The sequence below is a fragment of the Enterococcus sp. AZ077 genome (assembly GCF_051714965.1).
In the GTDB taxonomy this organism is placed as follows: Bacteria; Bacillota; Bacilli; order Lactobacillales; family Enterococcaceae; genus Enterococcus_B; species Enterococcus_B hirae.
In genome coordinates this window covers 173015-230685 of the sequence record NZ_JBIOSX010000001.1, presented here as the reverse complement: position 1 = coordinate 230685, position 57671 = coordinate 173015, and the positions used below count along the sequence as shown (strand labels likewise).

Here is a 57671-nt window from a genome sequence, read left to right as displayed (position 1 = left end):
AGAAATTGCTTATTTATCCATTATTTATCGTACGCTACCATATAATTCACCGAACTATTTTATGATCGATTTAGATTATCAGTATGTTCGCAATCGATTAGTTACGGAATTTAAAGAAATCGATGTACTGATTGAATTGTTTGAAAAAGAGTTTGGAGTTAATCTTTATGGAGATATTTTGTTTGAGGTACCGTTATTTAATTTGCTTTATACCTGTGCCTTGAATATCGGTAATTTTTTGGTAACAAAACATACTTTTTTAAGTGCTCAGCAAATGGAATTACTACAACGTGTGAAACAGATTTTTAAAAAATGGGGGCAAGAGTTGGAAACGCCTATTCGCTACATCCCTTATTTCCATCTACAAGCTTTTTGTCAACTGACTTCTTTTGTATTGACGAACGGCAGCAAACATAAAATCGGAGTCATCATTGTCGCAGAAAGTGAACTCTCACATATTACATTTAGGAAATCATTGGAGAAAAAACTTTCATTAAGTGATGTGATTCTCGATACGACACTGTATTATTCACTAGAAGATGTTCCACAATATATCATGAAATCAGACCATCTGATTATTTGTGAGCGCACCCTGCTTGATGAAGAAAGTATGAAAAACGAAAAAATTTATCCGATCTCATTAAGTTCCTTGCTCTCTGATATCAAAGATATTGCTTCATGTATAATGAATTTTGAATAAAAGATCGTAAAAAAGGAGATTTAGACAAAACTTGTCTCAATCTCCTTTTTTACGATAAATTCTTTTCTTGACATTTTTTATGACTAATATATTAAGTTAATCATCCATAGTCATATCTTCATTACTTAATGTATAACCGTTAGCAAACAATTTTTCTTTTTTTACGACATAATGATCCACATCTGCCGAAACAACGACGACATGTTTCAATATATTGATAATTTCTCCTTTAATAAGCGTTCCTGACACTGAAGGTGCCGAGATGACTGTACCAATTTTCACTTCCATTGTCTATCATTCCTCTTCGATTATTTATTATTTTATGTTTCTTATTATATAGAATGACAGTGTTTTTTTATTTTTATTATTTAACTTTTACAATTAAAAACATGAAAAGTACTGCTTTTTTTTGTTGATATTCCTACGACTATTTTTTATTTTTGTTGGTCTCTTTACTATCGTTTAAAAAGGAAGAAAAAAAGTAGAAAAATAGACTTTATACTAATATCGTAAGAGTCATATCTTAACTATAGGTTTAATTAGAGCTTACCTGATCTGTCAAAAAATATAGTTATAGCTTCTCCCACTCGAGATATTTTTGATTTAAAGGTCAAGGTCAATTTTCTTCACACCATCTCATCTAATCACACGAAAGAGACACCTAGTATTTACTGAGTGTCTCTTTCGTCTTACTATCTTTATGTCAATAAATTTTAACCTTTCTGGCCTTCTATTTTATTATAAATATTTTACGATTTGCTCTACACTCAATCGGTGTGATTTGGGTACCTGATAATTATCTTTAAAGTTCCCCACAGTTAGATACATGATCATATTTTCAGATTCATTGATTCCTAATAACTTTCGCGTTGCACTTTCTCTTTTGGGATCGAACATCGTATTCAATGCACAGGCTGCTAGCCCCTCATACTCTAACGCATATAAAAGGGACATTGCAAATAACCCACCGTCTACGTATACCTGATTACGTTCCGTCACATCGATAAAATAGCGTGTATCTGTGGTGATCATCAATAAGCAAGGTGGTAAAGGATACCCTTTAAACCCGCCCTGGATGTCTAATGCTTTCTTGATGAGCGAACAGTCACGAATGACACGAATACGTGTACTTTGCCGATTGCAAACGGAAGGAGATTTCGTTGCAATCTGAATCGCTTCATTGATTTTCTCTAAGTCCACCGCAGTATCTTGATAATCTCTCACACTATTACGGTTGAGTGCTAGTTCTTTAAAGTTCTTCGTTTGGTTTTCATTTGAAGCAGAACGATTAACTGCTTTTACTCCGCCAAATTCAAATTTGTTCCGACAATAATTTTTTTTAAATTCAGCCACATTGATCCGATCGCTTAGATCGTAATGTTTTTCTTCATGGATCTTGATATATTCGTCCACTACAGACACTGCATTTAAATAGGTCTCATCTTCTTGATCATAGCCTAATTCGTGATACGTTTGGATCAATCCATATAATTCCGGGATGACTTTTTGACCAAATCCATACCGAAAATTTTCTCTAGATAAGCCTTTTTCAACTGAATGACTAAAGAACAGTAAACGAGCTTTTAATTGATCTTCTTCATGAGTATTTATCTTTGAAAAATAACGTAGAAAACGTTGTTTGTCTTTCCTAAATAATGAGATACTTCTGCCATAGTTCCTAATAATCTTAAGCTGTTCCAACATTGGTTTTGGAATACTCTCTTTTATTTTATTTCTCATCGCCGATACCTCTTTTCTTTTTTAGTAAGTAACCCAAGTAATTGTTGAGACACATGGGGCATAAACAAAAAGACATTACAACCATAAACGCTGCAATAGACTATGCCCATGAACAAGAATGTCGGGATATTACTGATTGAAAAAATTGTTAAAAGTAATTTACTAATAAAGACGGCTAGTATAGTGGGAATAATAGCTGGTAGCATTTTTTTCCAAAACAACATCATGTTCAAATTCATTTTTTTATGATAGTACCAGTTCATGACGAAGCCATAACCGACGACCAAACTAAAAATGTACCCAATTGTTGCACCGTTGATTCCAACTTGCTTGACACATACAACAGTGATAGCGATATTCAAAAAAGAAAAAATCGTCAACATGATTGAACGAAAGAAATGTTGATTTCGTGCTTGTTGGATTTCAATCGCAATATTCTGTGATAATGGAATCAGTAATGGAATCACGATTGAAATCAACAAGTAGTAAGCTTCGTCAAACCCCTCACCTAACCACAAGAATAGAAACATTTTTCCTAATAGAATGAAACCACCTAAAAACAAACCGAGAACTAACAACTGATACTGCCCGATCTTGATCATGAGATGTGTTAATTCACGATTATCATTAGATTGATGAACTAACCGATTGACTTTGGGAATAAAAATGGTTGTCAATACTTGAGAAAATGTTAGAAACAAAGCTTTTAACTGGTTCACGATCGAATAAACCGCTACTTGTCTAGTATTTGATAGAACTCCCAGTGTAAAAATTGGTGCACTATCGTTGATTTGATTGAACAACTGATTCAAAAAAATAAAAAATGAGAAAATACCGATTTCTTTCATAAATGAAAATTCTAACTGTCTAAATGTTATTCTCATCCGAAGTTTTTGGATACAAAAGTAAACATTACATAGCAAACTCACTAATGTAATCACCGTTTGGATAATCACGATCGTGACGATATTAGTATGAAAAAAATACAAAACTGGGACAGTAAGTAACGGCAAACAAGCTGATTGAAACATTTGTCTAATCTGCTGAAAAACAAAACGTTCATTAGCTAAGATATTCGATTCAAAGGTTGCACTCAGAAAAGTCAAGCCGACATTAAGAATCATGAACAACATCAAACTCTTTAATTTTTTCTGCTCTTCAATGGAAGATGAAGGCAACAAATAAGGACTATTATGAACAAGTATTCCACCGATCACCCCAGCCAACAAGGAAATAATGGCGAAAAAAAGCAAATAGGTTCCATTCAGTTTTTGGATTTTTTTTTCTTCGTTTTTCACCGCAAAGCCTGTATAAAATTTGATATAAGCAAATGAAAAACCTAAATTCAATAACGTCAAATTGCTAATAACAGAATTTGCAATTTGATAGAGTCCATACTCACTTTTCCCCAAAAATTTTAACAATATTTGAGTATAAAGTAATAAGGAAAGATTTTTTACAAGTACTGTCAGGTAGGATAAAACAATGCCTTTACTCCGATTTGTCATCTATTGTTCAACCTTGCTATGAGTCAAAATATTTTGTTCGATCAACTGCTTTCCGCGTTCTCGTTCTTTCTCCAGGACGATCTTTGCACGATCAAAATCAAACAACGTTTCTTTTTCGGTTAAACGATCACCTAAAGAAACCAGCGCACATCTCATATAAAATTTTTCTGCTAAATGCTCAATACGAGTATAAGTTCCCTTATGATCCGTTCGCTCATAAACGAAAAACGGCGTTTGCATGATAATTGAGAAGACACTTCCGTGGAAAGAGTCCGTGAATACATATTGAGCTTTGGCAATCATCGAGACAAATTGTTGCGGGTCAACAATGATCCGATCACTGCTAAAAGTATCGCCCATAATTTGAAGGATTCTTAAATTTTTCTCTTTCGCAAACCGTTGGATTTCTTGCATGATTTCTACAGAGATTTCGCTAACAAAATAAATCAACACAAACTGTTCTTCTTGATTTTCGGTGATCGTCAACTCTTTTTGCCATTCGGTTTTGCTCAATAACAACGTTGGATCAGGAGCAACATCCACTTTTCTGCCGATCAATTCTTCGACGATCATCACTCCAGAAGCTTCACGTACGGAAATATAATTCATTTGTTTTAGGTAACTAGTATAATGAGGTTTTAAAAGCGTTGGTTTAGAGGGTAAGTGATCAACACCAAAACTGGCAGAATAACTATACCTTTTTTCTGATGGTGCAAAGTCGAGGAAATGGATCGAATCAAATTCAATAATATTGGGATTCCAGACTTGATCGCTCCCGACGATAAACAAATCAAAATGCAATGATAATTGGCTCAAATATTTTTTATCTACTCGCAACGTCTTGATTTTTTTTTGACTGAATTGTTCAATCGTGGACCATTTTGCTGCTTGCATTTCTTGGTAATTTTTTCTTCGTTTGATACTTTTTAGCGTAATCTTTGATATGTTTTTCTTGAACATTTGTCCAAGATCATCGATACTGCGGATTTCACCGAACCAACATTCTTTTTTCAACTTATCGAATTTGCTCGGTCTGATCACTATTGTTTCTGCTTCAACTCCATAACTTTCCAAAACTTTTTGTAAAGCAAAATTTTGGAGTCGATTACCATAGTTAAATTCGCCATTTAACGTGATAATACCTATTTTCTTCACCTGAATACTCCTTCCATTTCGTTCTTCCGTTGAGTTTCTTTCGTCGAACTTCTTTTTTTGATTATTTTGGCTGGATTACCGCCTAAAACGACATTTTCTGGATACTCTTTACCAGGAACCACAGCTCCTGCCGCTATCACTGTTCCCCGTCCGATCTTCGCTCCTGGTAAAATAATTGCTCTAGCACCGATCCAAACATCATCAGCAATCGTTACTTTTTTCATTTGAATGCTTCCCTCAATCAATTTCACTTCAGTTGGCGTAATTTCATGATTCTGGGTAAAGATCATCACTTCAGGACCGACCATTACATCTACACCGATCTCAAGGCCACCAGCAGCAACAATCATATTTCGATCTCCTAGAGAAGAACGGTCCCCAATAGAAATTTCACTTAGATAGGATACTTTTAATTTTGGTCGAATCACAACATCTTGACCAGCAAAACTAAACAACTTTCTAGCCAGCCATTCCCTTGTCTTCCGATAAAAAAAATCAATCGAAGTCAATCGATAAGGAACCGTAAAACAATTAGTCAAATAAAACAATAGATAGTAAATGCTTTTCAACGTCTTACCTCTTCTCAGAAACTTCAATAATTTTGTCAATCAATTGATTATTTACTTTTTTACGATCATATTTTTTAGCTGTTGCTACAGCATTTTTTGAAAACTGTTGCTTAGTTTCTATCGGCAATGCTTGATACTTATTAATTGCAACTACCAATTCCGCTTGATCCCCTGGTTTAAATAGAAAACCATTTTCTCCATCTTCCAGATAAGTTTTGATTCCACCTAATTCACTACCGATGACCGGTGTCCCACAAGCCATTGCTTCTAAACCAACTAAGCCTAAACTTTCCCCTGCACGAGTACTTGGAAATACAAAGACATCTAAAGAAGAATAGATCTTTACTAATTCTTGTTGTGACAAACAATTGGTTTTTTCAACATGATCTTCCAGTTTTAATTGTTTGATCAAAGCGATTGCCTCTTCGTTTTGAGCGCCATCACCTACCATAATTAAACGTAATCGTTGGTTTTCTTTAAGTAGTTGTTGGAAAGCATACAATAAAAGATCCCAGCCCTTTTCTTTATCAATGCGACTGACATACCCAATCGTGAATGGTCGTTCTTGCGAGACCGATTTACTTTGATCATTAAAAAGACGAAGATCAATGCCTGCAGAAGGTGAAATGTATAGGGGAGATACTTCGCCATATTTTTCTTTCACAATTTCTTCAAAGTAGCTAGAGGGTACTACAGTCAAATCGGCTTGTTTCACGAGATGTTTGGTTAAAAAATTAGTTTTTTCTTCTAACTTTTTTTCTGGTGTGACATCACTACCATGAACATTGACAATCAACTTCGTTTTTTTATTGAATAATCTTGCCAACAAAATAGGTGGAGCATTATAGCCAGCATAATGTACATAAACGACATCATAATGACCAAACACATATTGGCTAAAAACCTTGCGATAAAAATTTAAATAATGGATTATTTTTTTCCACTTGTTCGTGGTCTTCGTCAAATAGACGATTCTGGTTTCTTGTGTTTGTGACAATTCATCATAAAAATTTTTCACAAACACACCATAATTAGGATATTTTTTTGATGGATACATATTCGATATAATCAGTATCATGCTCTGGACCTCATTTATATTTTTTATGCAAGAATGAACCTAAATTTCATAGCTATCGCTTGAATAACTCAAACAAATAGCTAAAAAAGTAACAGTCATAGAATTAACAATAATGTGCCCTCCTAAGAAGCTATACAAAAGAAAAATAAGCAACATACTTTTCATCTCATTCCTTTTGGAGGAAAACAACGCGAAAACAGCATCTTTAAAAAAGTACAAATATGAAGTGAACCCGATAATTCCATATGAAAAATACAAATCAAACCAATCCATTTCGACAATACTTCGCTTAAAGCCGCTTAAAGAAAAGGAAGAATAGTAACCTGCTCCAAAGAAATCAATAAATGTGCTATGACCCGATTGATCAATTTCCTTCAAACTTTCGATCAAGTAACTATATCGATTACTGGTAATCACGTTTAGAAGATCCCCTTCCGATTGCCCATAAAAATAATCCAACCTAGAAAGAACTTCTGTAAATAAATTCCCTAGTAACAATCGGAGAATAATCAAAAAAGAACTAATGAATAGCACGATAAATAGTTTTTGCTTGATTAAAATATTACATTGTAATATTTGGATAGTCAGAATACCTGAACATAAAAAAGCAAGAACGATCCCAAGTTTTGTTGCTGTAATAAATAAAGCCGCAATCAATAAAATATAGATCACAGTGGCTAGCAACAACTGATTGTTTTGTTTTTTGTTGATAAACTTGATAATCATATTTTTTATGAAAAAAGAACACGCACTTAATATAGCAATCAATGAGTTGAGTTCGATAAAATAGCCTTTACAGCCAATCCCTTTTACTTCTGAGACATTCGACACCAACCCATTTCCGTCAAAGTCATAGCTAACATAGCCACCACCTTGCAAATATGGGATAACGACTAATAAGCTATACAATAGGCTATAACCTAAAAGTAAATTTCTAAGATCTGTATAACTGATATTTTTAGCGTGTAATGCCTCATAAAAGAAAACTAGATACATTGGTGCCAATAATATTCTTAACACACTTTTGATATCCGTCATGAATACCCCTTGGTTTTTATGCAACCAAAGAAACTGGATAACTAAAACGAGGAGGAATATACATGTGAGTAACATAAATTTAAGCATATACCACGATAAACGTTGCCCAAATCGTATAAAATAACCGATAATCAAAATCATCAAAAGAAAACGATAGGCATCAGAAATACCTTTTTCGTAAAAATAGCCATTAAGAGATTCGATGATCGGCATAAGGAGAAAAACGATTAGAATTACTTTATTCAATCTTAATTTTGTCATTTACCACACCAATTTTTCTTATCTTCTTCGTTTTTTATTTTTACTATGTTTGTGCTTTTTCTTGTATTGATAAAACAAGAAAACTGATAAATAAATCGCAAAGAAAATGAAACTTAATACCATTAAAAGCAAACTTGTACTATAACTGATTTTATTGGTCGTTACAGCTTGGCTTAATACCGTTAAATCACTATGAGAAAAAAGTTTGTTTCCTTCTTTACGTAATTCTTCTAACATGATATTGGCTAATTTAATTCCTTCTTTTTCATCATCCATGTTGACTTGCAATGTTAAGACTTGCGATGTTGGAGAATACAAGACTTTGATTTTTGGTTTTAATTTCAACGGATCTTTACTATATTGGGGATTGTCAAATTTCTTGGCCACTTTTTCAAGAAAAGAAGAGCTATAGACAAGCAGGCTGTAGTTCTCGTTGTATTTTAAAAGATCCATACTTTTTACACTGTCTTCTTTTTCTGATGTTTTCGGATTGACTACTAGTTGGCTTTGTACCACATAGTTTTCTGGCAGTAGTTTAAAATATTTAATCGCAACTACGCTGACAAAAGCTGATACCCAAGCAACTAAAATAATTGGAATGATCGCTTTTTTTAATAAGGCTATAACTTCTTTTTTATCCAAATCTTCTGTTCACCACTCTCTTTACTTAACAATTCCATTTTTTTTCGCTTTAATTTTTTCTGTTGCTATTAATTTCAAAAACTTGAGATTGCCAAACATATAGCGTTTAAACAATCTTCTTGGTTCTTGAATCATCCGAAAAAACCACTCTAAATGACAGTATTGGACCCAAAGTGGCGCCCTTTTTATTTCTTCAGCCAACACATCAAAACTGCCACCGACGCCCATAAACACAGCATCGATCCCTTGATTCATGAGATAATCAATCACATATTCTTTTTTAGGAGAAGAAATCCCCACAAAAATCAATTGTGGATGACTTTCTTTGATTTCTAATGCAACGTTTTCCCATTCGCTTTCTGAGAAATACCCATTTCTTATGCCAACAACGGGAAGTTTAGGCCAGTATTCTAACAGTTTTGTTTTCATTTTATTGACTGTCTCTTCTTTTGCTCCTAAAAAATAAACGGTATACTGACGTTCCTGAGCTAAATCTAGTAACCATTGCATTAGATCAATCCCAGCAATCCTTTCGGGGACTTGTTTATTCAATAGATGCGCAGCCAGCAGTATCGATACCCCGTCAGCATGAACGATCTCAGCTTTTTGAACCACTTGTTGCAAAGAGTCATTTTGTTGTAACTCGTTGATCTTGTCTGCATTGATTCCCAAAATATGTGTTGGTTTATTAGTCTTTATTTTTTCATCAATGAGAACTATCAATTCTTCCATCGTTACCGCATCAATTTGCACATCAAATAACGTCTCTCTAGTCAAATGCCCCATCTCTTCGCCTCCTGTTTCAGTACTGTAAAAATACTTTTTTAGTATAAAGAAGAAACAAAAATATTTTTTCTTTATTTTTTATATTTTTTTCTGATTATGATAAAAATATTGTATGCCATGTAGATGATCAATAAGCTGAACTCTTTCTCTATAAAAAAAGATCGAAGGAAACAACTCCTTCGATCTTTTTCATTAATCATTCACATAAAATGTATTAACCTTGTACAACACTTACCAATACTAAACGGTCATTTTCCATTTTGTAAGTGTAGTTCGTTCCCGTTTTACTTCTTAAAGCATCATTATCATTGGTACTATAACGAGTATAGCCTTCTGCATGATACACACTGACTGTACTACCATTTGGCACTTTAAAGGATGCAACTGTACCAGCACTTGGAACAAGTGTATCTCCGTACCAAGTATTATTATAAATTGTGTCACCATTTGGTCCAGTTACTTTTAAAGTGAAGTAAGGAGCATGACCGAAACCATTATGCATTGGCCCTACGGTTCCTGGTCTAACACCTGCATTATTGGTAATAGTCATGTGTTGATTTTCAGTTGAAACCAATACTTTATCACTATTGCCACCTCCTATAGGTATACCAGAAACATAAAATACTTGGTTGACAGAAAACGACACAGCTTGACGACCAATTTCTTGATGTCCTTTGTTATATAAAACAAGCTGTACATTGTCTGTTTGTTTCAATCCGCTAAGGTTGTAGTTGATCTTACCAGTTTCTAATTCTTTTGAAGATTGTAAATCTTTTGTTTCACCATTGACTACCGCTTGCATGTAAACCGCATTGGTTCCTTCGTAAGTGCCGGTAATTGCTGTACTTTTACCAATATCATAATTATTTAATGTCATTTTGACTTGTGTTGGTTTAACGACGTTAACTTGTTGACGGCCGATTTCTTGGTAACTCTTATCAAACAAGATAATTTCGGCTTTATCCGTTGCTTTTAATTCGCCAACATAATAGTTGATTTTGCCACTGGCTAACTCTTTTGATTTTACCAAAGCTTCTTTTTTATCATTCACTTGTGCTTGCATGTAAACCGCATTGGTTCCATCATACGTACCTGTGATACTGTTGCTGTCACCTAACACATAATTATCTAAATTAAATTTGATTGGTACTGGTTCTACTAGTGTAACTTGTTGACGGCCAATTTCTTGGTAATCTTTGTTGTATAAAATAAGGTCAACTTTGCTCCCAACTTTTAAATTACCAACATAGTAGTTGATTTTTCCATTAGCTAATTCTTTTGGTTGTACAAGGACCTCTTTTTTACCATTTACTTCTGCTTGGATATATTTCGCATCGGTTCCATTATACGTACCTGTAATGTTTGTACTACGACCAATCGTATAGTTATCTAATTTCATCAACACTTGTGCGGGGCCATCGATTGCGACTTTTTGACGACCAATTTCTTGGTAGTTTTTATCAAACAAGATAATTTCAGCTTGATCACCTGTATTCAATTTTCCAACATAGTAACTGATTTTACCGGTTGCTAACCCTTTTGATTGGATAAAAGCTTCTTTTTTACCATTTACTTCAGCTTGCATATACACTGCATTGGTTCCATTATAGGTTCCACTGATTGTTGAACTTTTTCCTACCACGTATTTATCTAATGTGACAACTGTTTTGACTGGTTCAGTAAAGGTCACTTGTTGGCGACCAATTTCTTGGTAGTTTTTATCGAATAAGACGATCTCAGCTTTATCCGTTGCTTTTAAATTGCCGACATAGTAGCTGATCTTGCCACTAGTTAGCCCTTTTGAAGACACAAGTCCTTTCTTTTGTCCATTGACTTCTGCCCGCATGTAAACCGCATTGGTTCCATTGTAGTTACCCGTAATATTTAGGCTACGGCCAATCACATATGGCTCTAAATTAATTTGAGTTTTCACTGGCTCAGTGATCTTTACTTGTTGACGACCGATTTCTTGATAATCTTTATTAAATAAGATAATTTCAGCTTTGTCAGTTGCTTTCAGGTTTCCTACATAATAGTTGACTTTGCCACTGGCTAATTCTTTTGAAGACACGAGTGTTTTCTTTTGTCCGTTGACTTCAGCACGTACATAAACTGCATTCGTGTTATTATACGTACCAGTAATATATAAACTACGCCCAACAACATAGTCAGACAATGTAATAGATACGTTTTGTTTGGCAGGTGTTGTTGCTTTTCCAACTGTAGGAGCTGTAACTGAAGCACCTGCTTTTTCCGTTGGTTTTGCTGGTGCTGAAACACCTGTTTTGTCATTTTGTTCAGCAAAAACATGTGTTGTCGTTGCTGCTCCTAAAACTGAAACAGATAATAAAGTAATAAATAAACTTTTCTTATAATTCATTTTCATGAATCCCCCTTTTTTAAATAAAAATATTTTGTACACTAGAAATGATAGCACCTGTTAATTACTGTATTTTCCTTTATATTTACAAAGCAGTAACGATAGTTTCAAAAAAAATAAAAAAACGACGTATCTATTTTTAATTTTTTCCTTTTTAGATAAAGTATTTAGAAATAATTAACGAAGAAAAGCCAAGACTGATAGCTACTAAATATATCCAATAGATAATTCTCCCCGACATAGAGCCGACTTAAACTGACGAATAAAAGAAGTATTTCCATCTCTATTCAGTACAGCCAGCAACATGTGTGACATTTCATTTTTTTTTTAGAATAACATTCTAGAATAAAGCTTCAAAAATAAAAAAAATATCTTATTTTCTTTCTTTATGATTATTCTATTGAAAACTAGAAAAGAATAGAAATAGACACGATTAAAGGAGATACACTTATGCCTAACCAAAAAAGAATAAAATCAAAAAAACTTAAAAACCACTTTATCTCAATATCTGCAACTAGCATATTACTACTCTCTAGTCTTGTTAGTTCAGGGACAGCTATCGCTTATGCAGCTGAAACGCACTCATTAGCTAACACGAATCAAAAAGATCAAAATAACACAAGTCAAAAAAAACCCTCTATTTCTAATCAATCAACAATCCCGTCACAACAATCATTTAAAGTTACCAAAATTGATCCTTACGTTGAAGGGGATAATCAATTCATCTCAGGTACTTATACTGGCGAAGCACCTGCCTATATTCGGATCCTCGTTAACGGGGAAAAGAAAACTCTCCTTTCAATGAAAGGATTACCAAAAGGAACTTTTAAATATTACATTTCTGGACTAAAAACCACTGATCACGTGACGTTGCAACTATTTGATTCAACTTATAAAATTCTTTCAGAAACAGCTATCGTCATTAAAAAAATGGTTCCTGTCAAAGTAACCAAAATCGATCCTTATGTGGAAGGAAATACCTCTTTCGTCACTGGATCCTATACCGGTGACGGGGTGACCTACATGCGTCTCGTTGTTAATGGTAAGAAAATGACTTTAATTGATATCAGTAAGTTATCTAAAGGTACCTTTAAGTACTTTGTCACTAATTTGAAAGCGACTGATACCGTTGAGTTACAATTATTCGATGGTAATTATCGACAATTGATTACAGAAAAAATCCCAATCAAAAATGCAAAAAAAGTAGCGATCACTCACGTTGACCCATATATCGAGGGGACTTCTCAACACGTCTCAGGTAGTTACACCGGGGATGAAGTTGCTTACATGCGCTTAACCGTTAACGGTGAGAAAAAACCATTATTGGCAACGAACAACTTACCTAAAGGCACTTTTAATTATTTCGATAATAATTTAAAAATCACAGACAAGGTTTCGATCGAATTATTTGATGGAGATTATCGAGTGGTTGGGGAAGCCAATATTACTATCCAAAAACCAGAAATAGTGAATATCACTCAGGTTGATCCTTATACAGAGGGGAAATCACAATTTATTTCTGGCCATTATACAGGGACTGGCGCCGCTTATATGCAAGTTATCGTCAATGGGAAAAAACAAGCACTCGTTCCAATGTCTGGCTTACCTAAAAACACATTTAGATATTACCAAGCAAACCTTAAAAAAAAAGATAAAGTAATGGTTATTCTGTATAACAAATACTATCAACAGCTTGCTACTAAGGAAATCTCGATTTCTGATGAAGTGTACAAACAAGAGATCCAAACAACTCCTTACCCATCAAATACAGCCAGTGCTGGTATCAGGATGGGACAAGAACAAGATCGACAAGATCTAGGTATTCAACTAGCACAAGGTTCGATCATTACTATTAAACAAACAAATCCTAATTTTCATGGTAACTTGACACTACGATTATTAACAAACAAGTCTAGTACTGAATCATCGATTGATTTTTCAAGCAACAAAGTATCACTTGCAGCTAAACAATTAGCTGTGCCTTTTGTAGATACTCCTTACAATCAACCAAATGGAGAGAAACCAACAATTGAATTTACAGTAGAAGGCCCAACACTTCCGCTACCTAAATTCCATAAAGGATCGGATCTCAATACATTTAAAAATACTTGGAATCAAACGAAAGGTTACGCCTTGATTCAAGGCAAACGATTCCAGTCCTTTTTTCCTGAAGAAAACCGAGTACAAGCTTGTCAGACAGATTTAACTCACGTAATTGATATGTATGATAATGAAATCATCGGATTTTATAATCAGTTGATTGGATTATCTGATGATAATCCCAACCCATTGAATCGTTCTTCGGTACGACGCTATTTTTATAAAGCGGATGCTAACGGCCCTGGTGGATTATATTATGGACCACGTTGGACCGCACAAACAAGTTCTTCTGCTGTTGCTTGGCTATCAGATGGCTGGGGAGCATTACATGAAACAGGTCATGGATATCAAGGAAGCTTTATGAATCAAGGGATGACAGTCGGTGAAGTATGGAATAACATTTATGGTGTCATTTATAACTACAAACACATGGGGAAAGCAACTGCTGATAGCAAATCTTGGCTATATGGTTATGGGAATAAAGCAAACCTTGAAAACAGCTTAAAAACGACCATTACTGGTTCAGCAGCAAATTTCAATAATCAAGGATCGAGACAAAAATTGATTATTTTATCAAACATTATCGATAAAGCTGGAAACGAAGGACTTCAAAATTTTTACGTAAAATACCGTGAACTCGCAAATACCTCTGGATTTAATCCAGCTGCTCATTCACTTCCAGATTTGTTAGTCACCAACCTAGGATCACCTAAAAAATATGATTTTTCAGCTGTTTTAACTTCATGGGGATTAAACGTGTCTAAAGAAACGAAGCAACAAGCTAAATCAAATGGAGATACGCTTGTAGCTCATCTCGCACAAGTTGTTCCCAATAACAAACTAAATGATGCGATTCAAAAACTCACACAAAACAATCGCTTAAGTTCTGTCTTATCGTTGGTTACAAACCAAGAGTTAAGTGCTTTAAATCTAAAAAGTAATGTTACTTTGAATTTTACTGATGAAAAACTATTTGACGGAGTAAAAATGCGTATTATGGATGGTGACAAGGTTTATAAAGAAATCACACTAAATAAAGGTCCAGTTGTCTTAAACGATATGCCAAATGGTGTTTACTCTCTTGAATTGGAGACCACTACTGGCTACCTTAAAAATCCTTATATCTTTGTCAGAGATAATGGCACGATTAACATCGACTTAGTTAGCTATCTTAAAGAAGCATCTGTAGCAGTTGATCGGTTATTTGAAAACAACGGTGATACGCTAATCAAACCAACAATTATGCAAAAAGATATTGATCAGGTGAGGAAACAAGTCAATGATTTGCCAGATAGTTCACAGAAACAAGCTCTTTTGCAAAAACTAACTGCTGCCTTCAACCAATTACAAGAATTATCATTGAGCGGTTTAGCAAATAATATCTTTGCTACCTTAGATGTCGCTCATGGCGTTGCCACATTACGCACAAACGCTGGGCGACCTCACGTCTACTTTACAGGACAATATGCACGCATTACGGTCAAACGTGGCAACAACGTCATTTTTGACAAAAACTACATTGGGGATGTCCATCAACAAGCCAAAGTGGATACGATTCATTTGCAAGATGGTGATAAAATGACAATCACTCATAAAGAAGCTGGTACACGCTTCATCGTCAATCATCCAAATTTAAAACCAAATAATTCGGGAACATACTATTATGTCGTTGAAAAAGGACAACTAGTGATTGATGATCTGACTTATGTAACAAATACAGTCAACCAGTTGTTTGAAAACAACAGTGATACGCTAATCAAACCAACAATTATGCAAAAAGATATCGATAATGTAACGAAACAAGTCAGGTCTTTGCCTGAGAGTTCACAAAAACAAGCTCTTTTACAAAAATTGACAAATGCCTTCAACCAATTACAAGAATTCACATTGAGCGGTTTATCAAATAATATCTTTGCTACCTTAGATGTCGCACATGGCGTTGCCACATTACGCACAAGCCCTAGACGACCTCACTTCTACTTTACAGGACAATATACGCACATTACGATCAAACATGGCAACAACATCATTTTTGATAAAGACTACATTGGCAATCTCTATCAACAAGCCAAAGTGGACACGATTCATTTGCAAGATGGCGATACAGTGACAATCACTCATAAAGAAGCTGGTACACGCTTCATCGTCAATCATCCAGATTTAAAAACCAACAGTTCTGGAATATATACCTATACGGTACAACACGGAATACTTGTTTTAAATAAATAAAACAAAGAACGCGAACTAAAAACGGTCAAAACATCCATAGCTGTTTTGACCGTTTTTTGCTATTTAGTAAGAATCAAGCGAATATTTGCTCTTTGTACGCCCATATTACTCTTCTTCTGCTTCAGGCAATTGATGAAATTTGATCAACTCATTCACAGCCACAGGTACGACTGATAAAAAGCCTACTAACAACCAATGGTTTAAGCTAACATGCACTAAGCCAAAGAGTTCTTGGGTAAACGGTAAAAGTGCAATGACCGTAGTGATGACCAATGAAAGTACCGCCATTTCCAATAACGATTTATTCGTTGCTAAGTTCACTTTGAAAATTGACTGACTGCTACGCACATTGAATACATGGAGGATTGACGAGTATGCTAACACTAAAAAGGCAACTGTCTGTCCAACTTCTTGTCCTGCATCGACCCAAGGGCTAATGGTATCGACATAGCTTCCCAAATAATAACCAAACAAAGTCACGATCGTAAATATAGTCGCATTGATCGCAATTTTTTGTAGTAATCCTCGAGCAAAAATCCCTTCATTCTTAGGAATCGGTGCTTCGTCCATGATCCCTTTTTCTGCTGGTTCACGCCCCAAAGCAAATCCAGGCAACCCATCAGCAACCACGTTGACAAACAACAATTGAACTGCTGTAAACGGTGCTCCCCAGCCCACTAGCATCGCAATCAACACAATAAAAATTTCTGAGACATTACAACTCAACAAAAAGTTGATCGCTTTACGAATGTTTTGATAGACGGAACGTCCTTGACTAACCGCATCGACGATCGTTGCAAAGTTGTCATCGGTCAAGATCATATCTGATGCACTCTGTGCCACGTCAGTTCCAGTGATTCCCATTGCACACCCCACGTCACTTGCCTTCAAAGCGGGTGCATCGTTGACACCATCTCCAGTCATAGCAACTACTGCACCAGTTCGTTGCCATGATTTAACGATCCGGATCTTGTCTTCCGGCGTAACACGAGCATAGACAGAAAGGTCTTTGACACGTTCGTCTAATTCATCATCAGATAGTGCTTGTAGTTCTGAGCCCGACAGTGCTTCGGCTGGATTTGTTAAAATCCCTAATTCTTTGGCTATGGCACTAGCCGTAACAACATGATCTCCTGTGATCATCACTGTTTTGATTCCTGCTTTTTTCGCTCGTTTGATTGCTCCTTTACTTTCAGGACGAGGCGGATCAATCATACCGATCAAACCAATCAAACGTAAATCTTTTTCTAATGCTTCTGAAGTGATTTCTTGCGGTTCTTCTTCATAGGTAGCATAACCTACCGCAATGACCCTTAAAGCTTTTTTCCCAAAACTGTCATTGACGATCGTGGCCTGTTCAATGTCTCCTGAAGTAAAACGCGAAGCTAGGACGTCAAAAGCGCCTTTCGTAATTGAAATGTATTTTTCACCCATTTGATGAACCGTTGTCATCATCTTACGGTCTGAATCAAAGGGTAGTTCTGCCACTCTCGGGTACTTTTCTTCTAATTCCTCTTTTGTGTGATAATTTTCTTCAACCGCTCGTACGATCGCGGCTTCTGTAGGGTTTCCTTTGACAATCAATTCATCATTTTCTTTTTCGACCGTCACATCGGTACAAAGAGCAGCCATCTTCAAGATTTCCATCGCACTGTTGGTCATTGAGTCCTCTACATCAGTCACTTCATCTTCTTTGCTCCAAACTCGGCGGACACGCATTTTATTTTGTGTCAGCGTTCCCGTTTTATCTGAACAAATCACATTGGCTGTTCCTAAAGTCTCAACTGCGGGGAGCTGACGAATAATGGCATGTTTCTTCGCCATTTTTTGGACACCATATGCTAAAGTCAATGTAACGATAACTGTCAATGTTTCTGGCACCGCAGCGACGGCTAAAGAAATGGATGTCATAAACATTTCCAGTAAGGGTTCTCCTTGGAGTTCACCAATAATAAACACTAACGCTGCAGCAGCTAATGCGATAAAACTGATGCGTTTACCTAGTTGATTCAATCGAATTTGTAATGGTGTTTTTTGAGCAGTGTTGTCATTTAATAGTCCAGCGATCTTACCCATCTCGGTTTTCATCCCGATAGCGGTCACAATCGCTTTCCCACGACCAGCTGCGACTGTACACCCTTTAAACACCATATTGATTTGATCACCTAAGGCATCATCTTCTTGACTCACATAATCTGCATCTTTTTCGACCGCTTCACTTTCACCAGTCAGTGCCGATTCCTCTACTCTTAATTGCGAGGTTTCAACTAATCGAGCATCCGCCGCAATGGCTGAGCCAGATTCCAAGACCAGAACATCTCCCACAACTAGGTGTTCAGCATCCACTTTTTCAACTTTGCCATCTCGGATGACTGTGGCAGTTTGCTTGTTCATATCCTGAAGAGATTCCAACGCTTTTTCGGCATTTCCTTCTTGTACGATAGCTAATACTGAATTAATGATTACGATCGCAATGATCAACAGTCCTTCAAATAAATCCCCATGTTCGGTGGCAAAGGCAGTATAAAAAGAAATGACTGCTGCTACAAGTAAAATAATCGTAGTAAAATCAGATAAACTTCGTAAAAACTTTTTTGCCAATGACTCTTTAGGCGCTTCCTCAAATTTGTTTTTCCCTTGTTCTTGACTTCTTTTTTCTGCTTCTTGGGTCGTTAACCCCTGTTCAATTGTTGTTTTTGTTTCACTCTCCACTTCTTTCACTGTTTTCTTAAAATCATCCATCCTATTCCTCCTTTATTTTAAGCACACAAAAAAGGTACTTATTTTACTATACCATTGTTAAATTGCCTTATTCAACTATACCGCTTGTTGCTTCTCTAAAATAAGCATATCTCGTGAGCTTCTTTTTTGCAACCGCTAACAAAGTGTGCTATATTATAAGTGTAAGGAAGGAGGATACCATCAAATAAACAAAAGAATTTCTCGATAGATTAGTATAAGCAAACAAAGTTGTTAAAAGGTACAGGTTTCACCAATGAGGTCATGTGAAGTATAATCTTTTACAAATAGTGAATGCGTATGAGGCGTTAGATCATGCAGTATCTAAACCAGAAGTAACATGATACGTAAAAAAGAAGAACATGAATATCTGAAAACTGAATAGAATCAAGAGATGTTTCAACTGTTGAAGATGTAACAAAAACAAGATTTTTTGTTTATCAAGAAGAAATTCAACACGGTACTTTGCATGGGTCATGGAAAGTTACACTTATTTTGTTTATTTGATTCCTTCCGCATACGAAGAGCTGGGCTTATCGAGAGCCCAGCTTTTTTTGTCGCCTGAGTTTATTTATCTTCTGCAAGAAACGAATCCATGTCTCCTACACTTTTTAATTCCAACTAAAACAAAGAATAGAAAAAAATCAGTCAAAGAACCCATTTTTCTAGTTGAGGATTCTTTGACTAATAATTTATAATGGGCAATTACTGCCATTTTGTTTAATCGTATTGAAACAGCTTTTTTATCTTTATTTGACAAACATTGCATCGCCGAAACTAAAGAAGCGATAACGTTCATCAATAGCATGTTGGTAAGCTGCTAATGTTAATTCTCGTCCAGCAAAGGCACTCACTAACATGACTAACGTTGATTTTGGTAAATGGAAGTTTGTTGAAAAGGCCTCTACTACTTTAAATTGATAACCTGGTGTGATGAAAATATCTGTCCAACCACTATCTGCTTTGATTTCACCATCAAATTTAGTTCCAATCGTTTCAAGTGTACGGATCGAAGTCGTTCCTACGGCGATGATCTTGCCACCATTTTGACGGACTTGATTTAAGCGACTTGCTGCTTCTTCTGTTAGACGATAAAATTCACTGTGCATATGGTGTTCTTCAATCTTGTCCACACTGACCGGCCGGAATGTTCCTAACCCTACGTGAAGTGTCAAATAAACGAGTTCTACCCCTTTTGCTTCGATTTCTGCTAACAATTCTTTGGTAAAATGTAATCCAGCTGTAGGAGCTGCTGCTGACCCGTTTTCTTTTGCATAAACAGTTTGGTAACGATCTGGATCCTCTAAACGTTCTTTGATATAAGGAGGTAAAGGCATTTCGCCCAATGATTCCAACGTTTCAAGAAAAATACCTTCGTATTCAAATTCAATGATTCTTCCGCCATGTTCTAATTCTTCTTTGACAACTGCTTGTAAGCGACCATCACCAAATGTAATTCGTGTACCTACCTTCGCACGTTTTGCCGGTTTGATCAACGTTTCCCAAGTATCTCCTTCTGTATTTGTCAAAAGTAATACTTCGAGGTGTGCACCTGTTTCAGTTTTTTCACCATATAAACGAGCTGGCAACACACGTGTATTATTCATCACTAACGCATCTCCTGGATGCAATTCTTCTAAGATGTCATGGAAATGTTTATCCGACATTTCCCCAGTTGTACGATCTAAAACTAATAACCGAGAATGGTCACGGTCTTTTAGTGGTGTTTGAGCGATCAACTCTTCTGGTAAATCAAAGTCAAAATCTTCTGTTGTTAACATATCGTCACTCACTTTCTATCTTCTGCCTTGTCATTCTAACATTTTTACTGTTGCCTTGGCAAAACCCGCACTCGAAAAAAGAAGAAAGAGAAACGAACGAACAAACCGATTTCTTGCAAATGATCGTTTTATTTTTTTATAGATTTGATTGCATCATTGATATGATTGAGTTCAAAACGTTCAATTGTGCCTCCAAATTCCGTAGTGATTAAGTCATTCAATTTCTTTGCATCTATTTCTTTGACAATTGCTAAGACTCCTTCTTGTCCTTCTGGGATACAGTTAGCAATATAATGAAAAACATTTTTAGATTTTTTCTCTGCATGATGCGCTTGCCCAAAACCAATGACATCGCCAATTGCCCAGCCAAAGATCGCCCCTAATGGACCACCGATAAAGCCAATGATAATACCTAAAATACTATCACGCCACTCATTCTTTTCGCCTGAAAGATTCTCAAAATCCATCACTGTGAATCCTCTTTCGTCAAACGCGCGTTGAGCTAACATTACTTGTTGAACCTCAACATCTGGTTTTAGATCATTTCTTTTAAGTTTATTGAACACTTCTAAGCAGTGAACATCTTCCGCCATGTTGATCACTATTAGTGTATTTTCCGGCTCTACTTCGATGTTTGGATCTAGAGCTAGATCTTCCATTTCATAAAAAGAAGAATAATCATTTAGATCACCTGAAGCAATTTTAGCCATCAACATTTCTGACTTATTGAGTTGATCGTCAGATACTTTTTGAAAGTGGCCCATTTGATCCTTGATTTCTTTGTATTGATCTTCCGTCAAGACTTTTCCATTTTCAGTATTTCTATAATATTGTGCCATTGTCTTTTCAGCTCCTTCAAATAAATTGGATAAACATGTTCTACTAAAAAAATACATCAATTAAGTGACACTTTTTTATTTATTTTTTTTGTAATTATAAAATAAATAAATAAAAAAATGCCTGAGTTTCTCACTCAAGCATTTTTTTGTCTTTAACATTTATTTCTTCAAATGATAACTATACGTACTTATCACGATATTTTCTCGCCAAGATAAACGAAGTCTTAATCGTAAACTTGTTTGATTGTGTAAGATATTTTGCCAACGACGGTTTGGTACAAACTGTGGAATCAATACTGTCGTCGTATAGTTTTGTTTTGCGGCATTTTTACTTACCAGATCAACGTAGCGGATAATTGGATTTTCAATGGAACGATAAGAAGAATGAACAACTGAAAAACGGACATCAGGAAAATGTTTCTTAAAGTCTGCTTCAATTTCTTTTTCTTTTGCTATATCTTCATCCAATGACACGTGCATGGCCACCACATAATCCCCGATCGAACGAGCATAATTGATCGCACCGATGTTAACACGTGTGACATTTCCTACTAAAACCAGCACGGTATTTCCATCATAGTCATGTAACTTGGCGTCCGTTTCAAGTCGCAGCTGTTCTGCTACCTTTTTGTAGTGATCATGAATGCGATAGAAAATATACATCACAATTGGCATGATGATAAAGAATGGCCAAATATCACCTAAGCGGTAAACGAACAAAATCGCAATGATCGCATAAGAGATAAACGCACCTGTGATATTTGCAATAGATTTTCCTAACCAGTTCTTTCCTTCTTTTTTCCATTTAACGACCATTCCTGTTTGCGATAGCGCAAAAGGAATAAATACACCGATCGAGTATAACGGAATCAAACGTTCCGTTGAACCATGGAAAATAAATAAGAGAATAATCGAACCAAAAGCTAATGTCATGATCCCATTTGAGTACCCTAAACGATCGCCACGATCTTGATACATATGTGGCATGAACTTATCTTTTGCCAAATTGTATGCTAATACTGGGAATGCAGAGAATCCAGTATTGGCAGCAACCGCCAAGATCAAAGCGGTAGCAAATTGTAATACATAATACAATACGCCATGGCCAAAGACAGCTTTCCCGATCTGAGACAATACAGTAACTTCTTTTTCAGGTACGATCCCATACCAATAGTTGATGAACGTGATACCGACAAAGAAGAAGCCTAAGATCAAAGCCATCATTGTTAAAGTTGCTGCTGCATTTTTTGCTCGAGGTTTCTTGAAAAATGGTACGGCATTACTAATTGCTTCAACCCCTGTTAAAGAAGAAGAACCAGAAGAGAATGCTCGCAAAATCAATGCGATCGACACCCCTGGGATTGCAGCTCCAGGTAAGGCTGTTGCATGTAATGGTACGGCACCAGTAATGATATTAAACAGTCCGACCGCAATTAGCAACGTAATCACAATGATGAACGTGTAAACAGGGAATAGCAAGAAAGAAGCCGATTCCCTTAACCCGCGTAAATTCAGCATCATCAAGAGCAATACGATTGCAACTGAGATTGCTACTTGGTGACCATACAATGCGGGAATTGCCGAGGTAATCGCTTCGGCACCAGCTGACACGGAAACAGCTACCGTCAACATATAGTCGATCAACAAGGAACCTCCAGCGATCAACCCGGCATTTTTCCCAAGGTTTTCACTGCTGACGACGTAAGCTCCTCCGCCTTGAGGATACGCGTGAATGATTTGACGGTAAGAGAGAGTTAATGAAATCAATAGAATAATAACAAACGCTGCAATTGGCAGTGAATACCAAATGGCTGCAGTTGACAAGGCAACTAAAACAACCACAATCTGCTCTGTACCGTAAGCAATGGATGATAGGGCATCCGATGACAGCAATGCTAACGCGGCAAAACGAGTTAATTTATGCTCGTCGTTTTCAGCAGATTTCAACGGCTTACCTACTAACAACCTTTTTAAGTAGTCCAATTTTTTTACTCCTTTACACACATATTTACTTCAAAATTATTATTGTCAAAATTAAAAAAAATTTATCTTAAACAAGATGTTATAGTACGCTCCCATAATATAAAAGTCAATAAACTTTCATAAAATTAATTGAAAAAAATTAGAAAAAAAACAGTATTTTTTTCAATCGTACGTTAAATTAGCAAATGCCTTACATTTCAACGACTTTTTTCCTTTTCTGTCAAAAAATGTAACATCTCACTCATCGAGATTTTTCTTTCCTATTCAATAAAAACTTTTACTTTTCGTAGAACTTGAACAACCAGCACTTTCCAAAAAATAAGTAAACGGACTGTGATTTTTTCTAGCAATCATCAATCATTGTGGAATCAGCCATAACAAACTTTACTTTTCTATTTTCAATTTTTTCAGTTAAACGCATTGTTTCTACAAAAGAAAAAAATAGCTCCTCTGATCACCTAAGCTCCTGCTTGCTCTTTTAATAAAATAAAGGCCTTGTCAGACGAAAATACATGACTATTTCTGTCTAACAAGGTCTTCTTTTTTCAAACTGGTTATTGCTTTAACTACTAGTGGAAAATATGACTCTGATGTGCTGCTTCTTTGAATTTGACCATTTTTTCTTGGACATAAGGCGCAACAGCCGTTCCAATAACACCAAAGCTAACGAATAGACCAATCATGATCCAAATCGCATTTGCAGCATTTGGCCAATAGATTCCTCCTGCTGATTCTCGTAATAGATTAACCGCATGAGTGAATGGCAAGAATGGATTGATCATTTGGAAGAACTTCCCTGATACTTGGATAGGATAGTTCCCACCTCCACCAGAAATCGATAGCACGAGGATAATGATCGCAAGTCCCTTTCCAACATTATCAAATAGCGCCGCTAAAACATACACGATCATCATAAAGGCTAGCGAGATCAAAACGGCAAAGGACACGCTGTAAACTGGATTATGGACATCTACACCTAATAAAAAGATATTTCCTAAAGTAACGATCAAACTTTGTGCGATAGCCATCGTTAAGAACGTGAGCATTCGAGCAACAAATTGTTCTCGTTTTGTAAAATTGTTTCTTTCTTTTTTACCGAGATAATAATCGGTTGTCGCTACACTTGAGAGTAAGACAGCTCCCACCCACAAGCAAAGTGCTGTATAAAATGGCGTACTTGCCGATCCGTTGTTTGCAATTGGATACATCGTATTGGTTTTTAATTCTACTGGTTGCGTAAAGAAGTCACTCTCTTTCGTGGCATCTAGTTTCAATAATTTGATCACTTCTCCTAGATCAACTTCTTTTTCTCCTTTACGAATAGCATCTGCTGCTTTTTGGATACCTGTCTTGATGTTTGGCCAATCATTATTGATCAAATCAGCTGCTGCATTTACTGCCGTTTCAACTTGTGGCATTTTTTCATTCGCTGTTGTCATCGTACTTGTGATTTCGTTTTTGATCGTTGGCCAGTCATTTTGGATAAAGTTAGCAGCTGTACTCAATTTGTTGGCTAACACTGGCAAATCATTATTATACAGATCGGCTCCTTTATTGATCCCATTGACGATCGTTTCCATATTACCATTCAACATGGTGTTTGCATCATGGATCTCTTGTCCGATCGCTGGCATTTCTTTTTGGTACTTCTCTAATATCGCCACTGCATTGGTCACTGTTGCTTTTGTTGAATTTAACAGCGAATCAAAATCGATTTGGTCAGCCTTGCTTAACGCACCTTGAGCTGTTTCAATCGTACTGATGACTTGATTTAATAGTGAATCAACGGTTGAACTGACTTGGTTCACATCGATTCCAGAAATCAAGTTATTGACATTTTTAGCAGCAGTTTGAATTTGCCCTAAGATATTTCTTACGTTATCGATATTTCCTTCTTGAATGGCTTGTTTCAACGCTGGTAGGCGATTTTGTAAGCCGCTTAGAACTGGCTTGATACTATTCAATGTATCGATTAGTTTTTGGAGCTTGGTATTACCCGTTTGATTCTGTAGCTGTGTCAAAAAGGTAATCAACTGATCAATCGCTTGTTGCTGTGCTGGTAAACTATTGTAGAGATTATCCAATAATTTGAGTAAGTTTCCCTTCTCTTCTTCCGTCAATTGATTATCTGCAATTGCCTGATCGACACTCGCTGTAAATGAATCAATAGATGTTGCTACCTGACTAATTGATTGTACCGTTGTATTCACACTCGTTGTGATACCTGGTAACGCATCTTTTAACTGCTCTGCACCTGATTTTGTTTGAGTAGCTAGATCTTTTGCTTGTGTTTCTAATTTCTTCACGTCAGGTAAGATTTCTTGGACTTGTTGAATGATCGACAACCCTTGTTTCGCTTCAGTGATTCCTTGATCCATCGTTTCTTGGATCGATGAAAAATCCTGATCGATCTCAGCAATTTGTCGACCTGCATTTTGGATTTCCGGTATTTTTTGTTGTAAATCTAAAATGATTTTCGCTTGCTCTTGGAGCTGTGGCATTTTATCATTCAGGGCAACCACTTTTTGTCCCATTTCATCGACTTGTGGGAGATAGTCCACAAATTCATTGGCTTTGTTTAACTTTTCTTTAATAGAAGGTAGTTGTTTTTGTAAATCAAGTACTTGTTGCGTATAGCCATCGATCGTATCAAGGTTCTCATCCGTTGAAAGTATCATTGATTTGACCTTATTGATACTTACTAGATTCGAATCAATGTCATAACCGATCTCGTTAAAGACCTTCAATAACGTTGAACTAGCTGTCTTGATAAATTCATCTGTAATCTGGGTTTGGATCGCAGAAGCTCCTTTATCGGTGATCTTAGGAGCAATCGCATTGATTTTCTCATTCACCGTGTATTCGATTTTTGGCTTTCTGATCTCTCCACTCGTAAAACTTAACAAGTCTTCTGAGAAATCCTTCGGTAAGTAGATTCCTGCATAATATTTCCCAGAACGAACCCCTTGTTCCAGTTCTGCTTTTGAGTCAACGAATTGCCATCCGAGTTGTTTATTGTCATGAAGTGATTTGATCACTTCTTTCCCAATTGCGACTTCTTTCCCTCGAAATTCTGCCGGTTGATCTGCACTATAAACCGCGATAGGCAATTCACCGGTATTTCCGTAAGGATCCCATAACGCTTTGATGTTGAACCACGCATATAATGAAGGGATAATCATAATTGCAATGATCAAAAGTGTAGCAATTGGATTTTTAAAAATTCTTTTCCAGTCAAGTAGATATAATTTTAATGTGTTTTTGATTGACCGCATAAATATCCCCTTCTTCTTTTTTCAGCTGCATTACTTTACCATGTAAATCATGTAATTTTCAATTCCCTTTTTTCAAAAAGCTCGATAATTTAGACATAATAGTCAAACTGTCCGATTGTCTGACCATAGAATTGAAGAAATAGTTAAATTTTACATGTACCACTTTACCATTAAATAAAGCAGAAAGAAATTTTCATGCTAAAAATCAGAAGAAGAAAACGCATCCATAAAAAGTTTGCTCCTTTTACCAGCCCAGCTCTAATCATAAGTTAATACGATTTTACCTGCAGAGGGGTGTCCTTCAAGTTGATGGTGCGCCCAGATTAAATGATCAAGAGTTGCAGCTAATTCTTCTGCTACAAAAATATGGTAATTTCCTGTTTTATATGCAGCAATTAAATGAGTCAAAGCTTCTTGATCTGAGTATTCTTTTCTAGGAACAAAAGTCTCATAAAACCCATTTTTTTTCTGACGAGATGCAAGGGAAGGCAATTCGTTCAACGCAACATAATGACCTTCTTCTTTCATAATTTTGATAGCCATGTCTCCCGCGATGCTTCCTTTCGTCGCATCGATCACAATATCTGCTTGATTACTGAATACTTCTTCAGGATTTTCTTGATCATAAGAAGAAAAATGAGTAACGCCTAAACTTCGGACTAATTCTTCATTTGTCTTTGATGCACTAGCAAACGTCCGAATCCCTTTTTGATGAAGTAATTGGATCAAACTAGTTCCTACGCCTCCTGAAGCTCCGGTCACCATTACCGTGTCAGTTGGTTGGATCGTTAGCAGATGATTAATCACATTGTAAGCAGTGATCCCCGTCGTTACCATTGCAGCTGCTTCTACCCAACTCATTTCATCTGGTATTTTAGCCACTTTACTTGCTGGTAAGACGATTTCTTCGCCGTAAGCACCTGACACAGGATGAACGACTACACGGTCCCCCACAGCAAATGAATCGACGTCACTTGCTACTTCCGTCACGATTCCAGCACCATCATTCCCTAATACGTAAGGGAATGTTAAGGTTCGGACTTCCTTCATCTTTCCTGAACGCAAAGCGACATCATAAGGATTGATACTAAACGCTTTCAATTCCACACGAAGATGATTGGGCGTGACCTCCCTTGGTGTGTCTACTATTTCTTGAAACACCTTTTCAGCTGGTCCATAACCACTAATAGCAAACCTACGCATCTCTACCCCCTCCTTTTCTTCTAGTTTACGTGTAACACCACTATTTGACAAAAAAACTGTTTTAATCGCATCGGTGGCCTTTCTCTTTCATAGAGAACAAGAGAAGGACTAAACATTTTTAGAAACAAAATAATTGTTTTATTTCTCACACTATGTTAAGGTATCTACACTAAACCGTAATTTTTACGATTTGAAAAATTAAAGAGATTATTGGAGGAAAATATGGCAAAAAAATCAAAAATTGCAAAAGCTAGAAAACAACAAGAAATGATTGCCCGCTATGCTGATTTACGACAAGAGTTAAAAGCGAATAAAGATTATGAAGCCTTACGTCAATTACCTTTAGATGCACGCCCTGAGCGTTTGAAAAACCGTGACTTGATCGATGGACGTCCTCGCGGATATATGCGAAAATTCGGCATGTCTCGTGTAAAATTTCGCGAACTAGCTCATCAAGGACTGATCCCTGGTGTCAAAAAAGCTAGTTGGTAATTAGTATTAGACAGACGAAAGATATTCTGGCAAAATAGCAGTCACTCTCTGAATAAGATAAACTAATCAAACACATATAAAAAAAGCCGTAAGGACTAAAGATAGGAAAACTATTTTTGGTCCTTACGGCTTTTTTATAAGTTGAACAATGCTGACTCAACTTTTTTCTTATCATTATCCAGCATTTTTTATTAAGAGTCAGAAACGACCGTATAGCGATTGACATCATTAACGCTCAGATCCAACGATTTCTCTTATAACCTTTGTTGATTGACATTCAAGATAATTAGCTTGTTCCTTTTATATGTAAAGGCATAATGTGCTTATTTAGCGACAGGGGTCAATGCTTCGATACCTACACTGATTTTAAGTGCATGATCGACTTCTGACATAATTCCTCGATCTAAATGACAAACTTTTTCTTTTAATCTTGATTTATCAATTGTTCTGATCTGTTCAAGTAAAATGACAGAGTCACGTTCGATTCCAGTACCAGTTGCTTTTATTCCAATATGCGTAGGCAATTTAGGTTTGGCCATTTTGGCAGTAATGGCCGCCACAATAATCGTTGGACTAAAATGATTCCCTAAATTATTTTGAATAACTAAGACAGGTCGTGTCCCGCCTTGTTCTGAACCCACGACTGGAGAAAGGTCAGCAAAATAAATGTCTCCTCTTTTTACCATAGGATTCTCCTTACTCTTCATATTCTCTAGGAATGCGCGTTCCTAGTACACAGGCTACCTCATAGTGGATCGTACCTAATTGATCCGCTACTGCTTGCATCGATATCTCTTTTTCCTGATTTTTACCAATCAAAGTAACCTTTGTTCCCAGTGGAACTTCCTGAGGTAAACGGATCATAATTTGATCCATACACACACGTCCGACAATTTCACATAAATTTCCATCCACTAGGACGGAAAAGCCTTGCATGTTTCGTAACCAGCCATCCGCATAGCCAATCGGGATCGTCCCGATCCACTCTGGTTGATCGGTAATATAGGTTTCCCCGTAGCCGATGCCTTCACCTTTAGCCAAACGTTTCACTTGGATCAACTCGGAAACTAACTCTAGTGCGGGTTCCAATGGATACGGTTCTGGCAGTGCATGCCCTGAAGGATTTAACCCATACATTGCTACACCAAAACGAATCATGTTACCAATTTTTTCATCATGCCATAAAGCAGTAGCACTATTACTTACATGAACATACTTAGGTAAAGCAGGCAATGCATCGATTGTCTCTATAAAACGTTGATGTTGCTGTTGCCAATACGTTTCATCCGCTTGATCAGCCGTTGAGAAATGGGTGAAAATCCCTTCCCATTCCAATACAGCACTTTCTTGAATAAATGAAACTGCCTCTACGACTTCTTCAGGTGTCAAAAAACCAATCCGTCCCATGCCGGTATCAACTTTCAAATGAAGTGCTAACGCATGTTTCAGCTTTCTTTCTTGCAGATATTCAACAGCCTGTTCTAACCATTCTTTGTTTCCTACAGTGATCGATAAATCATGGACAACCGCTAAAGTCAATGCGTCAATGGGAATCATATTCAACACTAAAATAGGTTGTGTGAATCCCGCTTCCCGCAATTCAATCCCTTCGTCTAGATTAGACACACAAAATCCAGTAGCACCTCCAGCCAGTGCAGCTTCTGCTGTCTGGACTGCTCCGTGCCCGTAACCATTTGCTTTGACTACAGCAAATAGCTCTTTTCCTTTTGGTAATCTAGCTAATTCTTTTTTGACATTTTCAGTAATAGCTTTTGTATGTATAATGACTCTTGTAGGTCGGTGCCAAGCGACAACCATGATTTTTCCTTCTTTCTAATCTTCTAAAATAATTTGTGCAAACGCTAATTCATCCGTATGCGTGATACTAACAAAACAAGTACCTGAATGAGGTGATTTTGTGACTACAGGTTGTCCTGCATCATTTTTTAAAATTTCAATTTCTTGAAACGTCACCTTACCAATACCAGTTCCCCACGCTTTTGAAAAAGCTTCTTTGCAAGCGTAACGCCCTCCGAGAAATTCTACTTGTCGGTGAAAAGGCAGGATTTGAAATTGCTCGATTTCATTTGGCGTCAACACTCGGTCGATAAAATTTTGTTTTTCTTTGATGATCTTTGCAATCCTTGGTAACTCAACTGCATCAATCCCAATTCCTTTAATCATAGACTCTACTCTTTTCAAAAATTTTAGAACACTCTCATTCTACCAAATTCTCGGTATTTTACCACCAATATGTCCATAAATAACTAAAAAGAAAGCTCCTCTTAAAAAAGAGAAGCTTATCATTTATTATTAATCGTTATTTGTACGGATCACAAATCCACGTTTTTTATCGTTTTGACGCTTACCGCCATCTTTTTGATGGTTATTATTTTTACTGTAGCCACCTTTTGATTTGTTGCCACGGTAGTTGTTATTATCGCGTCGATTACGGTTATTTCCGCCGCCACGTTTGCCATTTTTATTATAGCCTTTTTTCTGCATTGGCAATGGACGTTCTGGAGTGATTTTAACTGGTATTGCATCAGAAGGATCCTTCGCAGTCGTTTTTAGTAACAAAGCTACTAAATCTTGTGCAGAATACTCTTCAAGCAATTTATCTGCTGTTTGCAAATACTTGTCTAAGCCGTTTTCTTCAAGCTTAGCTTCAATTTGTTCCACTGCAGCACCTAGTTGTCCCTTGAATGCTTCTTTTTCAGTTGGCGGACGTAGAGTAGCCATCCGTTTTTTCGTTAAGTTCTCAATAACATGTAGGTAGCTCATTTCGTTTGGCGTAACGAATGTCACTGACATCCCGCCTTTACCCGCACGACCTGTACGTCCGATACGGTGAACATAACTTTCTGGATCTTGTGGAATGTCATAGTTGTAGACGTGAGTCACGCCTGAAATATCCAAACCACGTGCAGCTACATCCGTAGCAACTAAAATATCTAAATGACCATTTTTAAATGAACGTAAAACACTCATTCGTTTTTGTTGTGAAAGGTCCCCATGGATTCCTTCTGCACGATAACCGCGAGCTTCTAATCCACGTGCCAATTCATCAACACGTCGTTTTGTACGACCAAAAACAATCGTAAGTTCTGGTGTTTGGACATCGAACAAACGTGTCATGATATCGAATTTTTCGTATTCTTTTGCTCGAACATAATATTGATCGATTAAGTCAGCTGTCATTTCTTTCGCTTTGATCTTCACGTGTGTTGGTGATTTCATGAATTTCACGCCGATATTTTTGATTGCAGGTGGCATTGTTGCTGAGAATAATAATGTTTGGCGTTCTTCAGGTACTTTTGAAATAATACTTTCAATATCTTCCAAAAAGCCCATGTTCAACATTTCATCTGCTTCATCTAGAACTAATGTTTCCACTGTTCCTAATTTCAATGTGTGGCGGTTGATGTGATCCAGCATACGTCCAGGTGTTCCTACGACAATATGTGGACGATCTTTCAATCCACGGATTTGGCGACCGATATCAGCGCCTCCGTAAACAGCTTGTACACGTACTCTTTTATCACGACCAAGACGATAAAGCTCTTCTTGTGTTTGGATCGCTAATTCACGTGTCGGTGCAATGACTAACCCTTGCAATTCGTGGCGATTAGTGTCGATTTTTTCTAACATCGGCAAACCAAAAGCAGCCGTCTTACCAGTCCCTGTTTGTGCTTGTCCAATCACATCTTTTCCAGACAATGCTAAAGGGATTGTTTCTGACTGGATCGGTGTTGCTTCTTCAAAACCAGCACGCTCTACTGATTTCAATAATTCTGGTGATAATTCTAATTCTTTAAATTTCAAATGAATCCTCCTATATGGTTGTTAACTGAGGATGTAGCTTAATTTTTGCTACCCCGTCGATTGTTCGGTCAAAGTGTTTGGTTCTTTTTGACAGTGGCCACGTACGTTTTTACTCATTCTTAGCCCCTGTGGCACCACCGAAAAATCACTTTGCGAAGTTTAGGCATTAGAAAAGCCAAACGGGTCGCGTTCAGCTTTATCATTGTTATGACATCTGGCTCTAGCAATTTACATAAACGAAAGAACCAGTCCAATTTCTCTTCATCTTTCGGCAATAGGTTATTCTAGCATAATTTCTTATTTTCTGCAAGTTTGCAGTTTATTATTTCATTCCTTGCAATTGTTTAACGACATCAATCAATCCCATTCCATTGCTTCCTTTTAAAACGATGCTATCTTCCGGACGTATTTCTTCTTTCACCGTTGCAATGAGTTGTTCTTTATCTGTTTCAAAATATTGTACGTATAAATCTGGATACTTTTCGTTCAACTTTTCATATAATGCTTTCATTTTGGGCCCATATAAATAGACTCCCGCAAAATTAGCTGGATCAAGATGTTCAGCCATACTTGCGTGCATCTTCAAAGCATCTGGTCCTAATTCCAGCATGTCCGCAAGTACAGCAAGTCTTCTCCCTTTTGTTGGTAAGTTGGCAAAAGTATCTAAGACCAATCCCATTGCTGTAGGATTCGCATTATAGACATCACTTAGAATCCCCGCACCATTTCCAGCACTTAGCCACTCCGTACGATTTTGCGTCACTGTGACACTTGCTAAACCTAGACGGATGGCTTCCGTTGGCAGACCAAAAAATTGCCCAACAGCATAAGCAATCAACGCATTGGTGACATTATAACTTCCAGGAAGAGGAATCATGAACGATTCATCATTGACGATAAAATGTGTGGCTGTTTTCTCTTCACTCGTTACCTCCGCCTGTAGCTGCCCTGTATTTAATCCAAACGTTTCAATTTTTTGAGTCAAACTTTCAGTCAAAGGTTTCAATAATGGTTCTTCTTCTGGGATAATCAACAGCCCATCTTCTCTCAAACCATCAACAATTTCCATTTTTGCTTGCGCGATTCCTGCTCGTGAGCCAAGGTTTTCAATATGTGCTTCACCAATCATCGTAATAGCCGCTACTTTAGGTCGGGCAATCAAAGAAAGCTCAGTGATCTCTCTGGCATGATCCATCCCCATTTCTAAAACGATTTTTTCGGTATCCATCGGCATGTGCAAAATCGTATAAGGCAATCCAATATTATTGTTGTAATTTCCTTGTGTTTTATAGGTTTTGTACTTTTGAGCTAAAACTGAAGCAGTCAAATCTTTTGTCGTTGTTTTCCCATTACTTCCCGTAATTGCCACCACTTCAGCCCCAACTTTCGCTAGGTAGTACTTCGCCAGATCTTGCATTGCTTTTAGTGGATCATCCACAAGAATCACTCGAATCCCACTAGGTGCTTTGGACGCTTCCAGACTCCAAAAAGTAGCAACCGCTCCATTATCCATGGCTTGTTGAATAAATTCGTGTCCATCTCTTGCTCCTTTTAGCGGCACGAACAACCCACCTTTTTCAATCTTGCGACTATCGAACTCCACACCTGTGATTTCCGTTAAATCATTCATTACGCTTCCTACAGCTTGAGCGATTTCTTGTACTGTTAGTTTCATAAAAAACCCGCCTTTTCGCATTTAGAAGCCGGAACAAATGTGAATGACATTCGCCCCAGCTTCTATTTTTATTTGTCTATTCGTTTGCTTCAAAAAAACCTTGTCGTTGATTAAAACGATTGATTCCTAATTGAATCAATTCTTCGATCAAATCGCCATACTTCAAGCCCATGTTTTCCCACAATAATGGATACATGCTAAATTGCGTGAATCCAGGCATTGTATTTAACTCATTTAGGAATAGTTCATTTTTATTCGTCAAGAAGAAATCACAACGGCTCAAGCCACTCCCACCTAGCATTGTATACGCAATTTTTGCATATTCCTGCGCTTTTTGATAGACCTCTTCCGGTACTTCAGCTGGGATTTGCATTTCAATCTTATTGTTGATGTATTTCGCATCATAATCATAGAATGCAACATCTTTGACTACTTCACCAGGTAATGTGGTACGCACGTCTTCATTCCCTAAAACAGCTACTTCAATTTCACGTGCTTCGATTCCTTGCTCAACGATCGCACGAGAATCATATTGATAAGCTAATGCAAGCGCATTTTGCAGCTCTTCACGGTTCTCCGCTTTAGAGATCCCTACACTTGAACCCATATTTGCTGGTTTGACAAACATTGGGTAAAGCAAAGACCCTTCACATTGATCAAAGATTTTTTTAGGATTTTCTTTCCATTGATTTTTCAAAACAGGGACATAAGGAACTTGTGGTACCCCTGCCGCTTGCAAAATGTATTTGGTCATGATCTTATCCATTGCACAAGCACTTGTTAAAACGCCAGCGCCGACATATGGCAAGTTCAATGTTTCCAAAAATCCTTGAATCGTTCCATCTTCACCATTAGGTCCGTGTAAGACAGGGAAAACAATCGTTCCTTCTTCTTTGATTTCTCCAGGATTGATCACTCTTCCCGTAAAGCCATCTGTCACTTTTCCGCTTGGGTCCCATGTCAAATGTAAGTCTTCTTTGCTCGCTGGTTTCTCTGTTAACAAAGGGCCTTTCACCCATTGACCTTCTTTGCTGATAAATATCAGTTGAACTTGATAGTACGTATAATAAATAGCATTTAAGACTGAAAACGCTGAAAGAACTGAAACATCATGTTCTGCACTGCGTCCACCATATAGTAAAGTAATCTTCAAAAGATTGTCCTCCCGTATCCAATATCTTTCACTTTTACTTCATATTTTAGCACAAAATCAAAAGAATCAAACAGCTTATTTTTCAAAAAGTCGATAAACTTATTTGTTAAATCAAGAAAAAAGGCACGGCATCGCTGCCTGCGCCTCTTTTTCGATTGTTGTTTTTCATCTATTCCATCTTTCGTTCATCAGGGACAATCCCTTGATTTAACAACCATTTATGGAAGAACCATTCTCCTATGCCAATTAATAAAGCAGGAATCAAAACTTTCATCCAGATGTTCGTCATATCATTCATAAAATAAAGATATACCCACAAAATGACTGCGGAAGAACCGGCATCTGCGATCGTCGCCGCAATATTCCCCACCTTTCGCAAAATGAGTAAATCACCTAATACATAAATCATCACAACGACAATGACCCCAACAATTGTCGAATCCATGAAGCTAACTCCGTATAATCCTGTTAATACGATCCATAAAATCGCCCAAATCATGATTGCTTTTACAATTAATGCTTTTACATGTTTCATTTTCCACTCTCTCCCCTCAGATTAGAAAAAAATTAGATAATAAAATATCTTTAATTATTTTATCATTTTAAAGACAATACAAGCAAAGATATCGTACTAATTGAGGGGAAAACAAACCTATTGTCGCTACTCATTGTTTGAAGATAACTTGACTTGTTCAAGTGCTTGAATTAATGCCTGTCTAAAGTTTTGATGATCTTGAGTGGTAAAAGGTTTAGGTCCTCTAGTCCGCAGACCTGCTTTGCGCAACCTTCCACTTTGGTAACGTTGTTCTAACAAGGAGTCAATCGTTATTGCACTAAATTCTTTACCCGTTTGATGAAACACTCGTACCCTCTTTGGTAAAACTAAAGAAGCTAACCCATAATCTTGTGTGATTAGAATATCTCCTTTGCGAATCAATCCTACAATGCGGTAATCTGCGCTATCTGCGCCTTGGTCAACGTACACAAAATGAACATACGCTGGATATTCTTTATGGGTGTAATGAGCCACGCTCGTCACGATCATGACTTCCACTTGATACAAACCAGCAATTTCAATTACATCTTCCTTAACCGGCGAACCATCTCCATCAATCAGTATTCGCATGATGCCGCACCTCTCGTTTCCATAATAGATAAACACCCAGCACACCAAGGAGTAACCAGCTGATGTTCCCCCACTTAGCGTATTCCATTAATTGCACACTGATCGTAGGAACTCTTAACTTGTCAGTCAACTGCAACAGCACTGCAACAGGTAGTTCTAGCCAACGGGTAAGAACTAGTAACAGCCCCATCAAGAGAAACTGATGGACCACACTCCCTTTGTTTTGTGTCGTAAATTTAATGATGACTCGTTGATCCATGGGAATATCCGTATCAGTGTCATAACACACACGATTTAACCAACCGCTGATCACAGCATGACAAAAACTTAAGAAAAACAATCCAATCACAAACGCAGTCGGGATCAATAAAATCAATAAAGAGAGAGATAGTCCGATCAACTGGACGATCACTGGAGGATAGGGGAAACTACGTAAGATACGTTTACCAATCAGCTTAGCGACGACCATTCCAGCAATATAAGGTAGATACATATAAGTGGCTAAATGATCAAATCCATACAAAACTCCTACATAAAATGTACTAAACAAAAAGAGAAAGTTCCCCACCATTCCACTCAAAAAATTCATGAGATTGAGCCAACTTGGAAACTGCCAATTTTTTTTGCCTCGCCCTAAATAAAAAGCGGCTAAAACAAATAAAAAGAGAAAAACATAAATTGTAAGATCAAACAGTTCTGGCTCAACGAGCAAGCGTGCATTTCGAAGCAAAAACAATAAGACAAAAAACACAATGAACAGCACAAATTCTTTCGTGACAAAAATCGTCGTTTTCATCTCTTTAAAATCCAATTCATATCTAGGATAATGGCTGATGGTGTGATAAGCCATGATATAAAACAATGTATAAAGCCCTAACGTCACAACGATTTGGGTCGTACCTGACAACTCGATCGAGCGAAAAAGCAAAACCAATAATAGTAGCGCAAAGATATATTTTTTGCCTGTCATATTCGTAAAACCCTGTCGCTTTTCATGGTAATTAACAGTCACATTTGCTGGAAGTAGCCAAGCTGCACTAGATCCCAATAAAATACTAGACAAATAAAACAAGGGGAAATAGAGCACACCAAAGATCCCTAATAACGAACCCGCCCCTCCCATCAAAAGAGCAATCATCAGTAATGTATAACTATCTAGACCTAAACGAATACTGCGGATCAAAAACAATCCCGTCATACGGAAAGTATAAAATAAGGTAAACGGTAAAATCGAAGCCCAGTTAGCCCCATCGCTCAAATTCAGAAATAAAAGATAAGGAATAAATATAACCGTATTAGCTAAAATAAAAGGTGTTGATTGCGTAAAATTACGACCAAATTGTTTGATTTTCTCGAACATAAAAAAACTCCTTAGCGAGTAATTACAAAACTTATTTTTCATTCATTCTAGCATTAATCATAAGTAGAAACCAATTTTAGCCAATACTCTCAACTAAGAATTCCGACTTATAACGAGCGATAACCTATTGCGACACGTCTTCTTGTCAGTAATAGTAACACTCAAGCCAAACAAACCACGAAAGATTGCCCATAAAAAATAGGACATTACCCAGAATCTCTTCTGACTAATGTCCTATCTTACTGGTACTTGAGTTTTTGTGAACTCAAGCAGACAAGCCCTTCTCCACAAAAGTCTTGCCCGACACCCTTGCATTCCGGCAAGTGATCACATCATGATCTTGTGTCTCCAAAATCAATTAGGCGCATCTGTAAACCAGAGGCCTTCTCGACCCGTCGCATGTCGTTACTTTAACACATATCCCAAAGTTATGCGAGTCTTTTTTTCATTTGATAATCGACCATTTGAAATCCTTGACCAATATCCGAGATCAGTTCACCAGCCATTTCAAAACCTTGATGAAGGTAAACGGCGATGGCTTGAGCATTGCCTTGATTGACACGTAGAAAAATCTCTTTGATTCCTTGTTCTCTAGCGATAGTTTCGTACCACTGAAAAAGAGCCGACGTCAATCCCTTCCCTCTGAATTGATTCATTAAGTATAACTTACTCAAATATATTTTGGAGGCTATTACCTCATAGGCGGTATATCCGACCGTTTGCCCTTGCTCTTTTAAGAGAAAATACTGCACACCTTCCGCCACTTCTTTTTCAATCTGTTGTTTTGATTGATAGGTAGCCAGCATATAGTCCACTTGTGCTTGCCCAATGATCGGAACAAATGCTTCTGGCCAAACTTCCTTGATTACTGATACCAACTCGTCAATTTCAGTTGAGGTTACCTTGACTTTTTCTAACATTCTTTTTCTTTCCTCTCTTACTGCTAAAAATTTCCTTGTGCTTTCTGGAACAGATACAACATAATCAAACTATACGCACCGACAGACCAAGGTTTCAATAATAGGACAATTTGGATATATTCCTTAAAAGATATTTTAGTTAACCCTGCGACCAGACAAACCAAGTCATCAGGCGCAAAAGGAATCAACATGGTCAAACATAGTACTTTTTTGATATCCTTCGTTTTCTGTGTCAGTAATTGGTCGAATTTTTGGTACTTTTTGGGCGATAAAATAAGTTGTACAAAACTAACGCCATAATAACGAACCAATAAAAAACCAATGGCTTCACCGATAATCAATCCAATACAGCTATAAAGTAATCCCCAGCCATTTCCAAACATCAACAAGCCTGCCACTGAAGAAATTCCTCCAGGTAGTATTGGGATGATCACTTGAATGATCTGCAGGAGAATAAAAATCACTACTGCATACTCCCCAAATTGTTGGATGAAGCGTTGCAAAGAAGTGGTTGATCGAAAGATCCCATGTTGATAAGCATAAATGATTAACACCAAAAAGAACAATAAGCCAATAATCGGGATTACTCGGATATATTTATGTAAATGATTGTGATCGTTCATTTTCAGTCTCTCCACCTTTTAGCGCTACTTTTCATTAAGAATCGTTGCAAAAGTAAACGTTTCACTTGATAAATAAGTCGAAGAATCGAAAATAGCTTCTCCTATTTTCATGATTCTTCGACTTATCCTATTGGTTTCTTTGTTTTATTTATGATCCAAAAAACTAGCAACTTTTGTCGTAATCAAATCGATCGCTACGTGATTTTCGCCACCTTCTGGCACGATGATATCGGCGTAACGCTTAGTTGGTTCGATGAACTGATGATACATCGGTTTAACCACAGTCAAATATTGTTCGATCACGGAATCCAACGTTCTGCCACGTTCTTCCATATCTCGTTTGATTCTGCGGATGATACGGATATCATCGTCTGTATCTACATATACTTTGATATCCATCAAGTCACGTAGATTTTCATCTTCTAGAATCAAAATGCCTTCTAATATAATTACTTCTTTAGGCTCTTGGATGATTGTTGCTTGACTTCTTGTATGTGCAACATAATCATAAACTGGTTTTTCAATGGCGTTATAGTTCAGTAGTTCTTTCACGTGCTGAATCAGCAGATCATTATCAAAGGCAAAGGGATGATCATAATTCGTATTCAATCGTTCTTCAAAGCTCAAATGGCTTTGATCTTTATAATAAGAATCTTGTTCAAGCATCATGATGGAATGGTCTGGGAAATTATTGAAAATGGCACGACTTACGCTTGTTTTACCGCTTCCTGATCCACCCGTCACACCAATGATAATTGGCTTGCTTTTTGTCATTGACTAAAACCTCTTTCATATCCGTTTTTACATTCTTATCTATTATAGCGAAAATACACGAAAATGCTATATTTTTCTGAAAATTAATGCTTCTCGATTTCCAAAAGAGGATAAAGTTCTGCTAACGAATCAATCCGATAAGTCGGTACGATTTCTGGAATTTCCGGCAACCGATTTTTGTTAAACCAAATCGTATCAATTCCTGCCAAGTTCCCTCCTTTAATATCTGAGGTCAATGAATCGCCAATAATAACTGTTTTTTCTTTTTCAAATTGAGGAATCTGTGAAAAGACATGATCAAAAAATTCTTTCATTGGTTTTTGGGCGCCCACATCTTCTGAAACAAAAATTTTTTTGAAATAGCCCAACATTTTCGCATCAGTCAAACGTTGATATTGCGTTTTCGATACCCCGTTTGTCACAATATAAAGATCCGCTTGTGAAGATAACGTCTGAAGCAGTTCATGACTTCCCTCAATCAAATCATGCCCCTGATTCAAGTAATGTCTGTATCTTTTCTCCATAGCTAAACTATCAACTGTTTTACCAAATTGTTGAAATAGTAGTCCAAAACGACTCCCGGTAACCTCTTCTCTCGTCATATTCCCTTTTTCAAATTCACGCCATAAGTGATGATTTAATGCCTTATAACTTGTTTTCACTTCTGGTGTCAATTCAATTCCTTGCTCTGCAAATAATTCATTTAATGCTTTTGCTTCTGTCATCTGAAAATCAAGTAACGTATCGTCTACATCGAATAATAAAGTATGATAATTCATTTTTTTTCTCTCCTATTTAAAATATATTTTCAATTGCTTTAATTCGGTTAATGTCAGTGAACGATAGGCACCTTCAGCAAGTTGGTCATCTAACTGTAAAGGTCCCATCATTAGTCGCTTTAGCTTTGTCACTTTTTTACCACGTGCAAGGAACATCTTTTTTACCTGATGAAATTTTCCTTCTTGTATCGTTACTCGTACTCGACTGCTGTTTTTGGATGTTTCCATGATTGTTAATTGTGCAGGTAAACAACGATAGCCACCCTCAAAAACAATTCCTGCTTGAAAAGCTTCGATATCTGAAGCTGTCACTTGTTCATTGATCTGCGCCTCATAAGTTTTGAAGACTTTTTTATCAGGCAGCAACATTTCATATCCCAACTGACCATTTGATGTCAGTAATAGTAGTCCTGTGGTATCACGATCCAAGCGTCCGACAGGATAGAGCGGCTTCGCTCGATCCGCTGAAGCAATCAAGTCTAACACGGTCATTTTTGTTTGGTCTTTAACTGCAGTCACAGCACCACTCGGTTTATTCAATAAGTAATAGACTTCGTTTGTCGTTAAACGCTTACCTGAGACTTCGATCTCATGAATCAAACTATCCACATTTCGGTTTTGGCAAAATTCGACACAACCATCAATTTTCACTTGTTTTGATGCAAATAAACGCTTCATCTCTTTTCGAGTCGTTTGTAAAGTTTCTTCAATTAATTTATCTAAACGCATGGTGCTTTCCTTTCTTAGCCTAACAAGCATTATAACCCGAAAGAGAGTAGATGCAAATAAGAAAGCCATTGTTATTCCTTGACTTAAATTCAGATTCGCGCTACGGTTAAAGAGTAAAGTGAATTGGATTTCTCATACACAGCGTAATGACCTGGTGGAGAAAAGTTGAATCCTGACTTTCTAAAGGTAGATGCGCGCATCTACCTTTTTGCGTTTTTTAAGCGCCCTAGCCAATAATGTGCACGAGAATAGCCGTCGAAAGTTCACTTAAATAAAATCTGTTGGTCTACGTTGCCGACAGTCACATTTTAAGGAGGAATTTTGGTTATGTCAGTATCATTAGAAGTAAGTAAGAGAGAAGTACGTCCCCGTTCATTGAGAAATAAATTGCGTCATGAAGGTAAAGTTCCAGCTATTGTTTATGGGTACAATGTTGAAAGTACTCCGATTGCTATTGATGGACAAATATTCAGTAAATTATTACGTGAAAATGGCGCAAATACAGTAATCACAATGACGATTGATGGAAAAAAAGTCAACACGTTGGTTCATAAAGTCCAAACGAATACCTTTACCAACCATTTTGAACATGTGGAATTTCTATCTGTGAACATGTCAGAAGAAACTGAAGTCGAAACTGAAATCGTTCTTGTTGGCGAAGCTGCAGGTGTAAAAGCTGGTGGTGTCTTAGCACAAAACCTTTACACTGTGATCGTCTCTGCTACACCAAGCAACTTACCAGAACGTATCGAAGTTGATGTAACAAACCTAAATCTAGGCGATGCAATCACAGTAGCCGATCTACCTGAAAACAACGATTATAAAGTCGTTTCTGATGGTGAAGAACAAATTGCTGCAGTAGCAGCTCCAACTGAGGAAGCTGAAACTACTGATGAAGAAAGCGAACCAGAAGTTATTGGTTCAACGGAAGAATAACAAGTGACTTGTTCGTGTCAAAAGCGTTGGTAACCTTCGCTTTTGGCACGTTTTTTTCTCTCCTTAAAAAAAACTTATACTTTGAAAAAAAGTACACGATTTTTGTTGCATTTTTAAAAAAAGTCTATTAGAATGAACCATCGTTACAGTAAATCGTTTATCCTAAATGAAGAAATAAAACATGTCTATTCGATAAAACGAAGGAGGTTAAACAGATGTTTGAAAGTTTTGACAGTAGTCGTAACCGGTATGCCTCTGTAGGTGTTGTATCAAGTTTACCAGATGAACTGATTGATAGTATCTGGTTTATTATTGACCTAGACCTTAAGGGAGTCATCCCCTTAGATAATATGTTAGCCTTTGATTTAATCGACAATAATGGAAAAGTAACTATGCATTTTTCGCAAGCTGGTAGTGATGTTGAGATGGGAATCGATTTACCGTTTCACTATTCATCAAGTTTTCCAAGCCAAGTATATGCTTATGATGATGGTACTAGAGAAACCATTCTTTTACCCAGCGAGATAAGACAGTATTAAGGTTCACAACCATTCGTTGTCCCTTTTGATTTGTACGCCCAGGCCAAGTAGTTGATCCTTTGAATTTATTCTTTGCGTTTCATTCTTTGAATTTATTCAGCGATTCAATTCTTGGCTTGTTTTATGATGCACATCATTGAAAATATCTTTGAAAATGAATCTGCAATACATTGAAAGTTATCAAAATTATTTCATTTTTACCTAGTAATCTCAGGATAAACACTATATACTACTAACTAAATTTTATAGACAATAAGGAGTTTAAAAAATGCGCGATTTAACAAAAGGAAGTCCAGCTAAACTAATCTTAATGTTCACCGTTCCTTTACTTATTGGTAATGTCTTTCAGCAATTTTACAACATGGTCGACATGATCATCGTTGGTCAAACATTAGGGAAAAATGCGCTGGCTGCTGTTGGTGCAACCGGAAGCTTGACCTTTTTAATCCTTGGCTTCGCTCAAGGTCTTACTGCTGGATTAGCGATCATTACAGCTCAGCGTTATGGTGCAAAAGATTATCGTGGTCTTAAGAAAAGTTTTGCTGCAAGTGTTGTTATCAGTTTGGTTGTCACTATTGCATTAACCGTCCTTAGTTTAGTATTTATTCGCCCGATGCTGCAATTGATGCAAACGCCCGTTGAGATTATTGACCAAGCACAAACGTTCATTTCAATCATCTTACTAGGGATTTTCGCATCTATGAGTTTTAACTTGCTTTCAAATGTTATTCGCGCGCTTGGAGATAGCCGGACACCACTTTTCTTTTTGATTATTGCAGTGGTTGTCAACGTTGTGCTTGATTTGATTTTCATCATTTCTTTTGGAATGGGTGTCGAAGGCGCAGCAATTGCAACGGTTATTGCCCAAGTTTGCTCAAGCCTACTATGTTTAGTTTATATCAAGAAAAAAATTCCTTTGTTGCAATTACGTAAAAAAGATTTTCACTTTGATAAAGAAGAGATTCGTGTTCATTTAAACGCTGCTCTTCCAATGGCTTTTCAATCATCCATCATCGCCATTGGCGCCATCGTCCTTCAAGCTGCGTTGAACAGTTTAGGAACAGATGTCGTAGCCGCTCAAGCAGCAGCCAGCAGAATTGACCAATTTGCTAACCAACCAATGATGTCCTTCGGGATTGCTATTGCAACATTTACTGCTCAAAATTATGGTGCAAAAGAATATGGTCGAATTTTAAAAGGTGTTAAGCAAACACTTATGATGAGTATTGGCTTTAGTGTTGTTGCAGGTGCGATCGTGATTTTCTTCGGTCATTCACTTATGCAGTTGTTTGTTTCACCGACAGAGACTCGTGTCTTTGAATTAGCTCAAACTTACTTCAATATCAATGGTTCCTTATATTGGATCTTAGCGATTTTATTTATCTTACGTTACACACTACAAGGACTTGGTCAAAGTAAGATTCCAACACTCGCAGGAATGATGGAATTAGTCATGCGTTCATTTGCAGCAATCATTTTAACTGGTTTACTTGGTTATACGGGTGCTGCAGCTGCTTCACCACTTGCTTGGGCAGGATCTGTCGCTGTTCTACTATACTCTTACTTGCGTTCAATGAAACAACTTAAATCTTTCGAGAATGAACAACAATACGCTATGGATGATCCTGAAATCCAGTACAATAGTATCCAATAAAAGAAAAAAAGACATTTCTCTCATCGATCAGATAAGCAGAAATGTCTTTTTTATTAGCAATTTACATGATGTTCCGTTCAAAAAACGAAGGAGTCTGGTTAGATGATTTTAGCGATCAATTATTATATATGATCATTTTTACGAGTATTTTCATCCGTATCTTCTACTCGAACGTCTCCTTTTGTATCAATATCCAACTCTTCACGACTTACTTCTTCCGTCACTTGTTTCATATCTTCATGCTCTTTTTTGTGAATACCTACCTCTTCACGTACTACAGTATGTTTATTGACATCAATTTGTTCTTCTTTAAGAGGAATTGTAATCGTTTTGTCTTCCAAAGAATCATCTGAAATATTATCGCTTGCTTCAGCATTTACTGGTTTTCTTTCGATAACGATTTCTTCACGCTTCACAGGGACTTCCACTGTTTTAGTATCATTAACAACGTGTTTATGGATATCAACTTCCCCAGTTGTCACGTCATGGGTATTGACATCTAACTGTTCTTCTTTGAGTTGAATATTTTCATTATTTGTATTTAGTGTATCCGTTGGATCGGGCATATTTTGAGTCCGATCGTTTTCAACAACTGCTTCATTTGGCGCTTTGTAATCTTTAACCGTAATCACTATTTTCCCAGCGGCAATATCCTCTTTGTATGAATACAATGGATCATCGTTAACAGAATCATCCGCTTTTTCTGTATACGAATCTTCCTCATAGGTGTTAGAAGTGAACGTATCTTTGATCCGTTCCCATAGCGAGCGTTCTTCATGCGTGCCTTCAACCTCATCCACATTCGTTTCTACATCAATTCCTGATAAACCAGAAAAACCAAAATTTTGAGCAGCATCTTTTGTCGTATAGATAATGATATCGTCTCGATCGTATCCTTCATCACGCAATTGTTCGATCACTGATAAAGCTTCTTCCCTCGTACTGTAACTACCAATAACTGTTAGATTTCTTTCATTCATGTGAATCCCTCCTGTTAATAGTATGTCTGTATTTAGTGATTCCGCTTACAGATCTATTCTATCGGATATTTTTTTTTAGAACAAATATATGGTTTACAAAGTAAAAAAGATGCCAATCCATTCAGCTAAGTCGAATGGATTGGCATCAGTTCTATCGTTTAAAATCTTATGATCAAGAGATCCGTCCACCAAAATGAGTAGGAAGCTTCCGACTAAGGGACAAAAAGAAAGTATAAACATCGGTTTATTCGTTTTTGGTAGTGGTTAGAATGTTTGTCTTACTTCTCTCATTTTTTTTGATCGTGAAATGTAGGATTTTGTTTATCCCAGATTCTTCATTCTGTTTTATTCGAATCGATACTGTTTTCTGCTATTTCTTGTTTTTTGATTTTAAAATAGTCCACATGCGTATGGTTATATTCTAACACCGTAAATTGAAAAGAATCAATTTGGATCACTGTACCTGTCTTGATGTTTTTTTCATGGTTCGACATAAATCCAGATAGTGTGATAAAAGTAGACTCTTCAAATTCAGGGATCGTAACGTGGAAATAACGACCAAAATCATCTAACGTCAATTTTCCTGAAACAATATAGCTCCCATCTGCTTGTTTCGCTATCAATGCTTCATCCAAATCCGTTTCATCCCGAATTTCCCCTACGATTTCTTCTAAAATATCTTCAATCGTCACTAAACCACTCGTTCCCCCGTATTCATCTTTTAAAATAGCAATATGTTTTCCTTTTTTACGCATGATCGTCAACAGTTTTTTGATGGGAATCATTTCCGAAGTAACGATTGGTTCTTCCACCAACTCATCCACTGTTAATTGATCGTCTTTAAACGACTGCTTAATCAAATCTGGTAAAGTAACATAACCAAGGACGTGATCCTTTGACCCAGAAATAACGGGGTAGCGGGTATGACCTCTTTGAATAGAAGCTTGAATCGCATCTTTCACTGTCTCACCAGCTTCAAAAACCTGCATAGAGGTTCGATCCACTTGGATATCTTTTGCCAACGTATCATCAAATTCAAAGACATTTTCTAAATAATAGTACTCTTCTTTCGTCAACTCTCCTTTTTCATAAGAATTCATAGCCACTAACGTCAATTCTTCTTGAGATAATGTCTCTTCTCCTTCTGAAACTAATTTCACACCTAATACTTTTCCTAAAGCCGCAGCAGAATGATTCAATACCCAAATAAAAGGAAACATTGCTTTATAAAAATAATGCAACGGACGTACAACAAATAAGACCACTTGCTCTGTATTCACGATACTATAACTTTTAGGTAAAAGTTCTCCGATCACCACATCGATATATGTCACTAAGATAAACCCTAACGCGACAGAAATCGTTCCGCTCAATGCTGAGCTAAACGGCAATCGACCGATCCAAGGCTCTAGTAACGTCGCCACTGAGCCTTCGCCAACCCAACCAATGATCAACCCAGTCAAGGTAATTCCTAATTGACTAGCCGACAAGTAGTTATCTAAATGATGCGTGACATGTAATGCTAATTTGGCATTCTTTACATTTTCTCTTTCTAATTGTTCTAAGCGTGAACGTCTGATTTTAACTAATGCAAATTCACTAGCTACAAAAAAAGAAGTCACCGCAATCATCAAAAATAATATGGCAAAATTAAGTACCATAACTTCCCACCTCTCTTCTCTCACCTATTGTACCTCTTTTCGAAAAATAATTTAAATCAACGATCCACGATCACATCGGAGGTTGAGACAAAAGTGTTTAGCATCAAGAAATAAGAAGAAATTTCCGAAAATTGACAAGAAACACAAATACTTGTTTTTGATGTTGATTGTTACCTACTCGGTGCTTCTCAAATTTTTGGTAAATTTCGGCAAATTTTCCGAAGATGCTGCTTTTGTCTCACCGTGAACAAGAGGTCGTGAAAAGAGTGTTTTGACCTGAGCGTTAAGGATGGAAATCTCGAAACAGCTCCCCATGTTTTGAGATTTTTTGACTTATCGCCGAAGGTCAGCTCTTTGAACACCGTTTATTCGTTTTCAGAGATACTAGAAGAGACTGAGACAAGTTTTGTCCCAGTCTCTTCTTGAACAACAAAACTCTTTTAACTTAGCAAGTTTTGTCAAGCTTTTATCCAAAACTAAAATTTCATATAGCCGAAAAAAGAAGACTCTTTGTCTGATCGATTCCTTTACAATAGTTCTAGTAAAAAAATCAAAAGGAGATTATCTTATGCCCCTTAGTCAAGTTCTGAAAGAACACAAATTAATGAAAGTATCAGAAAATAGTATTCACTTGTGGAATCGAATGTTGAAAATTCACGGCTTAAGCCAAACCTTAGCCTATTTAACTACATTTAATTATGAAACTGAAAGTATCAAAAATATTATAAACAACCTTCATTTGCCAGCAGGAACAGATAAAGAACAGATTGAAACCTTGTTAAATGTTCTGGGCAAAACGGTGGTGGAATCAGGTTTTTCATCTGATCAGGAGTTACTAACCACAATTGACCAGTGGAACGCAATGCTTAAACTAAACGGTGCTGATGAAACCTTCGCTTTTCTAGCTACCTGTAACTATAATGATTCAATGATCAAATTTATCATAGCGAATCTTTACTTACCAGAAACGATAAATCCAGTCATTGAATCAGATAAAATCATTACGGCAGAGCGATCAACTATCACTTCAGATTTTCAATCCAACCAAGAACTACTAAATACGATTGACCAGTGGAACACGAGGTGTAAAGAACGTGGCCCAAACGAATGCTTAGCATCTTTGTCTAAATTAAACTATAAAGCCAGAAGTATTAAATTTATTATGGCTAACCTCCAGTTACCAAAAACAATGGACCGATTAGCCAACACACAAAAAATAGTTGAAGCAAACAAAATGAATATAATATCGAATTTCAATCAAAAAATAAAAATAATCGCAAAAAAAAAAAAACGTTACACAGCCTAAACCACATCATTAATAACCTTGAATTACCAAAGTTGGATGCTGAAATACTAAGAAAAAAAATCATTCTAAAAACTCAAAAAGTAATCGAAATTGGTGTTAAAAAACACCTCGCTAAGATGAATTTCGCATATAAAAAGACGCAAACCCAAGTTTACATAAAGCAAATGCAACAAGAACCAAATGAAATTGGCATCTACCTAGGAAAATCTCACCTAAAAGATTTAAAAAGAAAAGCAATCAATAGTATTTCAAATAAACATCTAAGCGAGCCTAAAAAAGCTAAACTCTCTTTGCAACGCTAAATAGCCCAAAAACAATGGGAGAAACATTCCAAGAAATGTCTCTCCCATTGAATACTTTATTCGCTAAAGTTTAATTTTTCCGTTCTTTTAACCACGTTTTTCTTGTTACACCAATTAGTAACGGTACTGTTTCATGCTTTACTTCACTATACTCTAAACCAAACCAAGTTTCTGGCGTGGTCGCAATTTTTTTAATTGCAAGTTTTGCTTGCATGATTTGTCGTTCCCATTTGCTGAGAGTCGTCACATTTGAGATCACTTCATCAATCAAGATAAATTGGAAATCACCGACTTCTCTTCCCGGAGTTAACGAGTAAGTCTGCGGTTGTTTTGGTAATCTTCCTTGTTTCATCAAATCATGAATGATTTGACGAACATAGACATTGATTTCTTGTTGTACTCTGAATCCTAAGAAGAGATTCACTTGTACGACAAAATCAGTATCCATCATATCGATTTGGTATTCTTTCGTATAAGGTTCATCCGTCACTTCCACATGTACGAACCAATATACACGTGCTCTTTTTGGTCGTTTGTCCAGAATCGAGTAGACAAATTGTCTACCAACTTTTCCTTCGGCCATATCTGGTACTAAGAACACCACATTAGTTTGATAAAGTGGCAATGAGTGATCATCTCTTAATTCCGCTAATTGTGGAATGTAATCTTTTAATGCCACATCTTCCGCAGCAGACTCACGGATGATATTTCCTTGTTCCCAAATAAACATGACAGCTAAAATAATGATCGCCATCAACACCGCAACAAACCCTCCGTGGAAAAACTTCACGATACTTGAGATGAAAAAGATGATCTCGATCGCACCAAAAAAGAAAGACACAATCCAGGCGAACCATTTGGAATAGTTGCTTTGGATCAAATAGAAATAAAGAAGTACCGTCGTCATCAACATCGTGACAGTAATTGAAAGTCCATAGGCTGCTTCCATATGATGTGATGTTCGGAAAGTAACCACGATCAACGAACAAGCCAACCATAAAATCAAATTAACCGCGGGAATATACATCTGACCGATACTGTTTCCTGGATACATGATTTTCAAGCGTGGTAAGAGTTTTAACTTAATCGCCTCTGATACCAATGTAAATGATCCAGTAATCAAAGCCTGTGAAGCAATGACCGCAGCGATCGTAGCAAACCCAACGCCAATAATCAACCAACCTTTAGGTAACATTTGGAAAAATGGATTGAGATTATTGATTTGTTGCACCTCTTGATTTTGATAAATATTCAGTAACCAAGCCGCTTGTCCGAAGTAATTCAATACTAAGCAAAGTTTAACGTAAGGCCAACTTAAACGGATATTTAATTTCCCCACATGCCCCAAGTCAGAATACAATGCTTCCGCCCCTGTCGTAGCCAGAAAGATGTTTCCTAAAATAAAGAGACCTAATCGATTGTCTGGACTAAAAAGTAGGCGAATCGCGTAGTAGGGGTTCAACGCTCGGATCACCGTCCAGTCTTGGCTGAAATTTATTAAACCCATCACACCTAAAAAAGTAAACCATAAAAACATGATCGGGCCAAACGCTTTTCCTACTATCTCGGTACCGAATCGTTGAACCATAAATAATACGAAAATGATGACTAATGTAATAATGACAATAATATTTTGATTGTTACCGAATCGATCAAAAAATTGTGGGATACCTCTTAACCCCTCGATTGCTGTCGTGACAGTCACCGCTGGGGTCAATACTCCATCAGCAAGTAAAGCAGCTCCACCGATCATTGCCGGAACGATCAAGTATTTGCTCCCTTTCCTGACCAGTGTATATAAAGAAAAAATCCCACCTTCACCGTGGTTATCGGCATTTAACGCAATCACCACATACTTGATTGTGGTAAGTAATGTTAGTGTCCAAAAAATCAATGACACCGAACCAAGGACAAATTCAGGATTGATACCTCGTAGTCCTCCGTTATCTTCTACGATGGCCTTCATTACATATAGTGGACTCGTTCCAATATCTCCGTAAACTACGCCCATCGCAACTAATAGACCAGCCATTGAAATTTTTTTAGTGTTGTGTTTTGTTGTCAATTGTCCCCCTCTTTTCTACTTTCGTTCACTATCGTATTTTCTTCACAAATCATTGATCTTTTATTTCATGTGATTTACTTAACTAGAGACCCCTACGAAGTGTCAAATCATTATACAAGATTTCATTTAGTAATGTCGACGGATATAGTCTGCTAAAAATGAATACACACCGAGACAAAAAAGAGCTCCTAGCAATGAAGGGATGAGGTAGAATCCTTTGATCGAGGGACCTAATTCACCAAGAACAAATTCTCCTAACCAGCTTCCTAAAAAACCGATCACTACATTTCCAGTGACACCGCCAGGTACATCCTCATTTAAGATCAATCCAGCGAACAGACCTAAAACGCCACCAACGATCAAAGTCAGAAAAAAATAAAGCATCTCGTTCCCTCCTTAAAAAATACACCTTTATTTTACGTTATTTTGAAAATTAGACCAAAGATTATGAATAGCTTTTATCCAAGTAAACTTTCCAGAGGGATTTTAGCTATAAAAAGAAGGAGTAAGACATTGTCTCACTCCTTCTTTTTCAATGTAGCAAAAACAAGTATTTTTCACTGGCGTAGGCATTTCACCCTTCAGATTATTCTTTTTGCTATTTTATCGCTTAAACGATTATTTTGTTTCTTTTTCAGAACCATCTTCTGTTAACATCGCTTTTCTAGAAAGATTTACGCGACCTTGTTTGTCAATCTCAGTTACTTTGACAAGGACTTCATCACCCAATTTGACTACATCTTCTACTTTATTGACACGGTCATTTGAAAGTTGAGAGATGTGAACCAATCCGTCTTTTCCTTTAATCAAGTTAACGAAAGCACCAAATTTTTCAATACGAACTACTTTTCCTAGATAAACCTCACCGACTTTTACTTCTTTGGTTAAGTCTTCAATGATCTTGATTGCTTTTTGGATCATTTCTTTATCAGATGAAGCAATACTTACTTTACCATCTTGATCGATATCGATTTTCACACCAGTTTCTTCAATGATACCATTGATTGTGTCGCCACCTTTACCGATCACATCTTTGATCTTCGCAGGGTCGATTTGGATCATTTCGATTTTCGGTGCATATGGGCTTAATTCTTCACGAGGTGCTGCAATCGTTGAAGTCAATTCTTCTAAGATTTCCATACGTGCTTGTTTTGCTTGGGCTAGCGCTTCTTTTAGGATTTGTTCCGTAATTCCTTGGATCTTAATATCCATTTGTAGAGCAGTTATCCCATCTTTAGTTCCAGCCACTTTAAAGTCCATATCTCCCAGATGATCTTCTAATCCTTGGATATCTGTTAAAATCGTATAGTTTTCGCCATCTGAAACAAGTCCCATTGCAATCCCTGCAACTGGTGCTTTGATTGGTACACCGGCATCCATCAATGCTAATGTCCCAGCACAGATACTTGCTTGTGAAGAAGAACCATTCGATTCTAAAACTTCTGCCACTAAACGGATTGTATAAGGAAAATCTTCTTCTGAAGGAATCACTTGTGCTAGTGCACGTTCACCTAAAGCACCATGTCCGATTTCACGACGACCAGGTGATCCCGCACGCCCTGTTGAACCAACAGAAAATTGTGGGAAGTTGTAATGGTGGATAAATCGTTTGCTAACTTCTACTCCCAGTCCATCAATAATTTGGTGTTCACCTAGTGGCGCAAGGGTACAAGCAGATAATGCTTGAGTTTGTCCTCGAGTAAACAAACCTGAACCATGCACCCGTGGCAACAAGCTTACTTCTGAAGCTAGTGGACGGATTTCGTCCAATTTACGCCCATCAGGACGAATCTTGTCGATCGTGATCAATTCACGAACTACATCTTTTTCTAAGTCCTCAGTAATTTGTTTTACTTCTTTTAGTAATTGATCTTCCTCTTCATGCCCGATAAATTTTTCGGCATAAGCTTCACGAATATCGATTTTTACTTGTTCGATATTGTCTTCACGAGCTAGTTTTTCTTCTGTCATAACAGCCGTTTTCATCGTAGCATAAGAAGCATCAAAGATTTCTTTTTTCAAATCTGCATCTACTTGTAACAAAGAAACTTCCATTTTCTCTTTGCCGACAGCTTGGACGATTTCTTCTTGGAAAGCAACTAATTCTTTGATTGCATCAAAACCAAATAGTAATGCTCCAAGCATATCTTCTTCAGAAACTTCTTTCGCACCACTTTCAACCATGTTGATTGCTTGTTTTGTACCTGCAACACTTAGTTCAATATCTGTTTGTTCCGCTTGTTCAACTGTTGGATTCAAGACATATTCGCCATTCACACGGCCGACTTCGACACCAGCAATTGGTCCATCAAATGGAATATCTGAAATTGATAATGCTAAAGAAGAACCTAGCATTGCAGCCATCGCAGGTGAACAATCTGTTTCAACACTCATCACGATGTTGGTTACTTGAACTTCGTTACGGAAGCCATCCGCAAACATTGGGCGGATCGGACGGTCGATCAAGCGAGCCGTTAAAGTTGCTTCTGTACTTGGACGACCTTCACGCTTGATAAATCCTCCAGGAATTTTACCGGCAGCATACATCTTTTCTTCATAGTTGATCGTCAACGGGAAGAAGTCAGTATCTTTTGCTTCTTTTGAAGCAACTGCCGCACTTAAAACTACAGTATCTCCATAGCGAACTAAAACTGCTCCGTTCGCTTGTTTTGCTAATTGACCGACTTCGATTTGTAAGGGACGGCCTCCCCATGTCGTTTTGAATATTTGTTTTTCTGACATAATTACTCCTTTTCTTTCTCGTGAAAGCAAGACGCTACTAAACAAATGAAAACCGCCAAACGTCGCTTATCCAGCTTTCATTTGGTTAGTAGGAGTCTATCATGCTTTTTTCGAGAATGGTTGTATTAGGTATTACAGTAAAAAAAGTGAGATTCATTTGAACCCCACTCTTTTTGTCAAAATTAACGGCGTAGACCTAAGCGTTTGATCAATTCGCGGTAACGTTGTACATCAGTCTTACGTAGGTAAGCTAACAAGTTACGACGGTGACCAACTTTTTTCATTAGGCCACGGTATGAATGATGATCTTTTTTATGCATACGTGCATGTTCATTCAAGTGGTTGATTTCTTCCGTTAATACAGCGATTTGTACTTCTGGAGAACCAGTATCCCCTTCATGGCGTGCATAGTCTTTGATGATTTCATTTTTACGTTCTTTTGAAATTGCCATTTCTTTCACCTCTTTCGATTATTCCCCTGTGACTGAGTAAAACGTTGGTGATTCGCTTAACCAAGTAACAGGCGATATGCCTTACGCATACAGCTATACTTTACCTGAATCTACGGGAGAAATCAAGTGAAGAATCATTAAGAAAATTTAGTTTTTAAACAAACTTTCTCCTACTTTTTAAATTTTATGTTAAACTATAATGCGAAAATAGACGTATAACTGTCTAAAAAGAAAGGGGTACATATTCCATGATCACAATGGATAATATCATCCGTGAAGGAAATCCTACTTTGCGGGAAGTAGCTGAAGAAGTTGCTCTCCCATTAAGCAAAGAAAATATCGACCTAGGAAAAGAAATGCTCGAATTCCTGAAAAATAGCCAAGATCCAATCAAAGCGGAAGAATTAAACTTACGTGGAGGAGTTGGTTTAGCTGCTCCTCAACTAGATATTTCTAAACGCATCATTGCTGTACACGTGCCAAGCCCTGATCCAGAAGTAACAGAACCCACGCTAAGTACGGTAATGTATAATCCAAAAATCCTTAGTCACTCAGTTCAAGATGCTTGCCTTGGCGAAGGAGAAGGCTGTTTATCTGTTGATCGAGAAGTACCTGGCTACGTAGTCCGCCACGCTAAGATCACGGTTTCTTATACAGATATGAATGGCGAGAAACATAAAATCCGCTTGAAAAATTATGAGGCAATCGTTGTCCAACACGAAATTGATCATATCAACGGCGTGATGTTCTACGACCATATCAACGAAAAGAATCCATTTGCCCTTAAAGAAGGCGTATTGGTGATTGAATAAAAATGATTGAAAGTTGTATTTCAATCTAAATGACTCGTAAGAAATTGAACTAAAAAGCAACATCTTCGGAAATCGCTACTCATTTTTTCGAAGATGTTGCTTTTTGACGTGGGGAGCCCCACTCCTTTTTTATATTACTAAGAATCAGCGATGTGTTCGTTGTCCATTAAACTGGTTTCTGTCTTTACTATGTCTATTTTCTCCCAACTTTTCTTCTTGTCGTTCAAGTTTACCTCCCGCTCTAGTTGTGCCTTCTACTATCTTTTTCTGCCCTAGATTCTCTAGAGATGGGCTTAACGTCAGATTCTTTTCCAACTCCAATAGGTCTATCTTGTTTGTTTTTGCCCAACGTTTTATTTCACCAATCATTTCCATCCATTTGTCTAACTGTTGTTCTCCGTTCTGTTGCGCATAGCATTGATTCTCTCGCTGAGCACGAAGTTGCTGAGTCAAGATTTTTAATTGATCTTTGCGTTCTCCTATTAGCTCATCTTTTTGCATTAATTGATTTTTAGTAATTTCTGTCTCTAATTCAGAATTTGATACTTTTAATTTATTGATCCCAACTTTAATTTTTTCAATTTGACCTTCTATTTTTTTTAATATATGTACTATTTCTGGAGTATTTTTGCATTTTATATTTTCAATTATTGTTTCTGCTTCAGATCGTAACGCAAGATCTTTCTCGCATCTTTTTCTAGCCATCAAATTAAAGAGCGTGGCATTATTACTCGGCAATTGTTTTATTTTATCCTCAACTGTATTTTTATCATATAGATAAGGTTGTATCAGAACAGCCTGCGACTTGTATATTTCCACCACGAAACCTTTCCACTTCTCTAATTCTTTTTTTGCAGAATCTAGGTCCCGCCAGTCAAATTCAGAAGAGTTTAATTCGATTTCTTGTAGTTTTGTTTGTATTTTAACTATTCGTTCTGCCACTGCTCTTAAAAATGCATTTATTTCTGAAACAGGTCGCTTATTCACCTCATCTTGTAATTTATCTGCTTGTGCTCTAAATTCTAGATCCTCTTGACAAATGGTAAGATTCTTTTTTAAGAGAGCCTTTGTGCGCCCACTTCTATCGAAATCCGATCCCCAGTTTTCATCGAACCAACTGATCGTTTGTTCAACGGTGCTTTGTTCGTATAAAAAGGGGAATTCTATTATATTTCTTTTCCGCTTTTCCAACATTTCAATACTCTTTAATTCAGATAGCAACTTTATTGTACCCCTTCCAAAAACTAGCTTGTTGTTCCAGTACTTTATCTCCAGAATTCTTTGTCTTTCATTCGATGATTCGCTGTTCTGCTATATTTGCATATTCAGCAAGCTTTTCTTTCGATAGATAACTAATATCTTTCTGTGCATAATTTTTCATAGACAAGCGTTGAGATTGTTCTTTTATTAGCTTAGATTGAGCATCCTCCCCTTTATTTAGGAGGCTTATTTCAGTCTGATTTTTATTTGAAAATGCATTGAATGTTGCTATTCGTAAGTTAGCTTGCTTTAAATTTACGCTAATTTCATCATCCAAAAAGCGAATCACATCTTCAAACTGACAGATCCATCCTATCATGCGCTTCAACTCCTATATTTTATTTATGTCACGAATACTTCTGTAAAAAAGCAGAATCAAAAAATAAATTCAGCTGCAAAACTTCCTATTGTCCCATTTTACTTAAAAAATGAAACTAGTTTCTTCCTTCTTTTTCCCAAAAATAAAATAACTGGTACGATTCGTAAATGGATAAATCATACCAGTTATTTATTATTTAATGTTCTTATATATTCAGCCCAGGCAACTCTTTTCCTCGCTAAGCCGTTCTTTGTTTCATTAGTTTCAAGTACGTAAACTCTTGTACTACAATATTATTCTCTTAGTGTAACGATCTTACCTTAACCATTTCAGATATCATGACCGACTTTGATCCGGTTGGCCTACTTGTTGCATTATCTTGGACTTCTTTGGATCTGGTTCTGCTTTTTGTGGTGAAGAGTTTGCCCTTTTAGATAAAGGATTTTGTCTTGTATTTTTTACCTGTTGTACCTCTTCCATGCTTTTTAATGTCTGTTGTGGTTGTTTTTTTAATTCGTTGATTTTTCCAATAGTTTCCTCAATAGCATACTTCTTATTTTTTAATAACTTAATCGATAGTACCATTGCGGAAGTATGTGTGCTTACATCTTTTTCGTATTTTTGAACGAATTGATTCGCCTCAAAATTTTCTTCTAATTTTTGATTGATTAAAGACGAAACGGGGTTTTCGATTCCACTTGCCTTGTCTGATTCATTGAATTCTTTGCTCATTTCCTCAATAAGCTGATTCTTCTGATTTTTTACGTACTCATTCACTTTTTTTCCTGATTCTGTCAGTTCCTTTCCTTGAGTTTCTCGAATCACTTCGTCAAATATGAAAATTTCTCCTATCTTTTGTTTGAGTAAAGACGTATTTTCAATTCCACTTGGTTCTATTGGATTATTTGGGGAATTTACTTCTTTTTTGTCCTTATTTTTTGACCTTCTCATTAGTTTATTGAACATTACCTTTAGCAATGAAGGCTTTTTATTTGTATTTCTTACCTTTTTCATTTCTTTCATGTTACTTGATGCCTGTTGTGTTTGTTCTTTTTTTGATTCGTTGAGGTTTCTGCTATTTTCCTTAATATACTGTTCCTTTCGATTTATTAAGATCGCAATCAGTGATTCTCCTGATCTTATCAGTTCCTTTGTTCTTACCATTTCTTGAGTTTCTCGAA

The 57671-nt window shown here is 36.9% G+C and carries 48 protein-coding genes (2 of these 48 running past the window's edge); 9 read left to right on the top strand and 39 right to left on the bottom strand.

Annotated elements, in window-relative coordinates; translation table 11 throughout:
* On the top strand, nt 1-700 hold the 3' end of the coding sequence (locus IGL28_RS01090; protein WP_081128285.1) for a helix-turn-helix domain-containing protein. It extends 743 nt beyond the left edge of the window; the window shows 700 of its 1443 coding nt (coding positions 744-1443); the start codon falls outside the window, past its left edge; it ends in the stop codon at nt 698-700.
* 96 nt (nt 701-796) lie between these two features.
* Here IGL28_RS01090 and IGL28_RS01085 read toward each other — a convergent pair whose 3' ends face one another.
* The 10 genes from IGL28_RS01085 to IGL28_RS01040 form a co-directional block, all read right to left on the bottom strand.
* On the bottom strand, nt 797-988 hold the full coding sequence (locus IGL28_RS01085) for a hypothetical protein (RefSeq protein WP_081128287.1): 192 nt from the start codon (nt 986-988) through the stop codon (nt 797-799).
* A 450-nt stretch (nt 989-1438) separates the two neighbouring features.
* A complete protein-coding gene (locus IGL28_RS01080; RefSeq protein ID WP_081128289.1) occupies nt 1439-2440 on the bottom strand; it encodes a nitroreductase family protein in 1002 nt (333 codons plus the stop codon).
* Nucleotides 2437-3948: a lipopolysaccharide biosynthesis protein gene (locus IGL28_RS01075; RefSeq protein WP_081128291.1), complete on the bottom strand. Its 1512-nt coding sequence runs from the start codon at nt 3946-3948 to the stop codon at nt 2437-2439. The genes IGL28_RS01080 and IGL28_RS01075 overlap by 4 nt, the downstream gene beginning before the upstream one ends.
* Nucleotides 3949-5103, bottom strand: a complete 1155-nt coding sequence (locus IGL28_RS01070) for a polysaccharide pyruvyl transferase family protein (protein WP_164885416.1) — start codon at nt 5101-5103, stop codon at nt 3949-3951.
* The gene (locus IGL28_RS01065; protein WP_081204158.1) at nt 5100-5672 is read right to left on the bottom strand and encodes an acyltransferase; all 573 of its coding nucleotides are present in this window, start codon (nt 5670-5672) and stop codon (nt 5100-5102) included. The genes IGL28_RS01070 and IGL28_RS01065 overlap by 4 nt, the downstream gene beginning before the upstream one ends.
* Nucleotides 5673-5676: 4 nt before the next feature.
* Nucleotides 5677-6750, bottom strand: a complete 1074-nt coding sequence (locus IGL28_RS01060) for a glycosyltransferase (RefSeq protein WP_081128295.1) — start codon at nt 6748-6750, stop codon at nt 5677-5679.
* Between the two features lie 39 nt (nt 6751-6789).
* Entirely contained in the window at nt 6790-8049 is a 1260-nt protein-coding gene (locus IGL28_RS01055; RefSeq protein ID WP_081128296.1) for an O-antigen ligase family protein, read from the bottom strand.
* 18 nt (nt 8050-8067) lie between these two features.
* Nucleotides 8068-8691, bottom strand: a complete 624-nt coding sequence (locus IGL28_RS01050; protein ID WP_081128298.1) for a hypothetical protein — start codon at nt 8689-8691, stop codon at nt 8068-8070.
* Between the two features lie 21 nt (nt 8692-8712).
* A complete protein-coding gene (locus IGL28_RS01045) occupies nt 8713-9477 on the bottom strand; it encodes a WecB/TagA/CpsF family glycosyltransferase (protein WP_081128300.1) in 765 nt (254 codons plus the stop codon).
* 214 nt (nt 9478-9691) lie between these two features.
* Nucleotides 9692-11857 carry an immunoglobulin-like domain-containing protein gene (locus tag IGL28_RS01040; protein ID WP_164885417.1) on the bottom strand — a complete coding sequence of 722 codons (2166 nt, stop codon included), beginning with the start codon at nt 11855-11857 and terminating at the stop codon, nt 9692-9694.
* A 450-nt stretch (nt 11858-12307) separates the two neighbouring features.
* On the opposite strand from IGL28_RS01040, the gene IGL28_RS01035 reads away from it, so the two are divergent.
* The gene (locus IGL28_RS01035) at nt 12308-16186 is read left to right on the top strand and encodes an immunoglobulin-like domain-containing protein (protein WP_081204157.1); all 3879 of its coding nucleotides are present in this window, start codon (nt 12308-12310) and stop codon (nt 16184-16186) included.
* Nucleotides 16187-16291: 105 nt separating this feature from the next.
* Here IGL28_RS01035 and IGL28_RS01030 read toward each other — a convergent pair whose 3' ends face one another.
* The 6 genes from IGL28_RS01030 to IGL28_RS01005 form a co-directional block, all read right to left on the bottom strand.
* On the bottom strand, nt 16292-18928 hold the full coding sequence (locus IGL28_RS01030; protein WP_081128304.1) for a cation-translocating P-type ATPase: 2637 nt from the start codon (nt 18926-18928) through the stop codon (nt 16292-16294).
* 746 nt (nt 18929-19674) lie between these two features.
* Nucleotides 19675-20706 carry a tRNA preQ1(34) S-adenosylmethionine ribosyltransferase-isomerase QueA gene (gene queA / locus IGL28_RS01025; RefSeq protein WP_010736867.1) on the bottom strand — a complete coding sequence of 344 codons (1032 nt, stop codon included), beginning with the start codon at nt 20704-20706 and terminating at the stop codon, nt 19675-19677.
* Nucleotides 20707-20834: 128 nt separating this feature from the next.
* Entirely contained in the window at nt 20835-21545 is a 711-nt protein-coding gene (locus tag IGL28_RS01020) for a hypothetical protein (RefSeq protein WP_081128305.1), read from the bottom strand.
* A gap of 159 nt (nt 21546-21704) precedes the next feature.
* Nucleotides 21705-23528, bottom strand: coding sequence for an amino acid permease (locus IGL28_RS01015; RefSeq protein WP_010720326.1), 1824 nt, complete (start codon nt 23526-23528; stop codon nt 21705-21707).
* A gap of 569 nt (nt 23529-24097) precedes the next feature.
* Entirely contained in the window at nt 24098-26803 is a 2706-nt protein-coding gene (locus IGL28_RS01010; protein WP_081128307.1) for a YhgE/Pip domain-containing protein, read from the bottom strand.
* 258 nt (nt 26804-27061) lie between these two features.
* Entirely contained in the window at nt 27062-28006 is a 945-nt protein-coding gene (locus IGL28_RS01005) for an NADP-dependent oxidoreductase (RefSeq protein WP_034698726.1), read from the bottom strand.
* Between the two features lie 222 nt (nt 28007-28228).
* Here IGL28_RS01005 and rpsN point away from each other — a divergent pair, with 222 nt between their 5' ends.
* On the top strand, nt 28229-28498 hold the full coding sequence (gene rpsN, locus IGL28_RS01000; RefSeq protein WP_010736862.1) for a 30S ribosomal protein S14: 270 nt from the start codon (nt 28229-28231) through the stop codon (nt 28496-28498).
* Nucleotides 28499-28821: 323 nt separating this feature from the next.
* Here rpsN and IGL28_RS00995 read toward each other — a convergent pair whose 3' ends face one another.
* The 14 genes from IGL28_RS00995 to IGL28_RS00930 form a co-directional block, all read right to left on the bottom strand.
* On the bottom strand, nt 28822-29184 hold the full coding sequence (locus tag IGL28_RS00995; protein ID WP_010720330.1) for a type II toxin-antitoxin system PemK/MazF family toxin: 363 nt from the start codon (nt 29182-29184) through the stop codon (nt 28822-28824).
* 10 nt (nt 29185-29194) lie between these two features.
* Entirely contained in the window at nt 29195-30316 is a 1122-nt protein-coding gene (gene alr, locus IGL28_RS00990) for an alanine racemase (protein WP_010720331.1), read from the bottom strand.
* 15 nt (nt 30317-30331) lie between these two features.
* Complete coding sequence (acpS, locus tag IGL28_RS00985; protein WP_010720332.1) at nt 30332-30682, bottom strand: holo-ACP synthase; 351 nt, start codon at nt 30680-30682, stop codon at nt 30332-30334.
* Nucleotides 30683-30811: 129 nt separating this feature from the next.
* Nucleotides 30812-32323, bottom strand: coding sequence for a degradosome RNA helicase CshA (gene cshA / locus IGL28_RS00980; RefSeq protein ID WP_010720333.1), 1512 nt, complete (start codon nt 32321-32323; stop codon nt 30812-30814).
* Between the two features lie 322 nt (nt 32324-32645).
* Nucleotides 32646-33998 (bottom strand): UDP-N-acetylmuramoyl-tripeptide--D-alanyl-D-alanine ligase, encoded by a 1353-nt coding sequence (locus IGL28_RS00975; protein ID WP_081128308.1) that lies wholly within the window; start codon nt 33996-33998, stop codon nt 32646-32648.
* 76 nt (nt 33999-34074) lie between these two features.
* The gene (locus tag IGL28_RS00970; RefSeq protein ID WP_010720335.1) at nt 34075-35151 is read right to left on the bottom strand and encodes a D-alanine--D-alanine ligase; all 1077 of its coding nucleotides are present in this window, start codon (nt 35149-35151) and stop codon (nt 34075-34077) included.
* 169 nt (nt 35152-35320) lie between these two features.
* Complete coding sequence (locus IGL28_RS00965; RefSeq protein ID WP_081128310.1) at nt 35321-35686, bottom strand: DUF2512 family protein; 366 nt, start codon at nt 35684-35686, stop codon at nt 35321-35323.
* Between the two features lie 126 nt (nt 35687-35812).
* Nucleotides 35813-36277 carry a YaiI/YqxD family protein gene (locus IGL28_RS00960; RefSeq protein WP_081128311.1) on the bottom strand — a complete coding sequence of 155 codons (465 nt, stop codon included), beginning with the start codon at nt 36275-36277 and terminating at the stop codon, nt 35813-35815.
* Entirely contained in the window at nt 36261-37637 is a 1377-nt protein-coding gene (locus IGL28_RS00955) for a hypothetical protein (protein WP_081128313.1), read from the bottom strand. Before IGL28_RS00955 ends, IGL28_RS00960 begins: the two co-directional genes overlap by 17 nt.
* 428 nt (nt 37638-38065) lie before the next feature.
* Nucleotides 38066-38557 carry a GNAT family N-acetyltransferase gene (locus tag IGL28_RS00950; protein ID WP_010736856.1) on the bottom strand — a complete coding sequence of 164 codons (492 nt, stop codon included), beginning with the start codon at nt 38555-38557 and terminating at the stop codon, nt 38066-38068.
* A gap of 23 nt (nt 38558-38580) precedes the next feature.
* Nucleotides 38581-39180, bottom strand: a complete 600-nt coding sequence (locus IGL28_RS00945) for a TVP38/TMEM64 family protein (protein WP_081128314.1) — start codon at nt 39178-39180, stop codon at nt 38581-38583.
* A 144-nt stretch (nt 39181-39324) separates the two neighbouring features.
* Nucleotides 39325-39954 (bottom strand): uridine kinase, encoded by a 630-nt coding sequence (udk, locus tag IGL28_RS00940; protein ID WP_010720341.1) that lies wholly within the window; start codon nt 39952-39954, stop codon nt 39325-39327.
* Nucleotides 39955-40037: 83 nt separating this feature from the next.
* A complete protein-coding gene (locus tag IGL28_RS00935) occupies nt 40038-40733 on the bottom strand; it encodes a YjjG family noncanonical pyrimidine nucleotidase (RefSeq protein WP_010720342.1) in 696 nt (231 codons plus the stop codon).
* A gap of 12 nt (nt 40734-40745) precedes the next feature.
* Complete coding sequence (locus tag IGL28_RS00930) at nt 40746-41462, bottom strand: 16S rRNA pseudouridine(516) synthase (RefSeq protein ID WP_081128316.1); 717 nt, start codon at nt 41460-41462, stop codon at nt 40746-40748.
* A gap of 327 nt (nt 41463-41789) precedes the next feature.
* Between IGL28_RS00930 and IGL28_RS00925 the strand changes: the two genes are divergently transcribed.
* The 3 genes from IGL28_RS00925 (at nt 41790) to IGL28_RS00915 (ending at nt 44591) form a co-directional block, all read left to right on the top strand.
* Complete coding sequence (locus IGL28_RS00925; RefSeq protein WP_010736853.1) at nt 41790-42398, top strand: 50S ribosomal protein L25/general stress protein Ctc; 609 nt, start codon at nt 41790-41792, stop codon at nt 42396-42398.
* A gap of 215 nt (nt 42399-42613) precedes the next feature.
* Nucleotides 42614-42937 carry a DUF960 domain-containing protein gene (locus IGL28_RS00920; RefSeq protein ID WP_010720345.1) on the top strand — a complete coding sequence of 108 codons (324 nt, stop codon included), beginning with the start codon at nt 42614-42616 and terminating at the stop codon, nt 42935-42937.
* Nucleotides 42938-43205: 268 nt separating this feature from the next.
* The gene (locus IGL28_RS00915; RefSeq protein ID WP_063626437.1) at nt 43206-44591 is read left to right on the top strand and encodes an MATE family efflux transporter; all 1386 of its coding nucleotides are present in this window, start codon (nt 43206-43208) and stop codon (nt 44589-44591) included.
* 122 nt (nt 44592-44713) lie between these two features.
* On the opposite strand, the gene IGL28_RS00910 is transcribed toward IGL28_RS00915, so the two are convergent.
* Together IGL28_RS00910 and IGL28_RS00905 are read right to left on the bottom strand one after the other, a co-directional pair.
* Nucleotides 44714-45571: a DUF2382 domain-containing protein gene (locus IGL28_RS00910; protein WP_081128318.1), complete on the bottom strand. Its 858-nt coding sequence runs from the start codon at nt 45569-45571 to the stop codon at nt 44714-44716.
* Between the two features lie 335 nt (nt 45572-45906).
* Entirely contained in the window at nt 45907-47232 is a 1326-nt protein-coding gene (locus IGL28_RS00905) for a hemolysin family protein (protein ID WP_081204155.1), read from the bottom strand.
* Nucleotides 47233-47800: 568 nt separating this feature from the next.
* On the opposite strand from IGL28_RS00905, the gene IGL28_RS00900 reads away from it, so the two are divergent.
* Together IGL28_RS00900 and IGL28_RS00895 are read left to right on the top strand one after the other, a co-directional pair.
* Entirely contained in the window at nt 47801-48538 is a 738-nt protein-coding gene (locus tag IGL28_RS00900) for a hypothetical protein (RefSeq protein ID WP_081128321.1), read from the top strand.
* Nucleotides 48539-48570: 32 nt separating this feature from the next.
* A complete protein-coding gene (locus IGL28_RS00895) occupies nt 48571-48840 on the top strand; it encodes a hypothetical protein (protein WP_081128322.1) in 270 nt (89 codons plus the stop codon).
* Nucleotides 48841-48910: 70 nt separating this feature from the next.
* On the opposite strand, the gene IGL28_RS00890 is transcribed toward IGL28_RS00895, so the two are convergent.
* The 4 genes from IGL28_RS00890 to rpsO all read right to left on the bottom strand — a co-directional run bounded on the left by IGL28_RS00890 (nt 48911) and on the right by rpsO (nt 54099).
* Nucleotides 48911-50905 (bottom strand): KUP/HAK/KT family potassium transporter, encoded by a 1995-nt coding sequence (locus IGL28_RS00890; protein WP_010736848.1) that lies wholly within the window; start codon nt 50903-50905, stop codon nt 48911-48913.
* 126 nt (nt 50906-51031) lie between these two features.
* Nucleotides 51032-51289 (bottom strand): GlsB/YeaQ/YmgE family stress response membrane protein, encoded by a 258-nt coding sequence (locus tag IGL28_RS00885; RefSeq protein ID WP_010720351.1) that lies wholly within the window; start codon nt 51287-51289, stop codon nt 51032-51034.
* A 234-nt stretch (nt 51290-51523) separates the two neighbouring features.
* The gene (gene pnp, locus IGL28_RS00880; RefSeq protein WP_063626433.1) at nt 51524-53647 is read right to left on the bottom strand and encodes a polyribonucleotide nucleotidyltransferase; all 2124 of its coding nucleotides are present in this window, start codon (nt 53645-53647) and stop codon (nt 51524-51526) included.
* 182 nt (nt 53648-53829) lie between these two features.
* Nucleotides 53830-54099 carry a 30S ribosomal protein S15 gene (gene rpsO / locus IGL28_RS00875; protein ID WP_010720353.1) on the bottom strand — a complete coding sequence of 90 codons (270 nt, stop codon included), beginning with the start codon at nt 54097-54099 and terminating at the stop codon, nt 53830-53832.
* A 248-nt stretch (nt 54100-54347) separates the two neighbouring features.
* Between rpsO and def the strand changes: the two genes are divergently transcribed.
* The gene (gene def, locus IGL28_RS00870) at nt 54348-54911 is read left to right on the top strand and encodes a peptide deformylase (protein WP_010720354.1); all 564 of its coding nucleotides are present in this window, start codon (nt 54348-54350) and stop codon (nt 54909-54911) included.
* 144 nt (nt 54912-55055) lie between these two features.
* On the opposite strand, the gene IGL28_RS00865 is transcribed toward def, so the two are convergent.
* From IGL28_RS00865 to IGL28_RS00855, 3 genes are all read right to left on the bottom strand, one after another.
* Nucleotides 55056-56132: a hypothetical protein gene (locus IGL28_RS00865; RefSeq protein WP_232088545.1), complete on the bottom strand. Its 1077-nt coding sequence runs from the start codon at nt 56130-56132 to the stop codon at nt 55056-55058.
* A 67-nt stretch (nt 56133-56199) separates the two neighbouring features.
* Complete coding sequence (locus tag IGL28_RS00860) at nt 56200-56490, bottom strand: hypothetical protein (RefSeq protein WP_232088544.1); 291 nt, start codon at nt 56488-56490, stop codon at nt 56200-56202.
* 336 nt (nt 56491-56826) lie between these two features.
* Nucleotides 56827-57671 carry the 3' portion of a hypothetical protein gene (locus tag IGL28_RS00855; protein ID WP_081128324.1) on the bottom strand. The gene runs 106 nt beyond the window's last position, so only the last 845 of its 951 coding nucleotides appear in the window; its start codon lies beyond the right edge, outside the window; the stop codon is at nt 56827-56829.

What these genes read in the sequence shown, in the direction of transcription:
- IGL28_RS01085 (WP_081128287.1), bottom strand. Translation starts at nt 988, where the DNA reads ATGGAAGTGAAAATTGGTACAGTCATCTCGGCACCTTCAGTGTCAGGA.
- IGL28_RS01080 (WP_081128289.1), bottom strand. Translation starts at nt 2,440, where the DNA reads ATGAGAAATAAAATAAAAGAGAGTATTCCAAAACCAATGTTGGAACAG.
- IGL28_RS01075 (WP_081128291.1), bottom strand. Translation starts at nt 3,948, where the DNA reads ATGACAAATCGGAGTAAAGGCATTGTTTTATCCTACCTGACAGTACTT.
- IGL28_RS01060 (WP_081128295.1), bottom strand. Translation starts at nt 6,750, where the DNA reads ATGATACTGATTATATCGAATATGTATCCATCAAAAAAATATCCTAAT.
- IGL28_RS01055 (WP_081128296.1), bottom strand. Translation starts at nt 8,049, where the DNA reads ATGACAAAATTAAGATTGAATAAAGTAATTCTAATCGTTTTTCTCCTT.
- IGL28_RS01045 (WP_081128300.1), bottom strand. Translation starts at nt 9,477, where the DNA reads ATGGGGCATTTGACTAGAGAGACGTTATTTGATGTGCAAATTGATGCG.
- IGL28_RS01040 (WP_164885417.1), bottom strand. Translation starts at nt 11,857, where the DNA reads ATGAATTATAAGAAAAGTTTATTTATTACTTTATTATCTGTTTCAGTT.
- IGL28_RS01035 (WP_081204157.1), top strand. Translation starts at nt 12,308, where the DNA reads ATGCCTAACCAAAAAAGAATAAAATCAAAAAAACTTAAAAACCACTTT.
- IGL28_RS01030 (WP_081128304.1), bottom strand. Translation starts at nt 18,928, where the DNA reads ATGGATGATTTTAAGAAAACAGTGAAAGAAGTGGAGAGTGAAACAAAA.
- queA (WP_010736867.1), bottom strand. Translation starts at nt 20,706, where the DNA reads ATGTTAACAACAGAAGATTTTGACTTTGATTTACCAGAAGAGTTGATC.
- IGL28_RS01020 (WP_081128305.1), bottom strand. Translation starts at nt 21,545, where the DNA reads ATGGCACAATATTATAGAAATACTGAAAATGGAAAAGTCTTGACGGAA.
- IGL28_RS01010 (WP_081128307.1), bottom strand. Translation starts at nt 26,803, where the DNA reads ATGCGGTCAATCAAAAACACATTAAAATTATATCTACTTGACTGGAAA.
- IGL28_RS01005 (WP_034698726.1), bottom strand. Translation starts at nt 28,006, where the DNA reads ATGCGTAGGTTTGCTATTAGTGGTTATGGACCAGCTGAAAAGGTGTTT.
- rpsN (WP_010736862.1), top strand. Translation starts at nt 28,229, where the DNA reads ATGGCAAAAAAATCAAAAATTGCAAAAGCTAGAAAACAACAAGAAATG.
- IGL28_RS00995 (WP_010720330.1), bottom strand. Translation starts at nt 29,184, where the DNA reads ATGGTAAAAAGAGGAGACATTTATTTTGCTGACCTTTCTCCAGTCGTG.
- alr (WP_010720331.1), bottom strand. Translation starts at nt 30,316, where the DNA reads ATGGTTGTCGCTTGGCACCGACCTACAAGAGTCATTATACATACAAAA.
- acpS (WP_010720332.1), bottom strand. Translation starts at nt 30,682, where the DNA reads ATGATTAAAGGAATTGGGATTGATGCAGTTGAGTTACCAAGGATTGCA.
- IGL28_RS00975 (WP_081128308.1), bottom strand. Translation starts at nt 33,998, where the DNA reads ATGAAACTAACAGTACAAGAAATCGCTCAAGCTGTAGGAAGCGTAATG.
- IGL28_RS00965 (WP_081128310.1), bottom strand. Translation starts at nt 35,686, where the DNA reads ATGAAACATGTAAAAGCATTAATTGTAAAAGCAATCATGATTTGGGCG.
- IGL28_RS00960 (WP_081128311.1), bottom strand. Translation starts at nt 36,277, where the DNA reads ATGCGAATACTGATTGATGGAGATGGTTCGCCGGTTAAGGAAGATGTA.
- IGL28_RS00955 (WP_081128313.1), bottom strand. Translation starts at nt 37,637, where the DNA reads ATGTTCGAGAAAATCAAACAATTTGGTCGTAATTTTACGCAATCAACA.
- IGL28_RS00950 (WP_010736856.1), bottom strand. Translation starts at nt 38,557, where the DNA reads ATGTTAGAAAAAGTCAAGGTAACCTCAACTGAAATTGACGAGTTGGTA.
- IGL28_RS00945 (WP_081128314.1), bottom strand. Translation starts at nt 39,180, where the DNA reads ATGAACGATCACAATCATTTACATAAATATATCCGAGTAATCCCGATT.
- udk (WP_010720341.1), bottom strand. Translation starts at nt 39,954, where the DNA reads ATGACAAAAAGCAAGCCAATTATCATTGGTGTGACGGGTGGATCAGGA.
- IGL28_RS00935 (WP_010720342.1), bottom strand. Translation starts at nt 40,733, where the DNA reads ATGAATTATCATACTTTATTATTCGATGTAGACGATACGTTACTTGAT.
- IGL28_RS00930 (WP_081128316.1), bottom strand. Translation starts at nt 41,462, where the DNA reads ATGCGTTTAGATAAATTAATTGAAGAAACTTTACAAACGACTCGAAAA.
- IGL28_RS00925 (WP_010736853.1), top strand. Translation starts at nt 41,790, where the DNA reads ATGTCAGTATCATTAGAAGTAAGTAAGAGAGAAGTACGTCCCCGTTCA.
- IGL28_RS00920 (WP_010720345.1), top strand. Translation starts at nt 42,614, where the DNA reads ATGTTTGAAAGTTTTGACAGTAGTCGTAACCGGTATGCCTCTGTAGGT.
- IGL28_RS00915 (WP_063626437.1), top strand. Translation starts at nt 43,206, where the DNA reads ATGCGCGATTTAACAAAAGGAAGTCCAGCTAAACTAATCTTAATGTTC.
- IGL28_RS00910 (WP_081128318.1), bottom strand. Translation starts at nt 45,571, where the DNA reads ATGAATGAAAGAAATCTAACAGTTATTGGTAGTTACAGTACGAGGGAA.
- IGL28_RS00905 (WP_081204155.1), bottom strand. Translation starts at nt 47,232, where the DNA reads ATGGTACTTAATTTTGCCATATTATTTTTGATGATTGCGGTGACTTCT.
- IGL28_RS00900 (WP_081128321.1), top strand. Translation starts at nt 47,801, where the DNA reads ATGCCCCTTAGTCAAGTTCTGAAAGAACACAAATTAATGAAAGTATCA.
- IGL28_RS00885 (WP_010720351.1), bottom strand. Translation starts at nt 51,289, where the DNA reads ATGCTTTATTTTTTTCTGACTTTGATCGTTGGTGGCGTTTTAGGTCTG.
- pnp (WP_063626433.1), bottom strand. Translation starts at nt 53,647, where the DNA reads ATGTCAGAAAAACAAATATTCAAAACGACATGGGGAGGCCGTCCCTTA.
- rpsO (WP_010720353.1), bottom strand. Translation starts at nt 54,099, where the DNA reads ATGGCAATTTCAAAAGAACGTAAAAATGAAATCATCAAAGACTATGCA.
- def (WP_010720354.1), top strand. Translation starts at nt 54,348, where the DNA reads ATGATCACAATGGATAATATCATCCGTGAAGGAAATCCTACTTTGCGG.
- IGL28_RS00860 (WP_232088544.1), bottom strand. Translation starts at nt 56,490, where the DNA reads ATGATAGGATGGATCTGTCAGTTTGAAGATGTGATTCGCTTTTTGGAT.